The organism is Candidatus Hydrogenedentota bacterium, from assembly GCA_035416745.1.
In the GTDB taxonomy this organism is placed as follows: domain Bacteria; phylum Hydrogenedentota; class Hydrogenedentia; order Hydrogenedentales; family SLHB01; genus UBA2224.
In genome coordinates, this window is record DAOLNV010000010.1 from 61,374 (window position 1) to 107,615 (window position 46,242).

Below are 46,242 nucleotides of genomic sequence, written 5' to 3' on the forward strand. Positions count from 1 at the left end.
ACGGCGTGTGGCGCGAAAAGCCGAAAGTTCGGCGGTAAGAACGCGCAGGCAAGACGTCGTCCCGCCCAAATCTCCGCAGTACCAGGGGGCTGGAGTGTGTGCTGCGGCTGGGCGTTCAGGCGTTTTCCGCGATTGAAAGGCAGAGTTGGATTACTATGGATCATGAAGAATCCATGGGTTCCGCGTTTGCGGCGACTTCCGTCGAGAACTGTTACCAGTGCGGCAAATGCACGGCGGGCTGCCCGGCCTCGGATGAAATGGACTTCATGCCGAACCAAATCCTGCGCCTGGTGCAAACGGACGACGTCGACAGGGCCATGCGGTCGCGGGCGATCTGGCTGTGTGTTTCCTGCCTGACCTGCACGACACGATGTCCCCAGTCCGTGGATTGCGCCGGCGTGATGGACGTCCTCCGCGAGATGGCCGCCGAACAGAAAACGGTACCAGCTGACGTGCAGCGGGTCCTGGTGTTCCAGCGGGCTTTCCTCGACAACATACGCCGGCACGGCCGGACCAATGAAGTCGAACTTATCATGCAATTCAAGACCCTTGGATTTCTCAAAGATCGCAATATCCGGCTTTTGATGAAGGACGCGCTGTTGGCGCCCAAGCTCATGCAGCGGGGTAAGTTCCATCTGCGGGGCGAATCGGTGCGGGACCGTGCGGTGGTGCGGCGCATCTTCGACCGGTGCATGCCGAACGCTGGCAAGGCCCGCATGGCCGCCGCGGATGAGGGCAGCGGGTCCGAGGAGGCCGTCTGATGATGGAGTTTGGGTACTACCCCGGTTGCGCGCTTCACGGCTCATCCAACGATTATGAGCAATCGGTACAGGCATGCTTGAAACCCCTGGGCGTCGGTCTAAAGGAGCTCGACGACTGGCTCTGTTGTGGCGCGACGGCCGCCCACACGTTGAACCACATGCTGGCCGTGTCCCTGCCCGCGCGAAATCTGGCCTTGGCCGAGCGGGACGGCTTCGCCGACGTGTTCGCGCCCTGCCCGATGTGCTCGATGGAGCTCATCAAGGTAAACCGGGCCTTGGACGGGAATCCCGAGTTGCGCAAGCGGGTCTCCGAGATTGTCGAGCTGCCGGTCGAGGGGAAAACGCAGATTCTCAATCTTATCCAGGTTTTTCAAAAGATTGGCGTGGACCAGATTCGCGCGGCGGTGAAAAAGCCGCTCAGCCATGTTAAGGCGGCCTGCTATTATGGCTGTCTTTTGACCAGGCCCCCCGATACGCTTCAGTTTGACGACCCCGAACATCCCCGTTCGATGGAGACGGTGCTCGAAGCGTTGGGCGCATCTACCGTCGCGTGGAATTACGCCACGGAATGTTGCGGGGCGGGATTGACGATGGCGCGCGAGGAGTTGGTGTGCGAACTGTCGCACCGGATCCTGACTAACGCAGCGGCGCACGGGGCCAATTGCCTCGTGGTAGCCTGTCCGATGTGCCATACCAATCTGGACATGAAACAGGCGGACATCGACCGTCGCTACGGCGTGCACCACGACATGGTGGTCTATTACCTCTCTGACTTGGTAGGAATGGCGCTGGGCGTGGACGAAACCGAGCTCGGCGTGAACAAGCATTTCGTCGTGAGACAAGCAGGGCAACCGTTGGAAAGCGGGGCAACGCAGACCGCGGAGATGCAATAGAACTATGGGCAGAATCGGCGTATTCATTTGCTGGTGCGGCGAGAACATCGCGCGCGCGTTCGACATGGACGAGCTGACCGAGGCCGTGGCCGAAATCCCGGGCGTTCGGTGTGCGATAGACTACAAGTACATGTGTTCCGAGCCTGGCCAGGCGCTCATCCGCGAGAAAATCCGTTCGGAGAAGCTCGAAGCCATCGTGGTGGCCTCCTGTTCGCCTCACATGCATCTGAAGACCTTCCGGGCGGCTGCGCAGGCGGCCGGGCTGAATCCGTACCTCGTCGAGATGGCTAACATCCGCGAGCAGTGCTCCTGGGTGCACGAGCCGTACGAGGACGAGACGGTCGCCAAAGCCGTCTCCATTATCCGCATGACCGTGCAGAAGGTTCTGCGCAACCGCGCGCTCGAACCCATCCATGTTCCGCTGACGAAGCGGGCGCTCGTTGTTGGCGGCGGGGTGGCCGGTATTCAGGCTTCGCTGGACCTCGCGGATTCCGGGTACGAAGTGGTTCTGGTCGAGCGTGAACCCTCGATCGGCGGGAAAATGGCGGGTCTCTCGGAGACGTTCCCCACCCTGGACTGCTCCCAGTGCATCCTGACCCCGCGGATGGTCGAGGTGGGCCAGCATCCCAATATCCGGCTGTACACCTATTCGGAGGTCGAGTCCGTCGAAGGGTTTGTCGGCAATTTCACGATAACCATCCGTCAAAAAGCGCGTTACGTCGACATCGCGAAGTGCACGGGCTGCCTCGAATGCTGGAACCGGTGCCCATCCAGAGAAGCCCCGAGCGAATTCGATTACGGTCTGACCAAACGCAAGGCGATCTACGTGCCGTTTCCTCAGGCGGTCCCGGCGCGCCCCATCATCGATCTCAACTCGTGCGCCAAGTTCCTGCGAAATGAATGCGGCACGTGCCTCAAAGTATGCGAGGCCAAGGCCATCAACTTCGACGACCAGGACAAGGTCGTCACGGAGCAGGTCGGCGCCATCGTAGTCGCCACCGGCTACCGGATGTACGACATCGGCCGCGAGCAGGAGAACGCCAAGTACACGGGGTACGGCGAATACGGTTACGGCCAGTACAAGGACGTGATTGACTCGCTCCAGTTCGAGCGTCTGCTGTCCGCTTCGGGTCCGACCGGGGGCGAGGTGAAACGGCCCTCGGACGGGGCAGTCCCGAAGAAGGTGGTGTTCATCGCCTGCGTAGGTTCGCGCGACAACGCCAAGGGTATCCCCTACTGCTCGAAGATTTGTTGCATGTACACGGCCAAGCACACGATGCTTTACAAGCACAAGGTGCACGACGGCCAGGCGTACGTGTTCTATATGGACATTCGCGCGGGCGGCAAGGGATATGAGGAATTCGTGCGGCGCGCCATCGAGAAGGATGGCGCTCGGTACTACCGGGGCCGCGTCTCCAAGATCACCGAGGAGAACGGCAAACTCATCGTACGCGGCGCCGACACGCTGACCGGCGCGCCCGTGGCCGTCGAGGCCGACCTGGTCGTGCTGGCCGCCGCGATGCGCCCCGCAATCGGAGTGTTGGAACTCGCGCAGAAGATCAAGCTCGGGTATGACGAGTTCGGGTTCCTGTCCGAGTCCCACCCGAAACTTCGGCCCGTGGAGACCAACACGGCCGGCGTTTATATCTGCGGCGCGTGCCATGCGCCGAAGGACATTCCCGAAGCCGTCGCCCAAGCTTCGGCGGCGGCAGGAAAGGTCCAGGTCCTGTTCTCGAAGGGCGAACTGACCCGCGAGCCCGAGGTCGCGTCCGTCAACGAACAGGCGTGCGCCGCGTGTTTCGCGTGCGTCCGGACGTGCCCGTATCTCGCCATCGATAAGGCCGAGATCCGGGATCGCCAAGGCAATCTGCTCAAGATGACGGCGCGCGTCAACCCAAGCTTGTGCATGGGGTGCGGGACCTGCGTGGCCGTATGCCCGTCCAAGAGCGTCGACCTCGAAGGGTTCAGCGAGGAGCAGATCTACGAAATGGTGAACGGCTTGATATGAGCGAAGATTTCGAACCCAAGATCGTAGCGTTCGTGTGCAATTGGTGCACGTACCTTGCCGCGGACCTTGCCGGCACCAACCGCCTCGAGTATCCGCCGAACGTCCGTATCCTCCGGCTGCCGTGTACGGGCCGGGTGGACTTCAACCTCATCATCAAAGCGCTCGAAATGGGCGCGGACGCCGTGGTGGTGTCGGGCTGCCACCCGGGCGACTGCCATTACACGGCGGGAAACTACCACGCGCGGCGGAGGTGGATTCTATTTCGCGAGCTTCTTGAAACAATGGGCGTCGAGACGGACCGAATCTTCTTCTCGTGGATTTCGGCCGCGGAAAGCAAGAAGTGGCAGCAGATGATAACGGAGATTACGGACCAGATCCGCGAGATGGGTCCGTATCAGGCATATCACGAGATTTCTGAGGCAACGGCATGATAGGGCAATTACGCGACAAGTGCCGGCGTCTTCTGCAGGACGGCGCCGTTCAGGTAGTCATCGGGTACGGCGGCGCGAGCACTCCGGATGGAATGCCGCATCCGATCTTCGTGAGGCGGCCGGACGATGTGGACAAGCTCGTGTGGAATGACCGGTGCATGTCGAACCTGACCACCTACCTGACGCGGGACGCCGTCAAGGCCCTCGGCAAGCCCGCCATCGTGGTCAAGGGCTGCGACGCGCGTGCCCTGGTCGTACTCGAACAGGAGTGCCAGATCGACCGTTCCGCCATGCACGTTATCGGCATGGCGTGCGCGGGCGTCGGCAGCCCAAGGGCGCCGAAGTGCGCCTCCTGCGACGTCCACGTGCCGGCCCTGGCGGACGAGGTCATCGGGGAAGCGCCTGAGACGACGGGGCCGGCGGACTCGCCGTACTCCGAACTCGAGGAGTTTCTCAAGAAGAGCACCGTCGAACGGTTTGCTTACTGGCGCGAGGAAACAGCGCGCTGCATCCGGTGTTACGCCTGCCGCGAGGTCTGTCCCACGTGCTATTGCCGGCGCTGCATCGTGGACAAGAACCGGCCCACGTGCATTGAGACCTCGGCGACGGTCAAGGCCAATTTCGCATGGCATGTGACGCGGGCGTTTCACCAGGCCGGGCGCTGCACGGGATGCGGCGAATGCACAAGAGCCTGCCCGGTCGGCATCAATATGAGGCTGCTGAACCAGTCGCTGGCCCGGGCGGCTGAAGAGCATTTCAGCTACCGCGCGGGCACGGACCGCGAAACCCCGCCCATCATCGGCGCTTATGGCCTCGAAGACAAGGAGAGTTTCATCCGGTGAGTGAAATGATCGCCCAAGAGGCCCTTCCGGGGCTGGTAGACAAATGGCTCGCCCAGGGCAAGCGCGTAGCTGGTCCGAGCGTGGTCAAGCCAGGCTATTGCTTATACGTCGAGCTGGAATCTTCGGCGCAACTTGCCCTCGAAGGGTTCGTTCGCCCGCGGAATTCGATCAAAGAGTTCGTATTTCCGCGTCACGAGACGGTCTGCCGGTATCATTTCAGCGGACACACCGTCGAGACCGAGGACTGCGACCCGCCGCAATCGGAGCAAGTGATTGTAGGCGCCCGCCCCTGCGACGCGGCCGCCTTGCCCATCCTCGACCACCTGTTTACGTGGGATTACGAAGACAAGTTCTATACCGAACGCCGTAAGGCGACCACCGTTGTCACGCTGGCATGCCAGACCCACGACGACGAGTGCTTCTGCACGTCGCTGGACCTCGGTCCCGCCGCCGAACAGGGCTCGGACGTCCTTCTCCTGGCGATGCCGGGCGGATACGAAGTGCGTTGCCTGACTGACAAGGGCAAGGCCCTTTTCGCAGGAGAGACCCGGACTGCCGAACAGGCTGCCGTTGTGCCGCCCGGTCCCCCAGTTACGGTAACGCCCGAGACCGTCATGACCTACTTGCAGGCAAGCTATGACGACCCGATGTGGATCGACCTGGCGTTGCGGTGTCTCGGGTGCGGGGCGTGCGCGTATACCTGCCCGACCTGCCATTGCTTCGACATCGTGGACGAGGGCACCGCCGCGGGCGGCTGCCGGGTCAAGAATTGGGACTGTTGCCAGTTTGCCATGTTCACCCAGCATGCTTCCGGACACAATCCGCGGCCCGGGCAGTCGCAGCGCCAGAGGCAGCGTATTCAGCACAAGTTTCGCATCTATCCGGAGAAGTTCGGCGTGATGCTTTGCACGGGGTGCGGCAACTGCGCGCGAAACTGTCCGGTTGGTCTGGGCGTGTTGAGCACCCTGAAAGAGGCTGCGGGCCACGGCCCGGTCGAGGTTGGGTCATGAATAACATCTATATGCCGGACCTGATGGAAGTCGTCGAGGTGCAGCAGCACACCCCGGACGTCAAATCCGTGAAGATCAAGTTCCAGGACCCCGCGCTCGCGGAATCGTTTACATTTCGCGTCGGACAATTTGGCATGTTCTCGGTATTCGGGGCCGGCGAGTCCACGTTCAATATCTGTTCCAGCTCGAACTGGAAGGGCTTCCTCGAATTCTGCTTCCGCAAGACCGGGAAAGTCACCGAATCACTCTGGCAGGCAGACGAGGGCGACATGATCGGGTTCCGCGGTCCCTACGGCAACAGCTATCCGATGGAAGAGTGGGAAGGCAAGAACCTGATCTTCATAGGCGGCGGGATCGCGATGCCGCCCATTCGGTGCGCCGTGTGGTACGCGCTTGAAAACCGCGCCAAGTACGGCAATATCACGGTGCTGTACGGCGCCCGGACCGTCAAGGACCTCGTCTATGCCGATGAACTCGACAAATGGGCGGAGCAGGAGCGCGTCCGTGTGATACGCTGCGTGGACCCGGGCGGCGAGACCCCCGAATGGAAGGGCGAGGTCGGTCTGATCCCGCACGTTCTCGAGCGCGCCGGCGTATCCGCCGAAAACAGCGTTGCCCTGGTGATCGGCCCTCCCATCATGATCAAATTCACCCTGCCCGTCCTCGATAAGATGGGCCTGGCCAAGGCTGACGTGTATACAAGCCTCGAAAACCGCATGAAATGTGGCATCGGCAAATGTGGCCGGTGTAACTGCGGCCCCGTCTACGTCTGCAAAGAAGGCCCGGTCTTTTCCTTCGAACAACTCAGCCGCCTCCCCGTGGATTACTGACCCCGCGGCGCTAAAGCACTCATCCGGCGCGCAATCCCATACACCGGCGGCTGCGGGACCCGTAACAGTCGCGCACGTTGCGGCAGACGTCATTGGGTTGATGAATTGCGGCTTCGCATTCCGTCATAATGGCGACAGGCATGAAACCCGTTCAAAGGAGTGTCATGACATGAGAGGTATTTCTGTGTCAATCGTCTATGGTCTCGCCCTCTGTTCCCCCCTCGCGGCGCAGAATGCAGCCTTCGCTGACGCCGTCATGGCAAGCCCGGACGAACTTGCCGCTTTCGCCGCATGGGCCGCGGACGTGTTTGGCGACGCAGCCCTGGACTCGAACGCGCCCCCGAAAGTCGCTCTTGAATTGAAAAAACAGGACTTCAGCGAACTGCATTTCCGCCTCTCCTGCGTCGACACTCCCCTGCGCATCGGCGACCAGGGTTTCGAACACGGCCTGGGCACCCACGCCAACAGCGAAATCATAGCATCGGTTCCCGAGAAAGCGGTCCGCTTCGAGGCCATGGTCGGCATTGACAACAACGCCGACACGGGGGGACAACGAGGTAGCGGGGTGTTTATCGTCGAGTTCGGCGGCCAGGAAGCCGTCCGGACGCCTGTCGTGCGCGGCGGCGAGGCGCCTGTTCCCGTGGCGTTCGACGTGCCCGCAGGAACGAACTCCCTGACCCTCAAGGCCGACACGACCGAGGACGGTCCCGCACATGATCAGGCCGACTGGGCAGATGCGCGCTACATCCTCGCGGACGGCACTACAGTCTGGCTTGATGCGGGTCATCACCGCCCGCCCATGGCCGCTGCCAAAGCGCCGTTCTCCTTCCGGTACGCCGGGCAGGATTCCCGCGATTTTCTTGCGCAGTGGGAGCGGACTGCCGCATCCAAGGACTTCGGCACATACCGTTTCTGCACCGCGCACTGGACCGATCCCGTCACCAAGCTGCGTGTCACGGCCGAGGCAAAGGTCTACGCAGCGTATCCGGGCGTGGACTGGGTGCTCTATTTCGAGAACGGTGGTACGGCCGATACGCCGCTCATCGAGGACATTCAGGCGCTCGATCTGACCATGCATACAGGCACCGCCGCGTTACCCACTGAATTCGGCCATAACCGCGGCGACGTATTCAGCGAAGCCAGTTTCGAGAACGCCACGGCGACACTCGAACCCAACATTCCCTTCACCCTGGCGCCCCAGGGCGGCCGCTCGTCAAACGGGGCGTTCCCTTTCTTCGACCTGCGGTTTGGCAACAACACCCTGATCGGCGCGATTGGCTGGTCGGGGCAATGGTCGCTCGCCGCTGTCCGGGAACACCCCGAATACCTTCGCCTTCGTGCCGGCATGCAGCGGACCAGCCTGGCCCTTCATCCCGGCGAAAAGATCCGCACGCCGCGCATCCTCCTGCTCGCCAACACCACCGACGCGGCCACGGCGCACAACCGGTTCCGCCGCCTCATGCTTGCCGAGTATCTGCCTAAAGTCGACGGACGCCCGATTGTGCCGCCCGTCGCGCTACAGTGTTTTGACCGCTACTACCGCAAGGACCCCGAGTGGGCGACGGAAGCGGGCCAGCTTGACGCAGCGAAGAACGCCGCCGCGTTCGGTTTCGATACCCACTGGCTCGACGCCGCATGGTTCCCGAAAGGTTTCCCGACCGGCGTGGGAAACTGGTTCGCGGACCCCGAATTGTTCCCAAGAGGACTGGGCCCCATAGGGGACTTCTGCCACCGCAACGGGATTCGGTTCCTGTTGTGGTTCGAGCCGGAGCGCGTCGCACCCGATACGCAAATCGCCACCGAACACCCGGACTTCGTCTTCGGCGGCGGGCAGGGGGGCCTGTACCGGCTTGACCTGCCTGAAGCGCGCCGGTGGCTCACCGACACGCTGTCCGCGCGCATCGAGGAATACGGGCTGGACTTTTACCGCAACGATTTCAATATGGACCCGCTGGAATACTGGCGTAAAAACGACACGCCCGGACGCGAAGGCGTCACCGAGATCCGGTACATCGAGGGTCTCTACGCCATGTGGGACGAGCTGCTCGAGCGCCATCCGGGGCTGATCATCGACAATTGCTCGAGCGGCGGACGCCGCATCGATCTCGAGACCTGCTCGCGCTCCATCCCCCTCTGGCGAAGCGATACCAATTGTTTCCCAGGCAACGCGGATTGGAACCCGGGGCACTCACTGGGCATCAGCTATTACCTGCCCGCCCACAACGCCACCGCGTGGCAACCCGATGCGTACCCCATGCGCGCCGCTGCGACCGCCGGCCTAATCTGCCAGTGGGACTACCGCAACCCCGATTTCCCCGCCGAGCAGGGCCGCCGCTTCGTCGAGGAAGCCAAATCCCTTTCCAAATACTGGTACGGCGACATCTACCCGATGACGCTCGGCATGAACGGCGCCAGCCATTGGTGCGCGTTTCAGCTTGACCGCCCCGACCTCGACGAAGGCGCCGTCTACTTCTTCCGGCGCAGCCAATCGCCTTACACGCATTTCACCGTCAATCTGAGCGCCCTTGCGCCGGATGCCCTCTACACGCTCGAACACCGCGCGGAAGACGGAACCGTTACCCGGGAAGAACGCACGGGAAAATCGCTCACTGATGACGGCATCGAGGCGGTGCTGGCTACGAAACCCGCCAGCCTCATCGTGCGGTACGAGAAGAAAAAGTAGCGTGAACCGGCCCGCGCGCGGCGGCGCGGCGCGAGCGCGGGCCCGAGCCCGTCATCCCTGGGTGCGGGATTGCCCCGTCTCGCTCCGCGCGATCTGGAGTTTTTCCATCAACTCCCGCTTGCCCTTTTCATACTTCGCCCGGGGATTGGCCTGGTAAAGGTGCCCGGCGCATTCGTCCCACCAGACCGACGGCATCGCGTTGTACTTGAGGCAAGTGTCGGGGATGCCGTGCGTAGTCGTGAGGCGCTCAAACAGCAGGCGGTAGAATTCCCGGGCTTTCATTGTGCTTCCAAACTGAAGTCCGAGTTTCTGAAGCAGGTCCAGGTCGCGTTTCTGGCTGTCCAGTTCCCCGCAACCCCAGACATGCGAGCATGCGCTGAGTTCCGGGATGCGGCCCGGACACGGCGCGCACATCATCCAGTCGGCCCCCCGCACCAGCTTGATCCTGATATCGGGCTTCTTGTTGATAATCAGGTCGATCAGTTCGGGAAGGTTGTCTTCCTTGAAGGGCGGCCGAAGGCCTTCTCCGTACTGGCATACGGCGCACGCGAGAATGTGCGGCCGCACCGTAACCTCTTCCGCTGCAGACAGCGCTTCAAGAGACTTCTTCTTCTCCGCAGCCATTTCCTCTTCGGACCGTGGCGGTATGAGGGCGTTGATTCCCTTCTCCTGGCCCCGTTCGTAGTTGCCGGTATTTGCCAGCGGGCATCCCTTCCACGCGTTGCCAGTCACCGTGTGATAGGCGCAGAGGCCCGAAACCGTCGAGACGCCCATGAGCAAGGTCTTGAACAGCGCGCGGGCGGGCAGCGTGATGCCGGGCGGAAGGCTCAGGATCTGAAGCACGTCCAGGTCGCGTTTCCGGTTGAACTCCTCGCTCTCCGGCGTGTCTTCCTCAATGCCCGACTCCTGGTACGAGTACAGAGCGCCCGCGCTGCAGGACAGCGTTACGGGTATGTCGGGATTCCGCCGGACCGCGTCCCGGATTTCCTTGCATCGTTGATACTGTTCGGCGCCGCTATCGCCTTCTTCGCCAAGCGAGCAAATCGTGCAGAGGAGCTGATATGGCCGGATGACAAGTGGCGTCGGCATTGATGCGGTCTCCTTCTCTTGAGAAGCCTCCTGCGCGGCAGCGATGCTGCTAAGACCCAGGAGTCCTGCTCCACAAAGATGCGTGCACTGAAGAAATTCACGGCGTTCCATCTCACAGCTCTCCTCTGGCTCTAGTACTGCGTTGCTGGGACGCCAACCAGTATGCGCCAAATCAGGTCCCATTTCTACCTGCCGGCGCTTGAGACCTCATTCTTTGCGGTGCCGATTTCTCTCCGGCGCGCAGGCAACTGTTGCTCGAGCGTTTCATGCAGGCTCTCGAGCTTTTCTCCCAACGAGTACGGCGTGTAAACATAGTCCTGCTCGAACTGGAACCCGAGACGAGAATCCCGGGTCGCGGCAAGCAGCGAACGTTCCGTCCGCGCGATTTCCTCGCGCACGATCGTCTCCATCCGGTCGAGTATCGCGTTTGCCTTCTGAGGCTCTTGTTCCGCGGCCTGCTGCAGGCGGAGATCCTCGAATTCGAGAACGGCATAATCGCTCTGCATCATCCGTTGCAGCTGCTCGGCAACCACTACTTCCCGCACCGCCTGCCGCCGTTTGGATTCGGGGCTCGCAAGCGCCGCCGCCCGGTACAGTTTCAGACCTTCCTCCATGCGCTCCGACGCCTGCCGCAGGTACTTCAGGAAAACCGGCAGGACCTTTGTTTCCCGCCCGGCTTCCACGCCGGTCGCGCTTCTCGCATAAAACTCGGCCATGTTTACACCATTTGTGAAATCGGGATAGAAGACCATGCGCGATACCGTGAATGGCCAGTAGGGATTGACCTGTGCGCCGAAATACCCCATCCACTTGTTGTGGTCCGTCCACGAATGCGTGAAGGTCGTGGTCCGGAGAGGCGGTTCCTGGAAAAATAACGGGTTCCCGATGGCGTTGTTCGTTCCCATGTTCGGGCCGGTATCCGGCACAAGGCGAATCGCAAGGCTGAACTGGTCCCATGCTTCGAGAACCATGTCCTTCTGCCCGCTTCCAAAACCGCGGGCGGCAACAGCGCCGAGCAATTCTTCAAACGGAGGCGCATCGCTCCAGCACGTCCAGGCCCGCAACTCGGTCATCAGATTGGGCGTGTAGCCGCTGCTATGGCTTTCCAACGTACCGTTTACCCCGTACTTCTCGAGCGCCTTGTACCGCTCGTACCATTGGTACGGGAACGGGAGGTAAGGGATGGTGCCGAACTGCCAGGCGGCAAACGTGTCGGCCTTGGAATAGACCTTCATGCTCCGTTTGCGCGCTTCGGCAATCTGGGCCTCAGTCACTTCGGCGGGTCCGACTTGATTCAGCGAATAGTCGCGCAGATGCCCCTTCATGCCATCGAGCTCGAAGCTCTTTCCGTTCTCCCACGTGAGCAGGGGGGTTGTATCCGCGGGAAGCTGCTGGATGAAATAGCGTTTCATCTCGACGTTCTGCGGCCGGAAATCGATATTGTATTCCCAGGGCAGAATCTCGATGGCGGGATTCACCCGGTGGCATTCTTCGGTCACGAGCGCCACGGCCCGCGCCCAGTTTTGCGCCCAGTCTTTCACATGCTCTTCGCCGGCGCCATGAAGCCCCCCCCATTGTTTGTACCAGAAGCCTTCCGTCAGAAGGATATAGCCATGGATGTCGGGAAACTCCGCCAGAATGTCCCTTACCAGCTTGCGAAGCCCCGCCTCGCTCTCCGGAGTCCCAAGAGACTGGTAGATGATCGGCACGTAGACCTTGATCCCGTACCGCGAGGCGCGGTTGACCAGGTCTCGCATCTGGGCAGGGTCCTGCCTGCGCACCAGATAGAGCAGGCGCGCATAAAATTCGGTCGAGGTCTCGGCCGTCGTGCGGTCTCCGTTCGGGTTCGCATAACACGACGCGAAAATGCCGTCAAAACCATCGTGAACGAGGTGCGAGAGCAGCGCATCCGGCCATTCCATCCAGCCCATCCAGGATTCAATCATCCGCATATCGTACACGCTGTGCCGAACCGTGCTCAGATTGGCCGGCAGGAACGGCGCCTCGCGCAAGTTCATCCGGGCTTCCAGGTTGTACAGCCCAAACATCGCGCCGCGTTCGTCATACCCGCATACCGTCACCCGTTCCGGCGTCGCGATAATCTCATAATCCTTCGGTGCCGTTAGCGCCGCTCCGCAACCGGGCAACTGCTCGCGCGTGCCGGCGACGATGCACTGCGTGAGACCCTGCCAGCCGTCGAGCGTATCCCGGCCCTCGACTTCCACCTGCACTCCCATCGACGTCTTCAGGTAGTCCTGAAAATCGTGTACCGCGTTCTGTAGAACCACGCCACTGTGCTGGTCCCAAACCAATTTCCAGCCCTGGCTGGGCAGCTCGAATTCGCCGGCGTTCACGTTGGCCTGAGGGTCGCGACGCGCTACATGGACGGGGCTTTCGGACAACCGCTTGTGATAGTCGTACAGCGCCTCCCGAGGCAGTACGCGCGCCACCTCCTGGGCAAAGGCATCCGCGGGCACTTCGGGTTGCTCGGGGACCGCGATCGCGATTCCACGGCGCTCCGGCAATTGTTTCCCGAGCGTTGCGCGCAGACCCTTGAGTTTTTCCTCAAGCGAGTACGGCGTATAGACGTAATCGCACTCGGATTGAAAACCCAGGCGCGAGTCGCGTGTCGCGGCAAGCAGCGAAAACTCGGTACGCTCGATTTCTTCGCGCAGGATGGCTTCCATGTGGTCGAGGAGCGCGTTCGCTTTCGCGGCATCCTGCTCGGAGGCCAGTTGCAGGCGCAGCTCCTCGAACTCGAGGATCGCTTGGTTGCTGCGCAGCATCCGCTCGATCTGTTCCGCTACGATAACCTCTCGCAGCGCCCCTTCCCGCTTGACGGCCGGGCTCGCAAACGCCGCCGCACGGTACAGCTTCAACCCTTCCTCCAGACGGTCAGCAGCCAAGCCCAGGTATTTCAGGAAGACTGGCAACACTTGTTGCCCTCCGCCGTTCTCGATCCCTGACACGCTGCGCGCGTACGACTCGGCCCTGTTCGTCTGGTTGGTGAAGTCAGGGCAGAATACCAGACGCGAAACAGTGAATGGCCAGTAAGGGTTGATCTCGCCTCCCATGTACCCCATCCACTTGGCCTCATCCGTCCATGAACGCGTGAACCTGGCCGTGCGAACCGGCGGCTCCTCAAAAAACAGCGGATTGCCGATCGCGTTGCTCGTGCCCATGGTCGGGCCGGTGTCAGGCACCAAACGAATGGCCTGGCTGAACAGGTCCCATGCCTTCAGAACCGTTTCCTGGTTGTCCGCGCCGAAATTGCGCCGGGCGACGGCGCCAAGCAGTTCGTCAAGGGGAGGCGCGCCACTCCAGCAATACCACGCCCGCAACTCGGTCATGAAACTCGGCGAGTATCCGGTGCTCCAACTCTCCATCGTGCCATTCACGCCAAGCTCTTCCATCGCCTTGTACCGGGCATGCCACTGGTACGGAAATGGGTGGTACGGAACGGTCTGCAACTGCGCGCCGCACACAAACGTGTCGCCGTTGGTGTAGACCTTCATCCCCCGCCGGCGCGCTTCCGCGATCTGCGCTTGCGTGACTTCCGCGGGGCCGATCTGGCTTATCGCATAGTCACGGAGGTATCCCTGGAATCCGTCTATCTCGAAGCTCTTTCCGTTCTCCCACGTGACCAGCGGGATCGTGTCGCCGGGAAGCTGCTGGATGAAATACCGTTTCATGGCGACGTTCTGCGGACGAAAATCAATGTTGTATTCCCACGGAAGTATCTCGATGGCAGGATTCACCCGGTGGCATTCCTCGGCAACGATACCGACAGCCCGGCTCCAGTTGCGCGCCCAGTCCTGCATGTACTCTTCGCTGGCGCCGTGCCCTCCTCCCCACTGCTTGTACCAGAAGCCCTCGGTGAGCAGAACGTAGCCCTGGATGTCGGGAAACTGTTGAAGGATGTCGCGCACCAGCTTGCGCAGACCCTCTTCGCTTTCCGGCGTCCCCATGTACTGATAAATGACCGGCGTATAGACCTTGATGCCAAAGCGGGCGGCGCGGTTGATGAGGTCCCGCATTCGGGCCGGGTCCTGATTGCGGATCCGGAACAGTATCCGCGCATAGAAATCCGTGGACGACTCGGCAGTGGTGCGGTCACCGTTCGGGTTTGCCAATGCCGAAGCGAAGATCGCGTCAAACCCGTCGTGGGCCAGACGCGAAAGCAGGGCGTCCGGAAACTCCATCCAGCCCATCCACGAATGCACCATGCGCGTGTCGTAGAGGCTGTGCCTCACCACATTCAGGTCCGCCGGCAGATAAGGAGCTTCGCGCAGGTTCATCCGGGCTTCGAGGTTGTACAGTCCGAACATCGTTCCCCGCTCGTCGTAGCCGCACACGGCCACCCGGTCAGGCGCTGCAATGATCACGTAGTCCTTGGGGCCCGTCAGCGCCCCGCCACAACCGGGCAACTGGTCCCGTGTTCCGGCTACGACGCACTGAGTCAGGCTCTGCCAGTCCTGCAGCGAATCCCGGCCCTCGATCTCCACTTGGATCCCCATCGAGGTCTTCATGTAATCCTGGAAATCCTGAACCGCGTTTTGAAGAACTTCCCCGCTTTGCTGGTTCCAAATGAGCCGCCACCCTTGACCGGGGAGTGCCATTTCGCCGGCCGCCGGGATGGCATCCGGGTCGCGCCGCGCCACATGCACCGGCCCTTCCGACAGCCGCTTATGATAGCTGTAGCGTTGCTCTGGAGGCAGAGCGCGCTCGACCTCGGCTGCAAAATCCTTCATCGTAACATCGGCTTGAGCAGCCGCTAAGAAGTGAAGCGACCAGCTCACGGACAAAAACAGACCCGCCATGACCCCATACCCCCTTGGCATGTCCCGACATTGGTTGCAGCCGACACCGCGCGGGCCTCGAACCGCGCCGTGCCGTCACTGAAATGAATTATTCCGCATGGCCACATGCTGGCCGCGGAATCCATCAGCAGTGATGACGCCATTGGACCAGAACTCGTCAGGGGACGTCAATTCAATGTGCATCACATTCCTGACCTGCGACAAATGAGCGCCTCAACACGGAAGCCTTACACTTTTTCTTTGGCAATTGATAAAATACGGCTCGGTCCGACACGGGAGCGCAAAAGGCAGCTTCACGCGCAAAACTCGAACGCACTTGCTGTCTATTGTAGAGCCCGCGCCGAAAACACGAGGTATGGGCAAGACATAGACCCTCAACGAAGCGGCGAAAAACATGGCTGCAGGCACGGTCTTGCCCCATCCCGGGGAGTAGAAGGCTATGAGCGGTTGTCTTCAGTGCGTCGTCTTGAGTGGGATTATTCTGGCTGCGATGAATGTCCCGGCTGCCGCCGTGGACGCAAAGCCTGCGGCGCGCAATACGGGACCCGCGGCGGGCGTCATGACGCCCATCGGTCTGGACCGGGTAAAGGCGGGAGGGGAGCTCGGACGGCGTATCGATATCACCGTCAACAACAACCTGCTGGCACTGGACACCGAAAACGCGTTCCTTGTTCCGTTTCGTCAACGGAACCAAGCTTCTGGATATATCGGACTGGGCAAGCTGATTGATGCCACGGTGCGGTTTGCCGCCTATACCGGGGACCCAAAGGTGCTGGCATTGAAGAACCGTCTTGTCTCGGAGGCGATCAAAACTCAGGAGCCTGACGGATACATCGGCATCCTTGTCCCGGAAAGCCGCCTGTGGGGCGTGTACGATATCCATGAGATGTCCTACCTCGTGTTGGGCTTGACCAACGACTACAAGTATTTTGGCGAGCAATCATCGCTTGTGGCAGCCCGGAAACTGGCCGATTTCATCATCGCGCGCTGGTCTGCCGAGCCGTCTCGAATCCCCGGACCGACCGGACAACGCCCCAACATGTACGGCGTAACCACGGGGCTTGACGGCGCCTTGCTGACGCTTTTCGAGCAGACGAACGATCAACGGTATCTGGATTTCTGCACCAGGTTCGAGCAGTACAAGTTGGGGGAATGGAATTCAACCATCAAGATGGACGAGCCCAACAAACCGTACAACATGGACGACGAACGGCACTGCTATATCTTCATGGCCCTGTGCGTGGCACAGTTGCAGTTGTACAACATTCAGCCTGACCCGCGGCTTTTGCAGCAGGCACAACAGGCCCTGGATTTCCTGACCCGGCGGGACGGATTGCTGATTTCGGGCTCGTGCAGTCTGAACGAGGCATGGCACGACAGCCAGGTGGGCAGCGGAAATGTGAGTGAAAGCTGCGCCACAGCCTACCTGACACGATTGATGGATCGCATGCTTCGGCTGACGGGCGAATCACGGTTCGGCAACATCATGGAACGGGCCGTCTACAATGCGTTGTTCGCCGCGCAATCCCCCGACGGCAGAAGCCTGCGCTATTTCTGCGCTCTCGAGGGCAACCGCACCTATTTCGAGCGCGACACGTTCTGTTGCCCCAATAATTTCCGGCGGATCATGGCTGAATTGCCCGGCATGATCTACTACTGCTCGAACGATGGCATCGCCGTGAACCTTTATACCGCATCCACGGCAACCATCGCTCGGGACAATGGCCGTAGTGTCACGATTCAACAAGAAACGGACTACCCCGCCTCGGGACTGGTCAAGATTGTCGTCACGCCGTCCCAAGAGATGGAGTTCGCCCTCAGGTTGCGCATTCCGGCCTGGTGCCCGAAAGCTAAGGTGGCCGTCAACAGCGAGACGCCTGTCGAAGTTTCCCCCGGCCAGGTTTTCTACGAAATCCGCCGTGTCTGGAAGCCGGCGGACTCCATTACGCTCGATATGCCTATGCCGTGGCGCTTGGTCCGCGGACGCAAATCGCTCGAGGGCCGGGCCGCGTTGATGCGCGGTCCTCTGGTCTACTGTATCGGGACCGCCAACAACTCAGAGTTGCTGCAGAAGTATGAGAGGCCCGGCGAACTCGTCCTGGACCCCGCGTCACTGGGCGCGCCGGTCTCCGACCCATCCTTCCGCCCCGGCGGGCTCAAAGTCCTGGCAAAGGCATGGCCGCCGGAAGCCGGGGCAACCGGGGCCGCGCAGCTCGACGTCGTGTTGACCGAGTTCATCGATCCCAGTGGCATCACCACGTATTTTCGCCTGCCGGACCTGGCCACGGCGGTCGACGATGAACTGATAAACAAGACAACCGGCCAGTAACCGGCGTTGTACGGCGTCAGAAATCCCGTGAGAAGCCGCAGGTCCAGCCTCCGTCTACGACAAAGTTGTGGCCGTTGACGTAAGAGGCGGCATCCGACACCAGAAACAGAACGGCGGCGGCGATTTCGTCAGTCTCGCCGGGCCGGCGCTGCGGAATGAATGAGACCAGACGCGCCGCCGTTTCCTTGTTGTTGTAGAAGAGCTGCCGGGTGCCTTGTACGAGCGTGGACCCGGGAGATACGCAATTGACGCGAATACCCAGCGGTCCCAGTTCGCATGCCATGGCCTCGGTCATCCGGATAACCCCCGCCTTCGCCGCCACGAAACCGATCTGGAGGCGCAGCGGCACGACGCCCGCAATCGAGGCGATATTGACGATCACCCCCGACCCTTGACGCACCATCTGGGCGGATTCCGCCTTGCAACAGTAAAACGCGCCGTGCAAGTCCACATTCATGATCCGGTGCCAGATTTCTTCTGAGTATTGGTCGACCGTGACGCGGTCCTCGGGGCGGCCCGTGTTGATCCCCGCATTATTGACGGCGATATCGAGCCGCCCATGCCGGGCCACGACCGTGCCGACCAAATCGCGCACCTGGACGGGATCAGATACGTCGCAGGAGTGAAAGGCGACCTCCCGCCCGATTTCCGTGGCTGTGGCACGCCCTTTTTCGACCTGGATATCAGAGATGGTGACCAAGGCCCCGTTCTCCGCGAGAGCCTCGGCAATGGCCCTGCCAATCCCCTGCGCGGCGCCGGTCACAACGGCGACTTTCCCTGTCAAGTCTACCTGCATGGGTCACGCCCCCTGTTTCGCGCGAAACTCGTTTAAGGTCTTCTCCACGTCCACGATTTCGCCTCGCGATGCAATAATGGCGATAGGCTCGAGACATGGAATCTCGCCATCGTCAGACGTAGCCAGCACCTTTACCAAGACGCCGGAGCAATCCGCCTCCACATCGAGGGTGGACTTGTCCGTCTGGATGTTCAACAGGACTTCACCTTTCTCGACAGGGTCGCCCTCTTTCTTCATCCATTCAATGATTTCGCCCACTTCCATCGTCTGTCCCAGACGGGGCATAACAACGACGTACGCCATGACTCTTCTCCTCTATGCTTGAGCTGTCAATATCAGTGCTTCTTCCGGAGCAGGGAAGGGACTCTGTTCCGCGAACAAGGCCGCATCAGCCACCTCGGCGTCCGCTTCCTCGTTGATTGCCGTGAAAACTTCTTCGGTAATCACGCCATCCCCGAGCAGCTTCCCCTTCCAGTAATCAATGGGGTCGCGCTTGCGCGCCTCGGCGACTTCCTCCTTCGTGCGGTACAGCGAGTCGTCGCCCTCGAAATGGCCCCGGATACGGTAGGTCTTGCACTCGATCAGCATGGGACCCAGACCCGCGCGCGCCCGCGAAACCGCCTCAGCCGCCGCCGCGTACACCTCGTCCACCCGGTTGCCGTCCACTGTGACTCCGGGGATTCCGTACGCGGCTCCCCGCACGCCGATGTCGGGCACGGAAGTCGACCGCCATACGGCCACCGAGGTTGCGTACATGTTGTTCTCACACACGTAGATGACGGGCAGTTTCCAAAGAGCGGCCAGGTTGAGGCTTTCGTGGAACGCCCCGTTGTTCGATGCGCCGTCGCCAAAGAAACTGACGGCCACCCGGTCGGTCTTCTGCATCTTCATGGCAAGCCCCAGCCCGGTCGACAATGGAATCCCGCCGCCCACGATGCCAACTGTGCCCATCACGCCAACAGCAGGATCAAAGAGGTGCATGGTGCCGCCTTTTCCGCCGCAGCATCCTGTCTTCTTTCCGCAAACCTCCGCGATCATTTTCCTCATCGGCATGCCTTTGGCGATGCAATGCCCGTGGCCTCGATGCGTGCTCGTCATGCAGTCGTCGGCACGCAGATTGGCGCAGACGCCGGCGGCGATGGCCTCCTCTCCTTCGTAGAGGTGGGCGGCGCAGAACACCTTCCCGTTCTTGTACATGATGGCAAGCTGCAGTTCAGCCTTTCGAATCCGCACCATGGTTTTGAGAAGCTGGATCTTTGTGTGGTTGTCCATTGAATGAATCTCCCTACACCGGCATGTTGAGCATGGCGCGAATCTCATTCGCAATGCGCTCAGGGTTGGGGAACACGAAGTCTTCCATGGGAGGACTGAATGGTATCGTCGTATGCATCGTGGTAAGCTGCCGCGGCGGTTGACGAAGAGCATCCATGGCATTTTCAACCGCAAATGCGATAATCTCCGACGCGAACCCGCAGAAGCGGTACCCCTCGTCAACGACAAGCAGCCGCCCGGTCTTGCGCACGGACGCCAGGATAGCCTTGCCATCGTAAGGCATCAGCGTCCGCGGATCGATGACCTCGACAGACGCCCCGTCCTTCGCAAGAGTCTCAGCGGCGGCAAGGCTGTAGCCCACCATGAGCCCGGTGGCGACGACCGTCAGATCGGCGCCCTCGCGTTTGACGTCCGCGACACCAAGCGGAACCTCATACGGCTCCTCGGGCACCTCCCCGCGCACGTTCAAGAGGAGTTTGTGTTCGAGATAGATGACCGGCCCATCATCCCGAATTGCCGATATGACCAGACCTTTAGCATCGTAAGGCGTGCTGGGAACCACGACTGTCAATCCCGGCGTATTGATATACCACGAATAAAAGGACCCGGAATGGTGGGCGGCGTTGGACTTCGATTTGCCCGTCGTCATGCGGTACACCACGGGCACGTTGACCTGGCCATTTGAAATGTAACGCAGCTTGGCAGCCTGGTTGCAGATCTGGTCCATGGCCAGCATCGAAAAGTCGATCCACATGAGATCCGCGATAGGGCGCATGCCCAGTAATGCCGCACCCGCCGCCGTGCCCGCGATGGCCAGTTCCGAGATGGGCGTGTCGCGCGAACGGTCCTCGCCGAATTGCGCGGTAAACCCCTCTGTTTGCTTGAAACAGCTCCCGTGAGGGCCCACGCCCTCTCCCATCACGAAAACCGACGGGTCCCGTTCCATTTCTTGCCGCATGCCTTCACGCAGCGCTTCGACAAATCGGATTCTTCTGGCCATAACGGTCCTTTCTAAGGCTCGGCTGCGATCCTCTCGATGGCCCGCTCCGAGCACGAAAACCCCTCGCCCGGCGTCAACAGGCGCACAGGCACGGCGGGACACCTCCGCGCGCACGCCTGCACAAAGGCCTCGGGGTCGCCGTTGTGTTCTTTGAACATCCAGAAATGGCACGGCACCACGACGCGCGGCGAAACGATGGCTGTGAGCTCGGCGGCTTCTTCCGCGTTAAGATTCCCAAACCGGCCGTTGATGCAAACGAGCAGTATGTCAGGCCTGAGGTCTATCAACGGTTGCATCAAAGGGACGTTCAATGCCGTGTCCCCCGTGAACAGCACCCGCACCTTCCCAAAATCAAGAAGCAGCGACAGGGCGTCCGGCGAGAGTTCACCGTGATCAGACCGCGCCGTGACTACCTCCACGCCGTCCAGAGAATATCGCTTTCCGGGCTCGAGCAGCACGGACCGGTTCTTCCCAACGCCCATCTTCTCGTACTCGGGAACGCAGGGAAGCGAACCGGCAAACCGGCAGGCCGGGTTGTTGCGTACGATGACCGGCAGCGCATCGGTGTCCAGGTGGTCAAGATGCTCGTGCGAGTTCAGAATCCAGTCCGCGCGTGCGTCTTCCATCGAGATCGGGCACAGCGAGAGCCGTTTGAACCCAAATGCCTTTTCGACCACGTTCGAGAGATAGGGATCCAGATAAACGACCGCCCCCCTGGATGTCTTGAACACAAACCCGGCCTGGGCGAGCCACCACAGGGCCACGCCACCCTCAGGCGCACGCGCGTTATCGATCTCAACCGCGAGCATGGCTGTCAGCTCCTCCCCGGCTACGATTCAGCCACTACGGGATTGCGTAGAACGCCGATCCCCTCGATATCCACTTCGCAAAGGTCGCCAGGCTTCAGGAACAACGGCGGCTTTCGGGCCATTCCAACGCCGCACGGCGTACCCGTGAAGATAGCTGTTCCGGCCAACAGCGTTGTCGAGCGGCTGAGATAACTCACGAGGTACGCGACATCAAACACCATATCCTTCGTGGACTGATCCTGCACCGTTTCGCCGTTCACCCGCATGCGGATACGGAGGTCGCCCGGGTCCAAACCCGTAACAACCCACGGGCCTACCGGGGCGAAGGTATCGAAACTCTTGGCCCGTGCCCATTGACCGTCGCTGCTCTGGCAATCGCGCGCCGACACGTCGTGCCCGCACGTATAGCCGAACACATAGTCCAGGGCCTTCTCAAGCGGCACGTTCTTTGCCGTGCGCCCGATAATCGCAACCAGCTCAGCCTCGTAGTCGACTTGCGCCGGCGCGGCCGCGGGAACAACGATCGGCTCATCGTGCGCGGCCAAAGCCGTCGTCAATTTGATGAACAGAAGCGGCGCCTTGGGCAGCTCGTCCGACGTTTCGGCGGCATGCTCGCGGTAGTTGCGGCCCAACGCAAGGATGTTCGGCGGCTCGCAGGGCGCAAGGTACCGTTCGATATCCTTCTGGTCAAGGGTCTCCCCCGTGGGTTCGGGGGCATCGAGCAACCCGCCCTTCAGGACTCTGATCTTGCCATCGTCCTCCAGCAATCCATATGCCCCGCGCGGATGACGGCCGGTTGTGAATCGAATGAACTTCATGAGATGCGCTCCTTCTGGTTCGTTGCCTTAGACGAGTCGCGACACCGGGTCTTTCCCCTCGAGAAAGTCCCGTGCGGCTTCGGCTGCTTTCCGCTGGAGGAGTTCTACGGCCTTCTCCGAGACTGAGGCGGCATGGCTTGTCAGAATAACGTTCGCGAATGTGCGGAGCGGACTGCTCGGAGGAAGCGGTTCCTCTTCAAACACGTCAAGCCCCGCACCTCCGAGGGTACCCGCTTTCAGCGCCTCGATAAGGGCCTCTTCATGCACGACGGGGCCGCGCGACGTATTGATGAGTATAGCGCCAGGCTTCATCCTGCCGAAGACGTCGCGATTCATGAGATGCGTTGTCTCGGGGATCAGGGGGCAATGCAGCGACACAATGTCGGCGCGCTCAATCAATTCGGCGAACTCGACCCGTTCGGTCTGATATATCTCAAATATACCCTTGTCGACGTAGGGATCCTGGGCAATGATGGCGAAGCCCAGAGTCGCCGCTTTACGGGCAAGATTCCGGGCGATCTTCCCGAAACTCACCAGACCCAACGTAAGTTCCGTCAGCGCATAAATGGGCCGGAACGGATTGACTCCCCAGCCGCCCTGCAGAATCTGGTGATGGTCCTGGGGAATGCGCCGGCACAACGAAAGGATCATGGCCAACGCGTGGTTGGCCACCTCCTCAACGCAGAAATCGGGCACGTTCGCCGCCACGACGCCTAGGTCCCGTGCCGCGTCGAGATCGAAGTTGTTCACCCCGACGCCGTAGCGCACGATGCACCGCACGTTCGGCAACGCTTCAAGCACTCTCCTGGTGACGGGCGCCCACTGCACCAGAAGCGCGTCGGCCTTGCCGCAGGCGCGAATGATATCGTCCTCGGTCTTGCAGATCGGCTGGATGGTCTCAAGCGCAAAACCAGCCGACTCGATGATCTCACGTTCCAAGTCAACGTGAGGAAAACTATGATCGGTTATGATGACGCGTTTCACGAATCTTCCTCCTTCGCTTGCCGGTCTGTTGCCTGGCGCTGGCCGGCGGATTGGGGCAACAATGCCGTCAATTCTTTCCACACATTCTCATCCAGCGGAATGCCGTTCTTAGATCGGTCCAGGCACCGCAGGTATTCCGGTTCTCCGGGCGCCTGCACGCGCTCGAAACCTTCCGACACGGGAGCGCCGTGCAGGTCGGTCACCATGGCCGCCACCTGCTCGCGGAAATTGTGGCGGCCTGCGAATCGCCGGTAGTCAAGCGCCGCGATCAAGTGGCAGAGGTTGCGCTTCTTATCCAAATCCCCATACATGACGGGGATGTGCGGTCCGTAAGCGCCTCCCGACAGTATCCCCGTCAAGATGTCGATAATAACGCCCAGCCCGTACCCCTTCGCGCCGGCGGCGGGCGTCCAATACGCGGCTTTGTGGGGGTCGGTCGTCGGTTTGCCGTCACTGTCCAGTGCCCAGGTTGGCGGAATGGGCCTGTTTTCCATCCGGGCCTTGTAGATGTGCCCGCCCGCGACAGTGCTCGTCGCCATATCGAGCACCACGGGAGGCCCCGACGCCGACGGGATCCCAATACACAGCGGATTGGTGCCGCAGAACGGGATGCGTCCCCCGAACGGGACAACACCCTTGTCGGTTTGCGTGAACGCCATGCCGATGCAGCCGGCCTCAATGGCCCGCTGAGTGAAAAACGAGAGTGCGCCACAATGGTTGCTGTGCGTGACGCCGACAAACCCGGCCCCCGACTCGCGCGCGATCTCCACGGCAAGGCCCATGGCATCCCAATTGGTTACTTGGCCGAAACCGTGATTGGCGTCAATCGTGGCGGTCGCCGCTCCCGTTCGCTCGACCTTGGCGCTGGGCCGCGGGTTGATCGACCCATTGTCGACTCTGCTGATGTAATGCGGCACACGCATGACCCCGTGTGAATCCACGCCGCGTAGATTCGCGTGCACCAGCGAGTCCGCCATGATCCCGCTGTCGCGTTCCGAGAGGCCGCGGCCGTAGAAGATTGCGGTTGCCAACGTCTTGAGTTCGTGTGCCGAAACTAACATCGTCTTCTATTCCTTGGTATCTATACCACTCCATGCGCCGCTTCGAACAGCGCCTCGAGATTCGCAAACGGTATATCGGGAGTCATCACGTTCGCCGGACCCAGCAGCAGCGCGCCGCCGAAAGGCCTGCCGAGGATATCGATGATTCTCCGCACTTCGTCCTTCACCTGCTCTGCCGAGCCATGAACCAGCAGTTCTTGAACGTCTACCGCGCCGCTGAAGGCCAGTTGGCCTCCAAAATCCCGCGCAAGCTCTTCGATATCCATTGCGCCCGGCTGCACCGGATCGAGCACGTCGAGACCGATGTCAACCAGTTCGCCCACAATGCCGGTGACATTCCCGCAACTGTGGAAGATCGCATCCATGCCGAGCCGGTGGACTTCAGCAAACGTCCGCGCGTACCGGTCCTTGAACAGCCGGCGCCACTGGTCCGGAGATATCATCAGGCCGCTTTGCGAACCCCAATCGTCGGTAAAAAAGACCGCATCGGCCCCAAGCGCGCCCCACTGGCGGACAATCTCGAGAAGGTATTCCTCGAGACCGTCCAGCAACCTTTCTACCTCAGCCTCGTGGATAAGGAAATCGGTGAACACATTCTCCATGCCCCGGAGACAATGCAGGCGCTCGAACAGGGCCAAATGAATGATCCCAAAACAGTATTTTGTCTCTTTATGAAGGGCCAGCGGCGCTGTAACAGAGTCCAGACGGCCGGGAGCATTGGGATCCGGCATCCCGTTCTCGAAATAGTCATCCAGCATCGCCCAGTCCTTGATCGGGCAGTCCAACGGAGTAGCGCCGACGCCGCCAAAGGCATGCCCCCACCGCGTTCCCCATTCGTCCAGCCATTGCATATCGGTCATCAACGCTTCCACCACATTCACGCGCGGAGTCTTGCCAGGGGACTGGTACCCAATCGTAATGTCGTAGGGGATAAGGGCAACTACATCGTCCGGATACTCGCAGAAAAGGCTGGCCAGCTCGTCGCCATATTTCAGGATCAAATCAAGCGAATGACGTTTCAGGCGAACTGGACAACGGCCGTCGCCCGTGCCGCGAAGCGCTTGCCTTACGCGCTCCTTGGTGGGCGGGTAAGCACATTGAGCGGCATTGACGCGTTTTTCAAATTGTGCCAGCCGCGCCTCCATCTCAGACACCGGCAGAAGACGGAAATCTTCTGTTTCGACGCGGCTCATGCGGTTTTCCTTCCCGCCTTCATAGCCCGCACGGCGGAAATCCAGCGCCGCGCACAATCGGTGATTTCGGCGAAATTGCCTTGCCTGACGGCCGTGGCAAGCGGCATTTCCGTCGTGACGCCCGCAACTCCCGCAAACGCGCCCACGGCATGGTATGACTCCATGTTGTCCAAGGTGATGCTGCCCGCCGGCATGATGCGGACTCCCGGAAACGGGCCCTGCATGAAATAGACGAACCTGGGACCCACCATGTCGCAGGGAAACAGTTTGATCACATCCGCGCCCATCCTCATCGCATCGGCGATCTCGCTCGGCGTAAAACAACCCGGCGCCGAGAAAACGCCCGCGTCGACCGCGGTTTCCACCACCGGAGCGTAGAGATTGGGCGACACAATGCCCTGCGCGCCCGCTGCAATCGCCGCAAGTGCCTGATCCTGCGTCGTGACGGTGCCGGCTGACACAATCACGCGCGCGCCATGTTTCTCGCGTATTCGCCGTATTACGTCGCACGCCCCCGGCGTGGTGAACGGAACCTCAAGCAGCGTCGCGCCGCCCTCGATGAGCGCTTCAAACGTGTCCTCGGTCTGCTGTGCCGTATCGCCTCGAAGAATCAGAACCAGCCACTCCTCATGGAGCCGTTCGATATTCTTTTCCTTGCTCATTCTCTCCCCTGCTTTCTACCGTCGTACGCGCCCTGCCTGCCCGCCACGCACAAGTTCTTCGACTTCTTCCACGGAGACAAGATTAAAATCGCCGGGTATGGTGTGTTTGAGGCACGCCGCCGCCGCGGCAAATTCCACCACATGCGCCGCATCGGCCCCGCGGAGAATCTGAAACACCATCCCCGCCGTGAACGCATCGCCGGCCCCTACGCGATCGACAATCTGGATCTGGTACGACCGGCTCGAGGCGCATCCTTCCGCGCAGCAGACCAGTCCCGCGTATTCGTTGACAGAGGCCGATGCGCCCCCGCGCAACGTTACCCCTACCCACGTGAACCCGAACTTCTCCCTGAGACGCCGCGCCGCGAACTCTGCCGACGCGTCCTCCCGGCCGCGAAGGTCCTCGGGCACGCATATGCCAAAAAGCTTTTCCGCGTCTTCCACGCCGCCAACGAAGACATCCACGCGGCTGAACAAATGTGACAGGACCCGGCTGGCCTTGTCCGGCGCCCACAGCTTGCTGCGGTAATTGCAGTCGCAACTGGTCGTAACGCCCAGTTCTCTCGCTGTGTCGAGAGCTTCCTCTAGAACGGCCGTTACGTTGTCTCCAAGCGCTGGAGCGGTTCCCGAGAAATGGAACCATCGTTTGCCGGCTAGTATGCGCCTCCAGTCCAGCTCGCCGGGCACAAGTTCACGAATGCTGCTGTGGTTGCGATCGTAGATCACCTTGGACGGCCGCTGAGAAAAACCGGTCTCGACGTACAACATGCCGAGACGGTCGCCTCCACGAACAATGAAGTCGGTATTGACTCCAAATCGCCGCAGGTAATTGACGCAGGCCTGCCCGATTTCATGCGCCGGCACTTTGGACACGGCGTACGCGTCAACGCCGAAACCTGCCAGGGATACCGCCACGTTCGCCTCGGCGCCGGTATACCGGGCCCTGAACATCTCGGCCTGCGTCAATCGGTCCATGCCAAACGGGTCGAGACGCAGCAGCAGTTCGCCAAACGTCACCACGGCAGGTTTCTTGTCGCTGTTCATCATGCCCTCGTGTTCTCAATCCGGCCGGCCCGTTACACGTCCGGGGATAGCAGGCATCGCGCCGCGGCCACAATCTTCTCCTCGGGTCCGCGAAACGCCCAGACCTGCGCCGTGTCATCGCACCGCGTGAAACCGGTCTTCCCGCCGATCGCGGGAATGTGGTACTCGAGCTCGCTGAACGCACCGAGCGCCGAATTCACGTTGCACGCCTGCGTCGAATACCCAAGATCCTCCGGGTCTTTCCAGGGCGCATCTACGTATTCTCCGGAAGGGTTTACTGTGAAATTGCGCACAATGAGCGAGCACGTTTTCCCGCTGCCAGAGACATACCCGACGCGGCCCGTGGTAGCCACGGCGCGCACGCCCAGCTTGTGTTCACCCTGCGCGCGCATCTTGTACCGAATAAGGCGGTCTTGCACTATCAGGTCTTCCGAAGAGACTTCTCCAAACCAGATCTTCGGTTCGGTCCTGTGATAGACAGGGATCAGCAGGTCGCCGCCGTGCGGCATCTGAACCAGATTCCACAGACCCACCATCGGCTTGTCTTCGGCGTGCTCTTCGCGTATTTCGAGCCGCGTATGCTGGGTGTATCCGGCATAACACACGCCTGCGAGGTCGATACTGCCTTCATAACGGAGCGGATTGGCGGCAGCGCCAATCGATTTCGCAATGCGCAGCTTGACTTCCTTCCCGGACCGGGAAAACTTCAGCGTAAGCCGGTTGACCAGTTTGAGCCCGTCTTTACCGCGAACGGCCCTATAGTTGCCCGGGTCCAGTTCGCGCGGCTGCCAGTAGGTCTTCGTATCCGGGTAGTGTGGGAGAAACAGGTCCACCTCGGGCGCGAGCCACGTCCGGTCACCGCCGGAATTGTGCCAATCCTTGCTTGCGTAGAACGCGCGCGCCGTCTCTTCGGACTCCAGGGCCGGATGCGTCCAGTAGAAGTTCGCATCGCTGCCGGGGGCAAACAGGGCGAGGACGCGCCCTCCATAGGGAAGCAGGAGCACGGTTGTCCCGTCCGGCGTCGTCACGGTCTCGGCGGGTTTGCCAACGGCTTTCAACACGCCGAGGAGCCGGATCATTGTGTCCGGGGCGGCGGGCCGGCCCGCTTCCGCCGGCGCCGAACCGGCCGCGAGACCCGCCAGATATACGGCCCCGGTCTGTTTTGCCACCATATTCAGGAACTCCCTGCGGTTTTGCATACGAAGGAACCTCCCCTCTTGCTAAAACAACAGCCTTCCCTGCTCATTTCCGTTTCCACGAAGCCGCAATCTCCTCGAGCGACCTGCCCTTGGTCTCAGGCAGCATGAACAACCCGAACAGAAACGCGAACACGCATATGAACGAGAGCAGCCAGAACGTCCCCCCTATGGAGCCGATGGTTCTCTCTGAATAATCCGAGATTATGGGGAAAAGTTGGGCGCCGCTGTAAATCGTCACCCACAGAAATGCGGTGGTCAGCGAGACCGCGCGGCCGCGAAGCCGGGTCGGAAAGATCTCCGACATCATGAGCCAAGGCAGCGGGCCAAGAGCAAAGCCGTGGGGAAGCGTGCAGAGAATAATGACCAGGAGGACGAACCAGCCGCTCAAATGAAAGTGAAACACCGCGCCGGTCATCGCGGTGATAACGCACATCATTGCGGAACCCGCCAGCCACAGGGGACGGCGGCCCACGCGGTCCACAATCCAGCAGGCCACCAGCGTCACGGCGCCCATGAACCCATACGCAACGGCGAATTGCAGAATCGCCAACGCTCTGTCATTAAGCCCGCTGGATTCGAACAACATGGGAATGTAGCCGCCCATGACACTCCAGCCGGTCCAATTGTTGAAGAAAGCCAGAAACAGGCCGATCGCGAACGCATAACGAATGCCCGGGGCGAACAATTCGGAGAACGTGCCCAGTTCTTCCTTGAGCGACGCCTGAATCTGCTCCATCTCTTCACGGGCGTTGGCCTCGCCGTCGACACGAACGAGAACGGCGAGCGCCTCATCGTGACGGCCCCTTCCGGCAAGCCACCGCGGACTCTGGGGAATGGTCATAAGCAACACGATAAAGACAACAACCGGAAGGAGTTCCGACGCGAACATCCACCGCCAGCAGGTTTCGGGCGATGCCAATTTGACGATGATGAAAGAAAAGAACGGCGCCGCAATGCTGCCCACCACGATCGCAAGCTGATACATCGTGCCAAGCCCCCCGCGCATCCGGGGGGGCGCCACTTCGGAGATATACATCGGCGACGCCACCGAGCACAGGCCCACTCCTATGCCGCCGACGATTCTAAAAACATTGAACGTGAACATGTCCTTGGGTATAGCCGTGAACAGCGACCCAATCCCCAATAACGCGCACGCAACCATCATGGTCCTGTTACGGCCAACCGCGTCGCATAACCATGCGCCCAGAAATGGGCCGATGATGCAACCCAAGGTGGCGCTTCCCGTCGTAAAACCCCAAACGGCCGGAGACAGGTGGAACTGCTCTCTGAGGTATAAGTTCGCGGCGCCCATGACCGCGAGGTCGTATCCGAACAGGAATCCGCCTACCGAGGCCACAAAGGCCACCCCAAAGGCGTACAGACTGGATTTCCCGCCGCCGGCGGCGATCGCTTGCTTTGGACTCATTGAAATACCTCCTCTTTCCGCTCGCATATCAACGGATTTCAGCCTGCGACGCATCGCGGCCGACTACTGCACACCCGGGAGATACCCTTTGCCGAAACGAGCTGATGATTCGTTTCGAAAATCTGAGATCAGGGACATCAACGAGGTTGTCCCCCCGTCGGCCACGATGGTTTGTCCGATAATGTAACTTGCGTCATCGGAGCATAAAAATACGGCGAGCTTCGCGATATCCAACGGAACGCCGGGCCGTCCCAGGGGAATCTTGTTGGCGGCGTCTCTCTTGGCGTCTTCCTCGTTGAACCCCGGCAGCACGTTGTAATAGTTCTCGACCGTCACCCAGCCGGGCGCAATCGCGTTGATGCGAATCCCTTTGTGGGCGAGTTCAACGGCAAGCGATCGCGTGTACGCCACAATCGCACCCTTTGTGCCGGCGTACACCGAGTGCTCGGGAGCGCCTTGAACACCGTGAATGGACGTGAGATTGCAGACAGCCCCTCCCCCGCGTTTCTCCATCTCGGCGGCGAGCCGCTGGGTTAAAAAAAACTGGGCGCGGATGTTCACGTGGTACATCCGGTCGAACTGCTCACGGGTAACCCTGAGAAACGGTTTATTGAACGTGATACCGGCGTTGTTCACCAGGCAATCCACGCCGCCGAGAAATTCCAGCGCTGATTCACCCAGGGCCACCACTTCATCGACGTCATCGAAGTTGGCGCGAAATGCCGCTGCCTTACGACCCATAGCCCGGATTTCCTCGACTGCGCTCTTAGCTCCGGCGTCGCTGTGGGCGTAGTGCAACACCACGTCCGCCCCCTGGCGAGCGAATTCGAGCGCGATCTCGCGCCCGATCCCCGTGCCCGAGCCGGTAACCAGCGCCTTCTTGCCCGCAAGTTTTCCCAAGCAACTCATGTCGCGACCCTCATGTCTGCCGCGGGGCCAATCCCCACGGCCAAAAGCGCAAACCACCCCGCCGCCGCAACGACGGACCCTACAAGGCCCGGGGAGGAGCCGTCGACGCCCGAAGCACCAGGTCGACATCGAAGATGGTGGTTTCGGGCTCAACAGCCTCCCCTGACAGCATATCGAGCAACGTTCGCACACAGAAATCAGCCATTTGCCGGGCAGGGAAACGCACGGTAGTCAGCGGAACGCGAAACATGTCGCTGCCCAGCATGTCTCCGTTGCCGACAATCGAGATGTCCTCCGGAATCCTGAGTCCCGCCGAGCATACCGCTCTCATGGTCCCGCGCGCGGCAACGTCGTGGCGCACCAGAAAGGCGGTCGGCCGTTCCCGCAATGCAAGGAGTTCGGCCGTGCAATCCTCGGCTGCCTTCTCGTTGAAGCCGACCTCTCTGAAGAGCGTCTCATCCACGGGAAGCCCCGCGTCCTGAAAGGCTTTGCGCACGCCACGGGCACGTTCGCGGCCAACATGCGAGATATTGGGGATTCCGAGGCAAGCGATTCTGCGATGGCCAAGCTGAATCAAATGCTCGGCGCCAAGCCGGCCCGCCTTATAGTTGTCCCCCGTGATTTGCGGCGCGGCCAGGTTGTCAATGAGCCCATCCAGAATCACGAGTTTTACGCCCGCCTCGACGAGCTCGTGATAGGTTGCGGGCGGAGTCATCGAACCGGGCACCGCAATCACGCCGTCCACGCGATTCTTCATCAGTTGCTCGACTAGGGATTCGTCGGTTCCGCTTTCATTGCCCGAGATAAAGAGCAGGGTCGAGTAGCCGCCACTGCGCAGCCCGCGTTCGACCGCCTCGATCACGGAATGCGACGCGTAATAGATGCTGGGCTTCGCAATAACGCCAACGAGGTTGGTCTTGCCGTGGGTCAAGCTGCGGGCGATGTAGTTAGGCCTGTACCGCATCTCGGCAGCCAGCGCCCGGATTCGGTCGCGGGTCTCGCCGGACACGTCCGGTTTCCCCGAAAGCGCCCTCAGCACGGTCGAACGGCTTACTCCCGCCGCGCGCGCTATGTCATTTACCGTGCAGCCCATTTACCCTCTCGAAAACCCTCTCCCCTTCCCTGAAAGGCTCTCCCTATTGAGACAATCCGGGGGGAATTCCCCGCGCAGCATGGCTTCCATATTGAGCGCCGCGCGGCGTTGCAGTTCACGGCCCGCGCGCTGGCTGTACCACGCATAGTGTCCCGTCGCCACGACACGGGGATGTGACAACAGCGGGTCTCTGTTCACTTTTGGAGGCTCATCCTCGAAAACGTCAATCCCCGCTGCGAACACTGTGCCGTCTTCCAGAGCGGCCGTGAGAGCTTCTTCATCAACCACGGGGCCGCGCGCGGTGTTGATCACAATGGCGTACGGCCGCATGCTGTCAAAGGCCCGGGCATTCATCATGTGGCGCGTTTCTTCGGTCAGATTGCAGTGCAGGCTCACGACGTCGCTGACGGCCAGCAATTCGTCAAACGGGCACGCCTCCGCGCCCAGTTCGCTAAAGCGCTCCGGCGGGATGTAAGGGTCACACGCCACAACCCGCTGGAAAAGACCTCGAGCCTTCATGCACAGCATCCCGCCAATCCGGCCCAGTCCGACGATGCCCAGGGTCAATTCGTGCAGCTCGGGCATGTGCAGGTCCGCGGGAAGGTTGTATCGCGGCCGCACGTGTTCCATGCCCTGGCGGAGACCGCGGACACACGCCAGAATCATCGCCAGCGCATGGTCTGAGACCGAATGGTTCGCATAGCCTTGCACGTTGCAGACGGGAACCCCCCGCGCCGAGGCGGCAGCGAGGTCAATGTTGTCATATCCAACGCCATACCGCACGATAGCTCTAAGAGCGGAGGCCCTGTCCAGGAAGAAATCATTCACCCGGGTCCAGCGCACGAACATTCCCGCCGCGCCGCGCGCGAACTCCGCTTTGCCCGCGGCGTCAAGTTTTCCGCCCGGAAACACGTCCAGCCAATATCCCGAGGCACGAAGAATCTCCGCCTCCTGCTCATAGGCGTCGTATCCGGTATCGATGATGACTACTCTCTTGTCACTCGAGCCGGCCATGGCATCTCCCTGGGCAATTACAGTTTCTCGTAGACATAGACAACCGAGGACGGCTTCCCGGTCATGGTCATCGGGAGTCCCGCACCCAGAAGTTCGCTTCCGGAGAATTCCATTCGCGTTCCCGGCGCGTCAACGTCGGTCACGGCGTACCGGGCATTCGGGTCAAGGGCCGACAAAGGCAGCTGCGCCGTAACATAGATACTGTTCGGACGCCGGAACGCCTGTACCATGCCCTTCCCTTCCTCCGGACGGTCGAACTGCCACGCTATCCAGTCCGAGTCCTTCAAGGTATACGGAGTCAGCGGGTAATAATCCCCGAAGAAGTTCGGCGCAAACGCTTTCCACTGGTCCACAAGGCGTCTCAGAGTGGCCCAATCCAGACTGTCCTCACGGTGATCCCAACAGGCCGTAAAGTGGGGGCACAGGGTACTGCGCACAAGGTAGGGGTCGGTCTTGGAGGTGCCAGTGCCATAGAACGGGAACCAGGGCGACAGCGCGTAGGTGTGGCACTGGTTGCCGATCGGCTCCATGATGTAGTCGCTCCGCAACAGCGGAACAGCCCTGCGAAGCGTCTCGAGATCGTTGCGGCGCCCGCCGCTCGCGCACGAGTCAATGAGCATGCCGGGATGCCGCCTGATGAGTTCATCCCAATAGGCCAGATACCCTTCGACGTGCCGGATCTCGGTGATGCCCTGCCGGTCCTCGGCATCGTTGCCGCGCCAGAACAGCAGGGGATCGATATTGAAATCCTGCCGGTACAAGTCTATGCCTTGTTCCGTAAGCAGCTTGTCGACGTGCTCGACCAGCCACGTCCACGCCTCTTTATTGCCCAGATTCAGGAGTCCGCCGTTCTTCCCCCCGTGTATCCACTCCGGATGGTTCTCGGTAAGCCATGTATCGGCGGCGACGCGTTCCGGCTCGAACCAGACGATGATCTTGACGTCCTTCGAGTGGGCATGGTCGCTGATGACGCGCAGGCCGCCCGGGAAACGGTTCATATCAACCTCCCACGTGCCCGTGTGCGGCCAGCCGGTCTTGTTGTAGTACCAGCCGGCATCCATCCACCAATAGTCGAGCTTCATGCCGCGCTCGAGATACTTGTCAACAAAGAAGATCTGGTTCTCCGTATTGGCGTTAATCATCTCCCCGAACTGATGCGAACTGCATGCAGCCAATTCGGGAACCGGCGGAAGCTTCCCGCCGGGACGCGGCATGTTGTGCGCGAGCATCCAGGCGCGCCAGACGTTCTGCGCATGAAGACGGTCGCCTTTCCAGAATTGGAGGACCACCATCGGCGTCCGCACCTCTTCTCCCGGCAGCAGTTTGAAGTGCGTCAATTCCTGTCCGGCACGGAGGCGCAGCCTGTTGCCGCTGTCCCGCGTGAACTCCGCCGCCCACTGCCCCGCCCAGCTCACCACGAAGATCATGCCCTCGTTGCCGGCGCCGATGTTGAAGTAGGGGAACTCGATCTGGGTGGGACGCCCCCCCGTGTTCGCCAGCCGTCTCTCCGTTCCGGCAGCAAGCGGCTCGTCGACGGGCTCGTAGCTGTCGGCGGTGCAATTGTCGCCCTTGTTCCTGTGCAGCACGTATTCTTCTTGTGCGTTTCGTTCGAACCATGCATCGATGGCCCGGACGTCGCTCAGTATCGGCGAATCGGTCTTGCCCGTGTTCTTGAAATACAACGTCCATTCCACTGTCGGGAAATCCGCGTACTGGACACCTTCGCACCGGACCACTAGGCCCGTTTCGGGGTCGGCATACGTAAGCGTGTGCTGCGTGCGCCGGCCGTCAAGGCGCTCCGCGGTTCGCTCCAGTTTCCACGAGTCCAGAAACTCGGAAGAGTCTCTGCCTCCGTAAGTAAACGAGAAGAACGGCGCCGGGGTGTACGGCGACCGCTGCGGGCCCAACTGCGTCATGTCACCCAGCCAAAGCTCCGAGTCATCTGCCAGAATCACCCTCGCGTCAGCCCAGTCCGACTGGTCGCACGCAATACCATCACCTGCATCCCCGACCGTGAGCACAAACTCAGTCACGCCGCCCAATTCTACCGATACAGGAACTCCCGGCATGCCCTCGCGCATAACCTCCGAACGCCATAACTCCTTGCCGCCGGCCTGGACGCCGAACACGACGCTTCCCCGCCCGCCGCTGGTCTGGTCGTTCGAATCTACCCCGGCAACCGCTTCAAACCGTTTCGCGGGTTGCGGAAGATACACAACGACGCGGCTCACGGCGTGGCAGTACAGGCCTCGGGCATACTCTTTGTCCACGATCCGCATCGGACGCCCCCCGCGGCTGTTCATCTGGACGGGGTCGTTGTTGGCAATCACGTAGATGCCTGTGCGCAGGGAGGTTTCCTCCGCCTTCCCTTCGAATTTCGCCGCAGCCCAACGGCTCGCCTCGTCCAACTCCGAAACAGTGGGAGTGGCCGATATGGCCACGTTCGCCACAATTGTGATGAGCAAGAGTCCCGTCATTGCGTAATCCCCCCTCTCTATGTGACGGCGTCAAACCCGAGAAGCCGCAACCCGGGCGGCCGTCTTTCCAAACCTGTCCTGCGCACCCGGGTCTCGTACGCGGGTCCGGACCCGTGTCCGGAACCTACCAAACACGCACAATTTTGTCAATAGGGGCTTCCCAAAACAGCACCCTGAACCTCCCTTCAAACACGAATGGCTGCCGCCAAGGATGTGTACAACCCATTTGCCCAAAAACGTTTATAAACACCCATCGAATCTTGGCAACCTGGGATTGCCGTTTACAATTCTGCAACCAAAACAGACCATTTCGAGGAGCTAATGCCCAGCGGGGGCTGCTGCTCCCGGTAGTCCGGGGATGTACACGTCCGAGCAGCCTGGCCGCGTGGGAATCGCGCGGTCGCAGGCAACGCACCACATTTCCCAGGCGCCATCGATGTAATTGTCGTTGCCAGGACGCCCGCAAGCCTGCGCAAACAGATACCATTTCCCCGCAATTTGATACAGCGCCGGAGTGGCGACATGATAGAGCGTGCGGTCGTCGTAGAGTCCCTGCCATTTCGTCTGGAGCACGGTGTCCACATCGAGCTGTGTCCATCCTTTTGCAGGGTCGGTGCTGACTGCCAGAACGGGCCGCCAACGCGCCCCGTGGTCCACCCCCACTTCAATGCAAAGAACGTACGTTCCCGCCAGCACCGAAATCTGGTGCCATTCGTAGTAGGCCTTGGGCGTGGACTCGAAAATCTGTCCCATGCCGCGCGGGTCTTCGGCGTTGAAGTGTCTCGTCCAGGACTTCCCGTCGTTCGAGGTGGCGAGCCGGATACCGGGCAAGGTGCCGTCCTTCCCGCGATAGGAGTAGTACATGTACCACCTCCATTGCTGCGCTCCCTCGTTCCACTCACGCATGACAGCCGCCTGGGAGGCCATGTCCTCGAAATACGGCGCGGCGGGCTCAGGCGCCAGTACAGGCGCAGTGCCATGCCGGACAATGGCGTCCCCGGCCACTTCTGAATAGCCGTCGGCCCCGGCGGGACAAATCGCCAGCCCGATACGATCCTGCACCGAGCCCGTGGTGCCGGAGTAATAAATGTAATACGCGTCTTCCTCGGCCACGTACAGGACCGTGTCCAGGCGGATAGTGCACGAATCCCAGCCACCCTTGGATGGTCCGAATACTGGATTCGCATCGTCCTGATGCCAGCGGAACGGGTCGCGTTCATCTGCCCAGGCCTTGCCCACCGCCGCCACGACCCGGTTGGACGACGAAACGGCGGAGTAGAACATGATCAATCGACCCGGAACTTTGGGATTGGGAAGAATACAGGGCTCCTCGATTTGCTGCGACATCCAGTCGTGGCTTGCTCGTGCCAGCACGACTTCGCCGCGAATCCCTGATTCAGCCCGCGCACCAACGGATGAAAACACCAACAGCGACAGGCATGTCGCGACAACCATGCCGCCGGCAAGACGGACCCTTCGCTGCTGGCTTGTGAATCGGATTCCATTCACGTGACACCTCCCGCCTCGCGTAACACGAACTCAGAGTCCCAGTATCGGCTCTTGCGATGTTCCCGTGCAAGAAAACCGTGTCTCCCAAGCCGTTGGGTAAACACCGGCGAAACTGGGAACGTCCTCATACGACTCGCAGACCCCGATTTGCTTTCAGCCGCTGAAAATGGGTTAGCCGCGATTCTTCCGCGCCAACGGCGCGCAAACATGCTCCCGGGTTACGGCTGCTCCTTCTTCAGCGCCAACGGCGCGAAACATACCAGCGTGGCCTGAAGGGCCAGGAAAACGGCATCAACCAAACGGAGAGGGCTGAAGGCCCGAAACAGCGTCATCCCAGGATTGCTCCGCCTTGCCACCTTTATGTTACTCGGAGCACAATGGTCACGCGACCCGGAGAATTCGGCGAATCTGCCCTCTGGCAGACAGGGAGGTGCGAAAGATGGCCTTTTCGCAACGGAAACGCGCGCAACTCAGGATGGCATTGAATCCCGTGCATGCCGTTTGCGCTGCAATCTGCCTGTCGATCGGCGCAACGGCCGTCTGCATGGAGACCCAGGAAACGGGAACGCCTTCGGCTGAGCCCATCTCACTTACCCGTTCCTCGCCCACTCTGCAATTGAATCTCGAGGCGAACCGTGGTTTCGCTGGCGTCACGAAACTGGGATGGGATACGGAAGGCACCGATCGCGCGGGCATCAACCTGCTCAAAGCGCCGATCGTATTGCGCATCGCCAAGGAAGGGAAGGCCATGGACCCTCCCTCCATCGCGGAAACGCCGGATCCGGCAACTGTCCGGTATCGCTTCTCCCTCGGGGAAGAAAGGGAGATAGTCTGGGAAATCTCCGCGCCGCCCGATATGCTGCGCATGCAGTTCTCCTCGAATGGAGACGTCTCGAGCGCAGTGGATGGACTGGAACTGGTTTTCCCGTTCGAACCAACCACCGCCGTCACGTGCGTCATCAGCACCAACTGGAATGAGGATGGCAAATTCGCCGTTCCAGCAATCCTGAGCGCGGCCGATCTTGGCCAGATGTTGATGACGTACACCGGGCAACGCGAAATCAGAGGACGGATTGAGGGGAGCCGCCCCGAGAAATGGGTCACGATGACCATCGAATTCCCGGTGACCTCTCAGGGCATCTTATCGTGCCTGGAGTTCACGCCCGTGGTATTGCCCATCCCTGCGGGGTTTACGGACGAGAGCCAATGGAAATCCGCACGCCGGGGATGGTTCAACCTCATCCAACTGAGCTGCGGCGCATCCGGAGGCAGCCGGGACGTGGCTGGCGTGTGGGCCAATAACGTGCTCAGCGACCCTGTGAGCAGCGTGTTATACATGTTGGCCGACGCCACGCTTCTGGTTCCAGAGTTGGCCCCCGGCGTCTCCATGCCGCCTATACTGCGGCGAACGGTCGAGTACTGGATAGACCACAAGACCAATGCGGACGGCCTCATCGCCTACACGGCGGGAGGCACGGCTGGACGCGAGGCCGCCAGCGAGACGGAAGGAGACCCCGGCCAGAATCAGAACGTGATGGACGCCAATCCCGCCGTCCTGATAGGCGCATGGGCTTATGTCAAGGCCACCGGAGATATGGAATGGCTCAAAGGCCGCATAGACGGCCTTGAATTCATCTCGCGCTATATGGAAAGGCGCGACGTGGACGGCGATGGGCTGCTCGAATCGAAGCAGAGCGGCAACAGCGGTTCACGGCCGCCCCGCAATCCGGATTGCGCCTGGGACTGCTACACAACCGGACACAAGAACGCGTACGTCAACACCTTGGCATACCGGGCCTGGCAGGGTCTCGCAGAACTTGAGAAACAGCTGGGACGCAACGAACTGGGAGAGCGTTACCAGCAGAAGGCCAACCAGTTGCGGGCCGCGTTTCTGCCCGCATTCTACAACCCTGAAACAGGCTGGCTAGGCTGGTGGAGAAGCAGAGACGGAGTCCTTCACGACTTCCATTCCGACGTGCCGACAAGCTTCGCAATCAATTACGGCCTCCTGGACACGGAGCAGGGCAAGGAGATGCTCGAGCGATATTGGCGCGCTCTTCAGGATACCGGATTTGGCCGGTTCGAGCTCGGCACGCCCGTATGCCTCATCCCGATTCCACGGGAGGAAATGGAGGTCTATTTCGAGTTCCAGCAGTTTCTTAACGGAGGCTGTTGCGTCAGCAACACCTCGTACCTCCTCAACGCGCTATATATGACCGGCATGACAACCCAGGCGGACCTCATCCTCCAAGCCATGTTGAAACGCCAGCGCGACGGCGCCTTTCCGAACGGCGGAGGGTTTCAGAACGGCTTCGTCGACCGCATGGGCTCGGGGGCCGAGGTTTTCGACTGGAACGGAAATCCCGCAGGCTATGAAGGCCACTTGGTGTATTGCTGGGCTTTCCTGCATTCCATGCTGCTTCGCGAGCCGGCGCTTCGAGACCGTGTATACAACAGCCGCTTCTGAATCCAGGCCCGGGCGGGGTCACGAAGAAGCGGCCCGCCGGCGGACCGGCAAGGCCGCTTCCATACGTTCAATCCGGCAGTCTGACGGGCTGGGCTCACCCTTCCTCAAGAACATCCAGGCCCATCAACTTGGACAAGTGCCGCAAGTCGTCCAGATGGTCTCCGTACGCGACCACACGGTGCAACAGAGTCATGGCGTCCTCGGTCTCAAGAGCGCTGCTCCAGTTCGCCGCCATCTTGGCCGCATCGCGAACCTCGGTGACTATCTGTGTGCGGCAACCGTGCACTGATCTCTCCGGCACCTCGATGATCTTACCTGTGGACGCCAGGATCGTGCTCAGGTTGACCAGCTTTGCCCGGGTGACAACCTCGCCCACGCGGTACTGCACCTCGGGCACGCAGCCGCTGCCGCCGACCTCCGAATGCCCGCGCAGCAAATAGGGCGCCGCGTCTCCGGCAGCTCCGTCCATCTTCAGCGGCGCCGTGCAATGAGCGGTCCACAACGCGTTGCGCGAGGTGTCAAAGGTGGCATTCCCCTGGAACCCCGGACGGTCAAACGCGTACTGGAACAAGAGCATGGTGAGCACCGAGTCCATGTCGCCTTCGCAGGCCGCCGGTATGCCTCGGTCCCGCAGCCGTGCGAACCCCAGGCACGGGAATCCGCGCGGGAGCCATCCCATGCAGGTGCCAATGGCCAGGGCGTCGGCTTGTTCCTGGTCGATGAGGCGGTTCAATGCGACACTGACGCGCGCGGCCTTCGCGATGTCTTCCGGGGTCGGCTCGACGATTTCCTTGGCGCCTTTGGTCCACGCCTCGATCTCGGCACGAACGGCCGCCTCGTCCGCGGCCGTGATCATGTCGTCGAAAACCTTCTCTTCGACCGCCACGACGTCAGCACCCAGGCGCTTCTTGACTTCGTCTGGTGTGCACGCCGCCTGCGTACCCCGTGCGGGAGGAAACAGCAGGATCCTGGTCTGCTGCATCATGGGGACCACGCGCAACAAACGCAGGGCGCGCTCCAACTCGTTGTAATCGCTGCTGGCCAGCAGTGCCACCGGATGCCCGGCACGGTGCCAGCGGGGAGCGTACATCCAGTCGTGCCCGCTCGCCGGCAACGAAAACACCACCATGGGACGGTTCTCCGCGAGAACCGGATTCACTACGCGCGTCAACGCGAAGTTCTGCACGTTGATTGCCAGGACGGGAACCCCCGGCCCTGCTTTGTCCAGAAGGGCCTGGGTTTCCTCCGGACTGCGTGACTCCCCGATGAGCAGCTCGATGTTTCCCAGATTCTTCTCCGCCTCGGCAAGCCGGGTTCTTACTGCGTCGATTTGCTTGTTGTCTGCGCCCCAATTGCGGTCATCCGGTTGTGGCTCCCCCGAAAGAATGACACAGATGCGCGACTTGCCGCGCACTCGTCCGGGCACCGCTTCGGAAGCCCACACGTGTGTCCATGTCGCGCCAGCCAGCAGCAACCCGCCCGCCGCGCTCATTCCAAAGAACTCCCTTCGCGTGCAGTGTTCACACATCGCCGACTCCTTTCCCCAAAGTAGTTTCCAGCTGTTGTCTTCCGGCTTCGGAGGCTTCATCCCTTCACATACTTCGCCAATTTGCCTGTTCGCCTCAGCGTGCGCACTTGACACAACACACGCGAAGGGCACTGCTCTGAATCTCGCCGATGGGTGGCAGGATGACCCACCCGAGCATCGTATCATATGGAGCAGATTCGTTCGACTCTTGTCTGTCATGTCGAACGGCGGGCTTGGACAATTGCCTTTCCAGATTCCCCCATGGTTGTGTACGAACAAAGCTTCAGAGGAGCAGGGGCCGCTTACGGGATTGGGGCCATGCGGGCGCATGTGAGGAAAACACCTCGGAGGTCATTGGTTCTGGAGCGCCTCGAGCATCGTGGCAATGTTTTCCGGCCTGGCGTCAGGGGGGATGTCATGGGCGGGAGCCGCGATGAGTCCCCCGCCCTTCCCCACGTCATCAAGAAGCCGTTTGACCTCTTCACGTACGCGCTCGGGGCTCGCATAGGGTAACGTCTTCTGAGTGCTGATGCCGCCGTAGAACGCGAGGCTGCCGCCATATTCGCGTTTGGCCTTGAAAACATCGATCACTTCCGGCTGAAACGGGTTGAAACAGTGCAACCCCGCGTCAATCAGCTCAGGGAACAATTCGTCCACCTTCCCGCAACTGTGAATGAAGACATACTTACCCCTTGCGCGCACCGCTTGATACATCTTCCTCACCCGAATCCCGATAAACTCGCGCCAGAGGTTAATGCCCATGATCAGGCCGTACTGGGAGCCCCAGTCGTCTCCAAACATCATGGCATCGATGTCGTAGCTGCACGCATGCTCGATCATCGCCAGGTTGAACTCAAGAATACGGTCAAAGAGCCGGTGGGCAAATGCGGGCTCGGCGATCATCGCTATGAGAAGGTTTTCCATGCCGTGCAATGTCCAGGCGCGTTCGAACAGACTGAATCCCAGGTTGACCACCCAGAACGCATCTTCGGAATTCGCCAGCGCGCCCTCGTAGCCCGCCCAACGCCCGGGCTCATCGGGATCCGGCAAGGCAACCCCTTCCAGGTTGTCCTTCGTGACCACCTGATTGCAGACGACGCCGATATCCTTGTCGATGCTTCTGTCCCAACGAACGCCGAATTGGTCTTCCCAGATATTGGTTCGCACCTCTCGCCAGGCTTTCGGTGGTTCCGTGCTTAAGAACGAGAAGGCGTTGCCCAGCCGCGAAGTGAAATCGGGGTCGCCGAGGTAATCCGCCATGGCCGCCCGCGCGCGTTGCGTAAACCCGATGTTATACGGGATGACGTCGGGCTGCTGATGATTCAGGGCGGCAATCACACGTTCCCGGTTTGTCATAGCCTCACACTCCCTCGCGTTCCGCCCTATGAATGCTGATGATGAACCCGCCGAACATCACATTCCAACCGACTCCAGAAACGCCCGGGCTTCTTCGCGATCGGCCACATTCACGCTGAAAAGCAGCCCTCTGTTTGGCAACGCCTTGAGCATGCCCGGGATATTCCGCCAATCGTCAAACGATTGAAGCACGAGCAGCTTACCTTTGCCCAGTATCTTTTCGTACATCGGGAAGTAGCGCGGCGAATCGCACTGGGGATTCCCGGAACCAGGAACCCATTGAATGCCGTCCAGCTCCGGGATCTCCAGCAACAGGTCGACGTGCGCCACCTGTCCAGGGCCGTCGAGATGATAGATGCCGTGCCCAAGCCGCCGGCACTGCTCCTGGACATCGGGAACAACGAAGCTCTCGAACATCGCGGGCGAGATCATCGCGCAGAAATCGCATTGAAAGGGGTAATAACGGCCGGGACACCAGATGCGTAACCAGCTCGACGTGCCCTGCTGTACGCCGGCAATGATCGGGGCCAACGCATCATAGGCCCGATGCCAGCCTTCCAGTAGTCTGCGGCGCATCCGATTGACGCGGTCTGGCACGCTGAGAAGGTCCATCAGGAGGTTTTCGGTTCCCCGCAGCGACGCCAGTACGTCCAGAATGCCCCCGATATCCGTCATGCCGAGAATGAACCGGTCTTTTGCCGCGTCAGCGCACATACGGGTAACTGACTGCAGGTATTGCCACCAGTGATTTGTCTCTTCGAACGCAAGTTCCTCGACCTCCTCCCACGATTGCGGCTTCTCGAACCACGCGGTTTGATTGAAATCATCATAGTCGAGATACCCGGAGAAACACGCGGCCAGGACGCCAGGGCCCAGGTTCAAGAACAAGCCGGGGAAAGCATCGCCAGCGCAGCAACCCGAATCCGCAAACGCCTCGAGTAGTCTTCTCAGGTGACCCAGATTGTCTTTGTATTTGAGAAACGACCATTGATCGAACTCAACAGCCGCGCCATTGCCCGCGGCCGGGTAATACACTTGGAAGACAGGCCGCTCGAGCCCGCGCGCCCACCACGCCTCGTAAGTCTCTCGAATCCCGCGCCAGTTACCACGATACATATCATCTCCCCGCTCTGTTAACAGGGCTGGCCAATCACCTGCAATACAGTAGGATGCCACGACGGCCGCAGTTGTCAGAGCAGCGCGCAAAAATGAAGTTTCTTGGGGATTCCAGGCGCAACGCATTCAATGGTCTTTGGAATCCCCGGCAGAAGGTCAAAGTAGTTGTCGGAAAATACCTGCCGCCCTCCATCCGGATAATGCACCCCGTGACAATAAACGTCGCTGAGCAATTCGATCCGGCGGCCCTTGACCGCCACCCGGAGGTTCGGCCGAAATATCCTGAGCTGACGATGCGCCGCAGGCTTCCAGATTGATGGAACGGTCTCAAATCCTTCCCCCATCAACCACGCCGCATAGACGCATTCCAGCGGAGCCCAGGGTGAACAGCCCCGTACTCGTTCGCGAGCCACCTCCACCATGCTGTTGGGCGTCAGGGCAAGCGGCCGGGAAGAAACCCGCGAGTCGGTCCCGTCGGTCCGGAACCACCCGTAGTGAACCTCGACCTCGCAAGGTTTCAGAGTATCGTTAACGACCCTTACTGCCAGGTGGCTGCCGCGACGACGCACGATGGCTTTGACGGGTGCGCAGGCGTTTCGAATCCAGTAATAGCTGGGTTTACGGCGCAGATAATAGTCGATGGGCGTCCACCCGGTTTCGCCCCAGCAGTCGTCGTACATCCAGATGAGAGCACCCTGGCAATCATAGCGGCCGTCGTGTTTCCGAAACCGAAGTGCCTCGAGAGAAAGACCATACATGGTGGCCTGGAACATCTGACCGTAGAGGATCCGCGCCTCGAGGCTCAAGCCCGCCACATCCGCATAGTGCCGTTCGATGGCGGCCGGAATGGTGTTCTTCTCGAACGTGTTCGTGTGTTCTTTCCATGCCCGCGAATCCGTATTTACCTCTTCGGGCTTGAGATACTCGCGCACGGACTCGAGGCGGCAATAGCCGATGACCCCGTACTCGCTGACAAACGGCGAGACGCATTCGTCATAAACCTCGGGATCGATTCGCCGGTTCATGTCCGGGTTCATGGTTCCCTGCGGCCACCAATGACAATCCCCGTCTCTCTCCGAATTGGGCGATTCGCCGCCGCAGGGGCTGCTGGGCCAATACGGACGGTCCGGGTCCAGAGCACGGCAGACATCGGGCAGAATCTGGTTGTAAAGAACGGTCCCGCCCACGCGCAGGTCCTTGTCGCGGACATCTTTCCCGGCGTTCCACCAGTCGGCGAACCCCCACACGTTCTCGTTGTTGCCACACCAGAGCGCGATACTGGGATGATGACGGAGCGAACGCACAACGCTTTCAGCCTCCGCCCGGACGGCATTGCGGAATTCCGGCTCATGGTCGGGATATTGGGCACACGCAAACATGAAGTCTTGCCAGACCAGAATGCCAGCCCGGTCGCATGCGCCATAGAAATCGGGCGATTCGTATACGCCGCCTCCCCAAACCCGAAACATGTTCAGGTTGGCGTTCTTGGCCTCGGCTACCAGCGCATCATACTTGGCTTTGTTCACGCGGGCGATGATCGCGTCGGCGGGTATCCAATTCCCGCCCTTGCAGAACACGTCCTGTCCGTTGACCTTGATGCAGAAACGGCTGCCAGGGCCTGCGTTCTCAGAGCGGTCGAGTTCTATCGTGCGAAGACCAATATCCATCTCCCGGCAGTCGCACACCTCTCCATCGTGCAGCGCATGGACCGCCACGCGGTAAAGCGGCTGGTCTCCCATGCCGTTGGGCCACCAAAGTTTCGGGTCAGGTATCTCAACGCGAAAAGAAGCCGCCGAGCGCCCCACCCGGGCCCGGAGGTTAACGGTCCGCCGGATAGTTTTCCCCTCCGGCGGCGTGATGCTAAGCTTCAATTCGCCGCGCCGTTCACTCCAAGGGTGAAGGTTCTCGACCACGACGCTGACATCCAGGCTGACGGCTTCCCGGCATATCCGCGTGCTACACGTCACATCATGAAGCGTAATGCCCGAATGCGCCTCGATTCGCACGCCGCGCCAGATGCCGATGTTCGGAAGCGCGTCCACCCAGTCCCATCCGTAGGTGAACTGGGGTTTGCGCAGATGGCTGATACCCGGGAAGCTCTGCCTGCTCTTCCGTTTCGAGCCTTTGGGGCGAAGCGATTTGTCAACGAGCTCTTCCCCCGCCGTAAGGCGCACGACGAGCCGGTTCTTCCTTTTCAGGATTCTCCGGACATCGAACACGTGAGGAACAAACGCGTTGCGGGTTTCTCCGAGGAATTCGCCGTTCAGGAATACCTGCGCGTACAGGTCCATGCCGTCAAACACAAGCTGCTGGCGTTCATGCGCTGGAACGGCCTCCGATGCCTCGAATGTCCTGCCGAACCACCAGGAGCGATGCTCGGGCCAGCGTGATTTCTTGGCGTTCAGGCTGACCAGAGGCTCTTCCAGCCGCCCCGCACGAAGCAAATCAAGATGGATTTCCCCTGGAACCTTGGCACGCATCCATCCCGCCCGAGAACCGAGCACCTTGGCCAAACCCGCGATGCCCTTGCATGCGAGCGGCGCTTCTTTCACCTTCCATGCGCCGTCCAAAGACAGAATGTTCATCTCGTGTTCTTTCCAACCCAATGTTTCGCCCCACGCAGGCCGTTCGCCAGGGTGCGTTCCACCTGCAGACCCGCGCTCCAACTACAAAATGCGCCGCTGTGCCCGCAGCAAAGATTGTACTCGCCGCAAGCGCTCCGGAGAAGCTCATGGAAAATCGGCAAAGAAAATGGAATGAGGTTTGCACTTGGTCTGGTTCGAAGTCCTTCTCGGTTCCCCTGCAACACCATC

34 protein-coding genes are annotated in these 46,242 nt (G+C 60.7%); 10 read left to right on the forward strand and 24 right to left on the reverse strand.

Going from position 1 to position 46,242, the window contains the following annotated elements; translation table 11 throughout:
- The first annotated feature begins 155 nt into the window (after positions 1-155).
- The 8 genes from PLJ71_05745 to PLJ71_05780 all read left to right on the forward strand — a co-directional run bounded on the left by PLJ71_05745 (position 156) and on the right by PLJ71_05780 (position 9,458).
- Positions 156-761: a 4Fe-4S dicluster domain-containing protein gene (locus tag PLJ71_05745; GenBank protein ID HQM48170.1), complete on the forward strand. Its 606-nt coding sequence runs from the start codon at positions 156-158 to the stop codon at positions 759-761.
- The gene (locus PLJ71_05750; GenBank protein HQM48171.1) at positions 761-1,654 is read left to right on the forward strand and encodes a CoB--CoM heterodisulfide reductase iron-sulfur subunit B family protein; all 894 of its coding nucleotides are present in this window, start codon (positions 761-763) and stop codon (positions 1,652-1,654) included. The genes PLJ71_05745 and PLJ71_05750 overlap by 1 nt, the downstream gene beginning before the upstream one ends.
- A 4-nt stretch (positions 1,655-1,658) precedes the next feature.
- Positions 1,659-3,662, forward strand: coding sequence for a CoB--CoM heterodisulfide reductase iron-sulfur subunit A family protein (locus PLJ71_05755; protein HQM48172.1), 2,004 nt, complete (start codon positions 1,659-1,661; stop codon positions 3,660-3,662).
- Positions 3,659-4,093: a hydrogenase iron-sulfur subunit gene (locus tag PLJ71_05760; GenBank protein HQM48173.1), complete on the forward strand. Its 435-nt coding sequence runs from the start codon at positions 3,659-3,661 to the stop codon at positions 4,091-4,093. The genes PLJ71_05755 and PLJ71_05760 overlap by 4 nt, the downstream gene beginning before the upstream one ends.
- Entirely contained in the window at positions 4,090-4,935 is an 846-nt protein-coding gene (locus tag PLJ71_05765) for a 4Fe-4S binding protein (protein ID HQM48174.1), read from the forward strand. Before PLJ71_05760 ends, PLJ71_05765 begins: the two co-directional genes overlap by 4 nt.
- A 5-nt stretch (positions 4,936-4,940) precedes the next feature.
- The gene (locus tag PLJ71_05770; protein ID HQM48175.1) at positions 4,941-5,945 is read left to right on the forward strand and encodes a 4Fe-4S dicluster domain-containing protein; all 1,005 of its coding nucleotides are present in this window, start codon (positions 4,941-4,943) and stop codon (positions 5,943-5,945) included.
- The gene (locus PLJ71_05775) at positions 5,942-6,775 is read left to right on the forward strand and encodes an FAD/NAD(P)-binding protein (protein ID HQM48176.1); all 834 of its coding nucleotides are present in this window, start codon (positions 5,942-5,944) and stop codon (positions 6,773-6,775) included. Before PLJ71_05770 ends, PLJ71_05775 begins: the two co-directional genes overlap by 4 nt.
- A 169-nt stretch (positions 6,776-6,944) precedes the next feature.
- A complete protein-coding gene (locus PLJ71_05780; protein ID HQM48177.1) occupies positions 6,945-9,458 on the forward strand; it encodes an alpha-galactosidase in 2,514 nt (837 codons plus the stop codon).
- Positions 9,459-9,509: 51 nt separating this feature from the next.
- On the opposite strand, the gene PLJ71_05785 is transcribed toward PLJ71_05780, so the two are convergent.
- Together PLJ71_05785 and PLJ71_05790 are read right to left on the reverse strand one after the other, a co-directional pair.
- Positions 9,510-10,547, reverse strand: a complete 1,038-nt coding sequence (locus PLJ71_05785) for a hypothetical protein (protein ID HQM48178.1) — start codon at positions 10,545-10,547, stop codon at positions 9,510-9,512.
- A 185-nt stretch (positions 10,548-10,732) separates the two neighbouring features.
- Positions 10,733-15,367: a hypothetical protein gene (locus PLJ71_05790; GenBank protein HQM48179.1), complete on the reverse strand. Its 4,635-nt coding sequence runs from the start codon at positions 15,365-15,367 to the stop codon at positions 10,733-10,735.
- Between the two features lie 439 nt (positions 15,368-15,806).
- Between PLJ71_05790 and PLJ71_05795 the strand changes: the two genes are divergently transcribed.
- Entirely contained in the window at positions 15,807-17,696 is a 1,890-nt protein-coding gene (locus tag PLJ71_05795; protein HQM48180.1) for a glycoside hydrolase family 127 protein, read from the forward strand.
- A gap of 16 nt (positions 17,697-17,712) precedes the next feature.
- Here the strand turns inward: PLJ71_05795 and PLJ71_05800 are convergent, their stop codons facing one another.
- From PLJ71_05800 to PLJ71_05885, 18 genes are all read right to left on the reverse strand, one after another.
- Positions 17,713-18,492, reverse strand: coding sequence for an SDR family NAD(P)-dependent oxidoreductase (locus PLJ71_05800; GenBank protein HQM48181.1), 780 nt, complete (start codon positions 18,490-18,492; stop codon positions 17,713-17,715).
- Positions 18,493-18,495: 3 nt separating this feature from the next.
- Complete coding sequence (locus PLJ71_05805) at positions 18,496-18,795, reverse strand: hypothetical protein (protein HQM48182.1); 300 nt, start codon at positions 18,793-18,795, stop codon at positions 18,496-18,498.
- 12 nt (positions 18,796-18,807) lie between these two features.
- A complete protein-coding gene (locus PLJ71_05810; GenBank protein HQM48183.1) occupies positions 18,808-19,764 on the reverse strand; it encodes a thiamine pyrophosphate-dependent dehydrogenase E1 component subunit alpha in 957 nt (318 codons plus the stop codon).
- A gap of 13 nt (positions 19,765-19,777) precedes the next feature.
- The gene (locus PLJ71_05815; GenBank protein ID HQM48184.1) at positions 19,778-20,764 is read right to left on the reverse strand and encodes an alpha-ketoacid dehydrogenase subunit beta; all 987 of its coding nucleotides are present in this window, start codon (positions 20,762-20,764) and stop codon (positions 19,778-19,780) included.
- Between the two features lie 11 nt (positions 20,765-20,775).
- Positions 20,776-21,573: an MBL fold metallo-hydrolase gene (locus tag PLJ71_05820; protein ID HQM48185.1), complete on the reverse strand. Its 798-nt coding sequence runs from the start codon at positions 21,571-21,573 to the stop codon at positions 20,776-20,778.
- 20 nt (positions 21,574-21,593) lie between these two features.
- Positions 21,594-22,391, reverse strand: coding sequence for a fumarylacetoacetate hydrolase family protein (locus tag PLJ71_05825; protein ID HQM48186.1), 798 nt, complete (start codon positions 22,389-22,391; stop codon positions 21,594-21,596).
- A 27-nt stretch (positions 22,392-22,418) separates the two neighbouring features.
- On the reverse strand, positions 22,419-23,375 hold the full coding sequence (locus PLJ71_05830; GenBank protein HQM48187.1) for a C-terminal binding protein: 957 nt from the start codon (positions 23,373-23,375) through the stop codon (positions 22,419-22,421).
- The gene (locus tag PLJ71_05835) at positions 23,372-24,436 is read right to left on the reverse strand and encodes an Ldh family oxidoreductase (protein ID HQM48188.1); all 1,065 of its coding nucleotides are present in this window, start codon (positions 24,434-24,436) and stop codon (positions 23,372-23,374) included. Before PLJ71_05835 ends, PLJ71_05830 begins: the two co-directional genes overlap by 4 nt.
- A 20-nt stretch (positions 24,437-24,456) precedes the next feature.
- Positions 24,457-25,629 (reverse strand): uroporphyrinogen decarboxylase family protein, encoded by a 1,173-nt coding sequence (locus PLJ71_05840; protein ID HQM48189.1) that lies wholly within the window; start codon positions 25,627-25,629, stop codon positions 24,457-24,459.
- Positions 25,626-26,291 (reverse strand): bifunctional 4-hydroxy-2-oxoglutarate aldolase/2-dehydro-3-deoxy-phosphogluconate aldolase, encoded by a 666-nt coding sequence (locus PLJ71_05845; protein ID HQM48190.1) that lies wholly within the window; start codon positions 26,289-26,291, stop codon positions 25,626-25,628. The genes PLJ71_05840 and PLJ71_05845 overlap by 4 nt, the downstream gene beginning before the upstream one ends.
- Positions 26,292-26,306: 15 nt before the next feature.
- Positions 26,307-27,338: a sugar kinase gene (locus tag PLJ71_05850; protein ID HQM48191.1), complete on the reverse strand. Its 1,032-nt coding sequence runs from the start codon at positions 27,336-27,338 to the stop codon at positions 26,307-26,309.
- A gap of 29 nt (positions 27,339-27,367) precedes the next feature.
- A complete protein-coding gene (locus PLJ71_05855) occupies positions 27,368-28,534 on the reverse strand; it encodes a hypothetical protein (GenBank protein HQM48192.1) in 1,167 nt (388 codons plus the stop codon).
- A 43-nt stretch (positions 28,535-28,577) separates the two neighbouring features.
- Positions 28,578-29,960 carry a sugar porter family MFS transporter gene (locus tag PLJ71_05860; protein HQM48193.1) on the reverse strand — a complete coding sequence of 461 codons (1,383 nt, stop codon included), beginning with the start codon at positions 29,958-29,960 and terminating at the stop codon, positions 28,578-28,580.
- Positions 29,961-30,023: 63 nt separating this feature from the next.
- Entirely contained in the window at positions 30,024-30,869 is an 846-nt protein-coding gene (locus PLJ71_05865; protein HQM48194.1) for a glucose 1-dehydrogenase, read from the reverse strand.
- A gap of 79 nt (positions 30,870-30,948) precedes the next feature.
- Positions 30,949-31,962, reverse strand: coding sequence for a LacI family DNA-binding transcriptional regulator (locus PLJ71_05870; GenBank protein ID HQM48195.1), 1,014 nt, complete (start codon positions 31,960-31,962; stop codon positions 30,949-30,951).
- Positions 31,963-32,976, reverse strand: coding sequence for a C-terminal binding protein (locus PLJ71_05875; GenBank protein HQM48196.1), 1,014 nt, complete (start codon positions 32,974-32,976; stop codon positions 31,963-31,965).
- Between the two features lie 17 nt (positions 32,977-32,993).
- Positions 32,994-35,453 carry an NPCBM/NEW2 domain-containing protein gene (locus tag PLJ71_05880; GenBank protein ID HQM48197.1) on the reverse strand — a complete coding sequence of 820 codons (2,460 nt, stop codon included), beginning with the start codon at positions 35,451-35,453 and terminating at the stop codon, positions 32,994-32,996.
- Positions 35,454-35,771: 318 nt separating this feature from the next.
- Positions 35,772-36,962 carry a hypothetical protein gene (locus PLJ71_05885; protein ID HQM48198.1) on the reverse strand — a complete coding sequence of 397 codons (1,191 nt, stop codon included), beginning with the start codon at positions 36,960-36,962 and terminating at the stop codon, positions 35,772-35,774.
- Positions 36,963-37,401: 439 nt separating this feature from the next.
- Here PLJ71_05885 and PLJ71_05890 point away from each other — a divergent pair, with 439 nt between their 5' ends.
- Positions 37,402-39,429 (forward strand): hypothetical protein, encoded by a 2,028-nt coding sequence (locus PLJ71_05890; protein HQM48199.1) that lies wholly within the window; start codon positions 37,402-37,404, stop codon positions 39,427-39,429.
- 94 nt (positions 39,430-39,523) lie between these two features.
- Here PLJ71_05890 and PLJ71_05895 read toward each other — a convergent pair whose 3' ends face one another.
- The 4 genes from PLJ71_05895 to PLJ71_05910 all read right to left on the reverse strand — a co-directional run bounded on the left by PLJ71_05895 (position 39,524) and on the right by PLJ71_05910 (position 46,014).
- The gene (locus PLJ71_05895; protein HQM48200.1) at positions 39,524-40,957 is read right to left on the reverse strand and encodes a hypothetical protein; all 1,434 of its coding nucleotides are present in this window, start codon (positions 40,955-40,957) and stop codon (positions 39,524-39,526) included.
- 351 nt (positions 40,958-41,308) lie between these two features.
- On the reverse strand, positions 41,309-42,313 hold the full coding sequence (locus tag PLJ71_05900) for a uroporphyrinogen decarboxylase family protein (GenBank protein HQM48201.1): 1,005 nt from the start codon (positions 42,311-42,313) through the stop codon (positions 41,309-41,311).
- Positions 42,314-42,370: 57 nt separating this feature from the next.
- Positions 42,371-43,429 carry a hypothetical protein gene (locus PLJ71_05905; protein HQM48202.1) on the reverse strand — a complete coding sequence of 353 codons (1,059 nt, stop codon included), beginning with the start codon at positions 43,427-43,429 and terminating at the stop codon, positions 42,371-42,373.
- Positions 43,430-43,503: 74 nt separating this feature from the next.
- Complete coding sequence (locus PLJ71_05910; protein ID HQM48203.1) at positions 43,504-46,014, reverse strand: hypothetical protein; 2,511 nt, start codon at positions 46,012-46,014, stop codon at positions 43,504-43,506.
- Positions 46,015-46,242 lie beyond the last annotated feature (228 nt).

Bases quoted from the DNA above. Each gene is read 5' to 3' on its own strand.
- PLJ71_05745 (HQM48170.1), top strand. From the start codon at position 156: ATGGATCATGAAGAATCCATGGGTTCCGCGTTTGCGGCGACTTCCGTC.
- PLJ71_05750 (HQM48171.1), top strand. From the start codon at position 761: ATGATGGAGTTTGGGTACTACCCCGGTTGCGCGCTTCACGGCTCATCC.
- PLJ71_05755 (HQM48172.1), top strand. From the start codon at position 1,659: ATGGGCAGAATCGGCGTATTCATTTGCTGGTGCGGCGAGAACATCGCG.
- PLJ71_05760 (HQM48173.1), top strand. From the start codon at position 3,659: ATGAGCGAAGATTTCGAACCCAAGATCGTAGCGTTCGTGTGCAATTGG.
- PLJ71_05765 (HQM48174.1), top strand. From the start codon at position 4,090: ATGATAGGGCAATTACGCGACAAGTGCCGGCGTCTTCTGCAGGACGGC.
- PLJ71_05770 (HQM48175.1), top strand. From the start codon at position 4,941: ATGATCGCCCAAGAGGCCCTTCCGGGGCTGGTAGACAAATGGCTCGCC.
- PLJ71_05775 (HQM48176.1), top strand. From the start codon at position 5,942: ATGAATAACATCTATATGCCGGACCTGATGGAAGTCGTCGAGGTGCAG.
- PLJ71_05780 (HQM48177.1), top strand. From the start codon at position 6,945: ATGAGAGGTATTTCTGTGTCAATCGTCTATGGTCTCGCCCTCTGTTCC.
- PLJ71_05785 (HQM48178.1), bottom strand. From the start codon at position 10,547: ATGCCGACGCCACTTGTCATCCGGCCATATCAGCTCCTCTGCACGATT.
- PLJ71_05790 (HQM48179.1), bottom strand. From the start codon at position 15,367: ATGGCGGGTCTGTTTTTGTCCGTGAGCTGGTCGCTTCACTTCTTAGCG.
- PLJ71_05795 (HQM48180.1), top strand. From the start codon at position 15,807: ATGAGCGGTTGTCTTCAGTGCGTCGTCTTGAGTGGGATTATTCTGGCT.
- PLJ71_05800 (HQM48181.1), bottom strand. From the start codon at position 18,492: ATGCAGGTAGACTTGACAGGGAAAGTCGCCGTTGTGACCGGCGCCGCG.
- PLJ71_05805 (HQM48182.1), bottom strand. From the start codon at position 18,795: ATGGCGTACGTCGTTGTTATGCCCCGTCTGGGACAGACGATGGAAGTG.
- PLJ71_05810 (HQM48183.1), bottom strand. From the start codon at position 19,764: ATGGACAACCACACAAAGATCCAGCTTCTCAAAACCATGGTGCGGATT.
- PLJ71_05815 (HQM48184.1), bottom strand. From the start codon at position 20,764: ATGGCCAGAAGAATCCGATTTGTCGAAGCGCTGCGTGAAGGCATGCGG.
- PLJ71_05820 (HQM48185.1), bottom strand. From the start codon at position 21,573: ATGCTCGCGGTTGAGATCGATAACGCGCGTGCGCCTGAGGGTGGCGTG.
- PLJ71_05825 (HQM48186.1), bottom strand. From the start codon at position 22,391: ATGAAGTTCATTCGATTCACAACCGGCCGTCATCCGCGCGGGGCATAT.
- PLJ71_05835 (HQM48188.1), bottom strand. From the start codon at position 24,436: ATGTTAGTTTCGGCACACGAACTCAAGACGTTGGCAACCGCAATCTTC.
- PLJ71_05840 (HQM48189.1), bottom strand. From the start codon at position 25,629: ATGAGCCGCGTCGAAACAGAAGATTTCCGTCTTCTGCCGGTGTCTGAG.
- PLJ71_05845 (HQM48190.1), bottom strand. From the start codon at position 26,291: ATGAGCAAGGAAAAGAATATCGAACGGCTCCATGAGGAGTGGCTGGTT.
- PLJ71_05850 (HQM48191.1), bottom strand. From the start codon at position 27,338: ATGATGAACAGCGACAAGAAACCTGCCGTGGTGACGTTTGGCGAACTG.
- PLJ71_05855 (HQM48192.1), bottom strand. From the start codon at position 28,534: ATGCAAAACCGCAGGGAGTTCCTGAATATGGTGGCAAAACAGACCGGG.
- PLJ71_05860 (HQM48193.1), bottom strand. From the start codon at position 29,960: ATGAGTCCAAAGCAAGCGATCGCCGCCGGCGGCGGGAAATCCAGTCTG.
- PLJ71_05865 (HQM48194.1), bottom strand. From the start codon at position 30,869: ATGAGTTGCTTGGGAAAACTTGCGGGCAAGAAGGCGCTGGTTACCGGC.
- PLJ71_05870 (HQM48195.1), bottom strand. From the start codon at position 31,962: ATGGGCTGCACGGTAAATGACATAGCGCGCGCGGCGGGAGTAAGCCGT.
- PLJ71_05875 (HQM48196.1), bottom strand. From the start codon at position 32,976: ATGGCCGGCTCGAGTGACAAGAGAGTAGTCATCATCGATACCGGATAC.
- PLJ71_05880 (HQM48197.1), bottom strand. From the start codon at position 35,453: ATGACGGGACTCTTGCTCATCACAATTGTGGCGAACGTGGCCATATCG.
- PLJ71_05890 (HQM48199.1), top strand. From the start codon at position 37,402: ATGGCCTTTTCGCAACGGAAACGCGCGCAACTCAGGATGGCATTGAAT.
- PLJ71_05895 (HQM48200.1), bottom strand. From the start codon at position 40,957: ATGTGTGAACACTGCACGCGAAGGGAGTTCTTTGGAATGAGCGCGGCG.
- PLJ71_05900 (HQM48201.1), bottom strand. From the start codon at position 42,313: ATGACAAACCGGGAACGTGTGATTGCCGCCCTGAATCATCAGCAGCCC.
- PLJ71_05905 (HQM48202.1), bottom strand. From the start codon at position 43,429: ATGTATCGTGGTAACTGGCGCGGGATTCGAGAGACTTACGAGGCGTGG.
- PLJ71_05910 (HQM48203.1), bottom strand. From the start codon at position 46,014: ATGAACATTCTGTCTTTGGACGGCGCATGGAAGGTGAAAGAAGCGCCG.